General features: G+C 40.2%; 49 protein-coding genes and 4 pseudogenes. 31 read left to right on the top strand and 22 right to left on the bottom strand.

Going from position 1 to position 52465, the window contains the following annotated elements:
* Nucleotides 1-386: 386 nt before the first annotated feature.
* Complete coding sequence (apcB, locus tag AC5JMK_RS18250; protein WP_096673622.1) at nucleotides 387-896, bottom strand: allophycocyanin subunit beta; 510 nt, start codon at nucleotides 894-896, stop codon at nucleotides 387-389.
* A 363-nt stretch (nucleotides 897-1259) separates the two neighbouring features.
* Here apcB and glnA point away from each other — a divergent pair, with 363 nt between their 5' ends.
* Nucleotides 1260-2675, top strand: coding sequence for a type I glutamate--ammonia ligase (gene glnA / locus AC5JMK_RS18245; RefSeq protein ID WP_096673624.1), 1416 nt, complete (start codon nucleotides 1260-1262; stop codon nucleotides 2673-2675).
* A 188-nt stretch (nucleotides 2676-2863) separates the two neighbouring features.
* Here glnA and gifA read toward each other — a convergent pair whose 3' ends face one another.
* Nucleotides 2864-3064, bottom strand: coding sequence for a glutamine synthetase inactivation factor IF7A (gene gifA / locus AC5JMK_RS18240; protein WP_096673626.1), 201 nt, complete (start codon nucleotides 3062-3064; stop codon nucleotides 2864-2866).
* A gap of 256 nt (nucleotides 3065-3320) precedes the next feature.
* Here gifA and AC5JMK_RS18235 point away from each other — a divergent pair, with 256 nt between their 5' ends.
* Complete coding sequence (locus tag AC5JMK_RS18235; protein WP_096673628.1) at nucleotides 3321-4379, top strand: class I SAM-dependent methyltransferase; 1059 nt, start codon at nucleotides 3321-3323, stop codon at nucleotides 4377-4379.
* 805 nt (nucleotides 4380-5184) lie between these two features.
* Here the strand turns inward: AC5JMK_RS18235 and patX are convergent.
* Both patX and AC5JMK_RS18225 read right to left on the bottom strand, forming a co-directional pair.
* On the bottom strand, nucleotides 5185-5490 hold the full coding sequence (patX, locus tag AC5JMK_RS18230; RefSeq protein WP_096673629.1) for a heterocyst-inhibiting protein PatX: 306 nt from the start codon (nucleotides 5488-5490) through the stop codon (nucleotides 5185-5187).
* A 109-nt stretch (nucleotides 5491-5599) separates the two neighbouring features.
* Nucleotides 5600-7375: an FAD-dependent oxidoreductase gene (locus tag AC5JMK_RS18225; protein ID WP_495910736.1), complete on the bottom strand. Its 1776-nt coding sequence runs from the start codon at nucleotides 7373-7375 to the stop codon at nucleotides 5600-5602.
* 120 nt (nucleotides 7376-7495) lie between these two features.
* Here AC5JMK_RS18225 and AC5JMK_RS18220 point away from each other — a divergent pair, with 120 nt between their 5' ends.
* Together AC5JMK_RS18220 and AC5JMK_RS18215 are read left to right on the top strand one after the other, a co-directional pair.
* Nucleotides 7496-8269 carry a ZIP family metal transporter gene (locus AC5JMK_RS18220; protein ID WP_096673633.1) on the top strand — a complete coding sequence of 258 codons (774 nt, stop codon included), beginning with the start codon at nucleotides 7496-7498 and terminating at the stop codon, nucleotides 8267-8269.
* A gap of 238 nt (nucleotides 8270-8507) precedes the next feature.
* Nucleotides 8508-8903, top strand: coding sequence for a VOC family protein (locus tag AC5JMK_RS18215; RefSeq protein WP_096673635.1), 396 nt, complete (start codon nucleotides 8508-8510; stop codon nucleotides 8901-8903).
* Nucleotides 8904-8942: 39 nt separating this feature from the next.
* On the opposite strand, the gene AC5JMK_RS18210 is transcribed toward AC5JMK_RS18215, so the two are convergent.
* A complete protein-coding gene (locus AC5JMK_RS18210; RefSeq protein ID WP_495910735.1) occupies nucleotides 8943-11135 on the bottom strand; it encodes a lytic transglycosylase domain-containing protein in 2193 nt (730 codons plus the stop codon).
* Nucleotides 11136-11474: 339 nt separating this feature from the next.
* Between AC5JMK_RS18210 and AC5JMK_RS18205 the strand changes: the two genes are divergently transcribed.
* Entirely contained in the window at nucleotides 11475-11657 is a 183-nt protein-coding gene (locus AC5JMK_RS18205; protein WP_495910734.1) for a hypothetical protein, read from the top strand.
* A gap of 74 nt (nucleotides 11658-11731) precedes the next feature.
* Here the strand turns inward: AC5JMK_RS18205 and yidD are convergent, their stop codons facing one another.
* Nucleotides 11732-11992: a membrane protein insertion efficiency factor YidD gene (gene yidD / locus AC5JMK_RS18200; RefSeq protein ID WP_096673641.1), complete on the bottom strand. Its 261-nt coding sequence runs from the start codon at nucleotides 11990-11992 to the stop codon at nucleotides 11732-11734.
* A gap of 58 nt (nucleotides 11993-12050) precedes the next feature.
* Between yidD and AC5JMK_RS18195 the strand changes: the two genes are divergently transcribed.
* Nucleotides 12051-12764 carry a diacylglycerol/polyprenol kinase family protein gene (locus AC5JMK_RS18195; protein WP_096673643.1) on the top strand — a complete coding sequence of 238 codons (714 nt, stop codon included), beginning with the start codon at nucleotides 12051-12053 and terminating at the stop codon, nucleotides 12762-12764.
* Between the two features lie 213 nt (nucleotides 12765-12977).
* Here the strand turns inward: AC5JMK_RS18195 and AC5JMK_RS18190 are convergent, their stop codons facing one another.
* Nucleotides 12978-13394 carry a hypothetical protein gene (locus tag AC5JMK_RS18190; protein ID WP_096673645.1) on the bottom strand — a complete coding sequence of 139 codons (417 nt, stop codon included), beginning with the start codon at nucleotides 13392-13394 and terminating at the stop codon, nucleotides 12978-12980.
* A gap of 320 nt (nucleotides 13395-13714) precedes the next feature.
* Between AC5JMK_RS18190 and AC5JMK_RS18185 the strand changes: the two genes are divergently transcribed.
* Nucleotides 13715-14410, top strand: coding sequence for a hypothetical protein (locus tag AC5JMK_RS18185; RefSeq protein ID WP_096673647.1), 696 nt, complete (start codon nucleotides 13715-13717; stop codon nucleotides 14408-14410).
* Nucleotides 14411-15107: 697 nt separating this feature from the next.
* Here AC5JMK_RS18185 and AC5JMK_RS18180 read toward each other — a convergent pair.
* From AC5JMK_RS18180 to AC5JMK_RS18170, 3 genes are all read right to left on the bottom strand, one after another.
* Complete coding sequence (locus AC5JMK_RS18180) at nucleotides 15108-15245, bottom strand: hypothetical protein (RefSeq protein WP_495910733.1); 138 nt, start codon at nucleotides 15243-15245, stop codon at nucleotides 15108-15110.
* 395 nt (nucleotides 15246-15640) lie between these two features.
* Nucleotides 15641-16036 carry a RidA family protein gene (locus AC5JMK_RS18175; protein WP_096673649.1) on the bottom strand — a complete coding sequence of 132 codons (396 nt, stop codon included), beginning with the start codon at nucleotides 16034-16036 and terminating at the stop codon, nucleotides 15641-15643.
* A 268-nt stretch (nucleotides 16037-16304) separates the two neighbouring features.
* The gene (locus AC5JMK_RS18170) at nucleotides 16305-16730 is read right to left on the bottom strand and encodes an NUDIX domain-containing protein (protein WP_096673651.1); all 426 of its coding nucleotides are present in this window, start codon (nucleotides 16728-16730) and stop codon (nucleotides 16305-16307) included.
* Between the two features lie 108 nt (nucleotides 16731-16838).
* Here AC5JMK_RS18170 and malQ point away from each other — a divergent pair, with 108 nt between their 5' ends.
* Together malQ and AC5JMK_RS18160 are read left to right on the top strand one after the other, a co-directional pair.
* Complete coding sequence (gene malQ / locus AC5JMK_RS18165; RefSeq protein WP_096673653.1) at nucleotides 16839-18338, top strand: 4-alpha-glucanotransferase; 1500 nt, start codon at nucleotides 16839-16841, stop codon at nucleotides 18336-18338.
* 383 nt (nucleotides 18339-18721) lie between these two features.
* Complete coding sequence (locus tag AC5JMK_RS18160; RefSeq protein ID WP_096673655.1) at nucleotides 18722-19891, top strand: homocysteine biosynthesis protein; 1170 nt, start codon at nucleotides 18722-18724, stop codon at nucleotides 19889-19891.
* 171 nt (nucleotides 19892-20062) lie between these two features.
* Here the strand turns inward: AC5JMK_RS18160 and patR are convergent, their stop codons facing one another.
* Nucleotides 20063-21124 (bottom strand): heterocyst master regulator PatR, encoded by a 1062-nt coding sequence (patR, locus tag AC5JMK_RS18155; protein ID WP_495910732.1) that lies wholly within the window; start codon nucleotides 21122-21124, stop codon nucleotides 20063-20065.
* A 381-nt stretch (nucleotides 21125-21505) separates the two neighbouring features.
* Between patR and AC5JMK_RS18150 the strand changes: the two genes are divergently transcribed.
* Together AC5JMK_RS18150 and AC5JMK_RS18145 are read left to right on the top strand one after the other, a co-directional pair.
* Entirely contained in the window at nucleotides 21506-21637 is a 132-nt protein-coding gene (locus tag AC5JMK_RS18150; protein ID WP_495910731.1) for a hypothetical protein, read from the top strand.
* Nucleotides 21638-21673: 36 nt separating this feature from the next.
* Nucleotides 21674-22453: a tetratricopeptide repeat protein gene (locus AC5JMK_RS18145; protein WP_495910730.1), complete on the top strand. Its 780-nt coding sequence runs from the start codon at nucleotides 21674-21676 to the stop codon at nucleotides 22451-22453.
* Between the two features lie 119 nt (nucleotides 22454-22572).
* On the opposite strand, the gene AC5JMK_RS18140 is transcribed toward AC5JMK_RS18145, so the two are convergent.
* Nucleotides 22573-23193 (bottom strand): TMEM165/GDT1 family protein, encoded by a 621-nt coding sequence (locus AC5JMK_RS18140; protein ID WP_096673661.1) that lies wholly within the window; start codon nucleotides 23191-23193, stop codon nucleotides 22573-22575.
* A 400-nt stretch (nucleotides 23194-23593) separates the two neighbouring features.
* On the opposite strand from AC5JMK_RS18140, the gene AC5JMK_RS18135 reads away from it, so the two are divergent.
* Nucleotides 23594-24067 (top strand): CRR6 family NdhI maturation factor, encoded by a 474-nt coding sequence (locus tag AC5JMK_RS18135; RefSeq protein WP_096673663.1) that lies wholly within the window; start codon nucleotides 23594-23596, stop codon nucleotides 24065-24067.
* A gap of 35 nt (nucleotides 24068-24102) precedes the next feature.
* Here AC5JMK_RS18135 and AC5JMK_RS18130 read toward each other — a convergent pair whose 3' ends face one another.
* Together AC5JMK_RS18130 and AC5JMK_RS18125 are read right to left on the bottom strand one after the other, a co-directional pair.
* The gene (locus AC5JMK_RS18130; protein WP_495910729.1) at nucleotides 24103-24891 is read right to left on the bottom strand and encodes a hypothetical protein; all 789 of its coding nucleotides are present in this window, start codon (nucleotides 24889-24891) and stop codon (nucleotides 24103-24105) included.
* Nucleotides 24892-25891: 1000 nt separating this feature from the next.
* Nucleotides 25892-26851 carry a glycosyltransferase family 9 protein gene (locus AC5JMK_RS18125; protein WP_096673665.1) on the bottom strand — a complete coding sequence of 320 codons (960 nt, stop codon included), beginning with the start codon at nucleotides 26849-26851 and terminating at the stop codon, nucleotides 25892-25894.
* A 96-nt stretch (nucleotides 26852-26947) separates the two neighbouring features.
* Here AC5JMK_RS18125 and ispD point away from each other — a divergent pair, with 96 nt between their 5' ends.
* The 3 genes from ispD to AC5JMK_RS18110 all read left to right on the top strand — a co-directional run bounded on the left by ispD (nucleotide 26948) and on the right by AC5JMK_RS18110 (nucleotide 29133).
* Nucleotides 26948-27637 (top strand): 2-C-methyl-D-erythritol 4-phosphate cytidylyltransferase, encoded by a 690-nt coding sequence (ispD, locus tag AC5JMK_RS18120; protein ID WP_096673667.1) that lies wholly within the window; start codon nucleotides 26948-26950, stop codon nucleotides 27635-27637.
* Between the two features lie 321 nt (nucleotides 27638-27958).
* Nucleotides 27959-28489 (top strand): SMC-Scp complex subunit ScpB, encoded by a 531-nt coding sequence (gene scpB / locus AC5JMK_RS18115; protein WP_096673669.1) that lies wholly within the window; start codon nucleotides 27959-27961, stop codon nucleotides 28487-28489.
* 296 nt (nucleotides 28490-28785) lie between these two features.
* Nucleotides 28786-29133: a DUF760 domain-containing protein gene (locus tag AC5JMK_RS18110; protein ID WP_096673671.1), complete on the top strand. Its 348-nt coding sequence runs from the start codon at nucleotides 28786-28788 to the stop codon at nucleotides 29131-29133.
* A gap of 56 nt (nucleotides 29134-29189) precedes the next feature.
* Here AC5JMK_RS18110 and AC5JMK_RS18105 read toward each other — a convergent pair whose 3' ends face one another.
* Nucleotides 29190-30407 (bottom strand): HhoA/HhoB/HtrA family serine endopeptidase, encoded by a 1218-nt coding sequence (locus AC5JMK_RS18105; protein WP_096673673.1) that lies wholly within the window; start codon nucleotides 30405-30407, stop codon nucleotides 29190-29192.
* Nucleotides 30408-31125: 718 nt separating this feature from the next.
* Here AC5JMK_RS18105 and AC5JMK_RS18100 point away from each other — a divergent pair.
* On the top strand, nucleotides 31126-32010 hold the full coding sequence (locus AC5JMK_RS18100) for a LysM peptidoglycan-binding domain-containing M23 family metallopeptidase (RefSeq protein WP_495910737.1): 885 nt from the start codon (nucleotides 31126-31128) through the stop codon (nucleotides 32008-32010).
* A gap of 44 nt (nucleotides 32011-32054) precedes the next feature.
* Here the strand turns inward: AC5JMK_RS18100 and AC5JMK_RS18095 are convergent, their stop codons facing one another.
* Complete coding sequence (locus AC5JMK_RS18095; protein WP_096673679.1) at nucleotides 32055-33080, bottom strand: cysteine hydrolase family protein; 1026 nt, start codon at nucleotides 33078-33080, stop codon at nucleotides 32055-32057.
* A gap of 487 nt (nucleotides 33081-33567) precedes the next feature.
* On the opposite strand from AC5JMK_RS18095, the gene ispG reads away from it, so the two are divergent.
* From ispG to ctpC, 3 genes are all read left to right on the top strand, one after another.
* Nucleotides 33568-34794: a (E)-4-hydroxy-3-methylbut-2-enyl-diphosphate synthase gene (ispG, locus tag AC5JMK_RS18090; RefSeq protein ID WP_096673681.1), complete on the top strand. Its 1227-nt coding sequence runs from the start codon at nucleotides 33568-33570 to the stop codon at nucleotides 34792-34794.
* On the top strand, nucleotides 34791-34997 hold the full coding sequence (locus tag AC5JMK_RS18085; protein WP_495910728.1) for a hypothetical protein: 207 nt from the start codon (nucleotides 34791-34793) through the stop codon (nucleotides 34995-34997). Before ispG ends, AC5JMK_RS18085 begins: the two co-directional genes overlap by 4 nt.
* 270 nt (nucleotides 34998-35267) lie before the next feature.
* Nucleotides 35268-36551 carry a carboxyl-terminal processing protease CtpC gene (gene ctpC, locus AC5JMK_RS18080; protein WP_096673685.1) on the top strand — a complete coding sequence of 428 codons (1284 nt, stop codon included), beginning with the start codon at nucleotides 35268-35270 and terminating at the stop codon, nucleotides 36549-36551.
* 9 nt (nucleotides 36552-36560) lie between these two features.
* Here ctpC and AC5JMK_RS18075 read toward each other — a convergent pair whose 3' ends face one another.
* Complete coding sequence (locus AC5JMK_RS18075) at nucleotides 36561-36731, bottom strand: DDE transposase family protein (protein WP_495910727.1); 171 nt, start codon at nucleotides 36729-36731, stop codon at nucleotides 36561-36563.
* Between the two features lie 165 nt (nucleotides 36732-36896).
* Between AC5JMK_RS18075 and AC5JMK_RS18070 the strand changes: the two genes are divergently transcribed.
* Nucleotides 36897-37565: a phytochelatin synthase family protein gene (locus AC5JMK_RS18070; protein WP_096673687.1), complete on the top strand. Its 669-nt coding sequence runs from the start codon at nucleotides 36897-36899 to the stop codon at nucleotides 37563-37565.
* Between the two features lie 217 nt (nucleotides 37566-37782).
* Here AC5JMK_RS18070 and AC5JMK_RS18065 read toward each other — a convergent pair.
* Nucleotides 37783-38016: pseudogene (locus tag AC5JMK_RS18065) on the bottom strand (prohibitin family protein); the annotation flags it as partial.
* A gap of 123 nt (nucleotides 38017-38139) precedes the next feature.
* Between AC5JMK_RS18065 and AC5JMK_RS18060 the strand changes: the two are divergent.
* A pseudogene (locus AC5JMK_RS18060) lies at nucleotides 38140-38301 on the top strand (DUF4277 domain-containing protein); the annotation flags it as partial.
* 234 nt (nucleotides 38302-38535) lie between these two features.
* Here the strand turns inward: AC5JMK_RS18060 and AC5JMK_RS18055 are convergent.
* Both AC5JMK_RS18055 and AC5JMK_RS18050 read right to left on the bottom strand, forming a co-directional pair.
* Nucleotides 38536-39621 (bottom strand): glycosyl transferase, encoded by a 1086-nt coding sequence (locus AC5JMK_RS18055; RefSeq protein WP_096673689.1) that lies wholly within the window; start codon nucleotides 39619-39621, stop codon nucleotides 38536-38538.
* 113 nt (nucleotides 39622-39734) lie between these two features.
* Nucleotides 39735-40907: an aminotransferase class V-fold PLP-dependent enzyme gene (locus AC5JMK_RS18050; RefSeq protein WP_096673691.1), complete on the bottom strand. Its 1173-nt coding sequence runs from the start codon at nucleotides 40905-40907 to the stop codon at nucleotides 39735-39737.
* Nucleotides 40908-41056: 149 nt separating this feature from the next.
* Between AC5JMK_RS18050 and AC5JMK_RS18045 the strand changes: the two genes are divergently transcribed.
* Nucleotides 41057-41587 carry a Ycf51 family protein gene (locus tag AC5JMK_RS18045; RefSeq protein ID WP_096673693.1) on the top strand — a complete coding sequence of 177 codons (531 nt, stop codon included), beginning with the start codon at nucleotides 41057-41059 and terminating at the stop codon, nucleotides 41585-41587.
* Between the two features lie 93 nt (nucleotides 41588-41680).
* Here AC5JMK_RS18045 and AC5JMK_RS18040 read toward each other — a convergent pair whose 3' ends face one another.
* Nucleotides 41681-42169, bottom strand: coding sequence for a peptidoglycan-binding domain-containing protein (locus AC5JMK_RS18040; protein ID WP_096673695.1), 489 nt, complete (start codon nucleotides 42167-42169; stop codon nucleotides 41681-41683).
* A 413-nt stretch (nucleotides 42170-42582) separates the two neighbouring features.
* Between AC5JMK_RS18040 and AC5JMK_RS18035 the strand changes: the two genes are divergently transcribed.
* From AC5JMK_RS18035 to AC5JMK_RS17995, 9 genes and pseudogenes are all read left to right on the top strand, one after another.
* The gene (locus AC5JMK_RS18035) at nucleotides 42583-43770 is read left to right on the top strand and encodes an iron-containing alcohol dehydrogenase family protein (RefSeq protein ID WP_096673698.1); all 1188 of its coding nucleotides are present in this window, start codon (nucleotides 42583-42585) and stop codon (nucleotides 43768-43770) included.
* Between the two features lie 131 nt (nucleotides 43771-43901).
* Nucleotides 43902-45113 (top strand): aspartate aminotransferase, encoded by a 1212-nt coding sequence (locus AC5JMK_RS18030; RefSeq protein WP_096673701.1) that lies wholly within the window; start codon nucleotides 43902-43904, stop codon nucleotides 45111-45113.
* A gap of 32 nt (nucleotides 45114-45145) precedes the next feature.
* The gene (locus AC5JMK_RS18025) at nucleotides 45146-45472 is read left to right on the top strand and encodes an ArsR/SmtB family transcription factor (protein WP_096673703.1); all 327 of its coding nucleotides are present in this window, start codon (nucleotides 45146-45148) and stop codon (nucleotides 45470-45472) included.
* 178 nt (nucleotides 45473-45650) lie between these two features.
* Complete coding sequence (locus AC5JMK_RS18020) at nucleotides 45651-46709, top strand: PstS family phosphate ABC transporter substrate-binding protein (RefSeq protein ID WP_096673706.1); 1059 nt, start codon at nucleotides 45651-45653, stop codon at nucleotides 46707-46709.
* A gap of 30 nt (nucleotides 46710-46739) precedes the next feature.
* Complete coding sequence (gene arsB / locus AC5JMK_RS18015; RefSeq protein WP_096673709.1) at nucleotides 46740-47894, top strand: ACR3 family arsenite efflux transporter; 1155 nt, start codon at nucleotides 46740-46742, stop codon at nucleotides 47892-47894.
* 172 nt (nucleotides 47895-48066) lie between these two features.
* Nucleotides 48067-48303 (top strand): annotated as a pseudogene (locus AC5JMK_RS18010) (arsenical resistance protein ArsH); the annotation flags it as partial.
* Between the two features lie 87 nt (nucleotides 48304-48390).
* Complete coding sequence (arsC, locus tag AC5JMK_RS18005) at nucleotides 48391-48786, top strand: arsenate reductase, glutathione/glutaredoxin type (RefSeq protein WP_495910726.1); 396 nt, start codon at nucleotides 48391-48393, stop codon at nucleotides 48784-48786.
* Between the two features lie 240 nt (nucleotides 48787-49026).
* Nucleotides 49027-50070, top strand: a complete 1044-nt coding sequence (locus AC5JMK_RS18000) for a 1-acyl-sn-glycerol-3-phosphate acyltransferase (RefSeq protein ID WP_495910725.1) — start codon at nucleotides 49027-49029, stop codon at nucleotides 50068-50070.
* Between the two features lie 279 nt (nucleotides 50071-50349).
* On the top strand, nucleotides 50350-51885 hold the full coding sequence (locus tag AC5JMK_RS17995) for a SagB/ThcOx family dehydrogenase (protein ID WP_096673721.1): 1536 nt from the start codon (nucleotides 50350-50352) through the stop codon (nucleotides 51883-51885).
* A 288-nt stretch (nucleotides 51886-52173) separates the two neighbouring features.
* Here AC5JMK_RS17995 and AC5JMK_RS17990 read toward each other — a convergent pair.
* Nucleotides 52174-52465 (bottom strand): annotated as a pseudogene (locus AC5JMK_RS17990) (hypothetical protein); the annotation flags it as partial.

Here is a 52465-nt window from a genome sequence, read left to right as displayed (position 1 = left end):
AATCGCGAATTTTTTTCCCTTCTCTCCCTCTTTTTGCAAAATTGGGATGCTCCCGTTCCTTTAAGGAGTCGAAGAAAAGCCGCACCGTGCAAAAATTCTAGATCATTAATACTCATGGAACTACTGCCAACAATCATCCATACTAAGTAATATATTTTACAAGTTTTTTAAGTAGTTATCCAATGATAAGTAATCAATTTTTAGTATTAAAAAAAGTAAACGCACCTTGCCATAAAGGCAAAGTGCGATATACACAGCTTTTTATATGTGGAATTGGCTAGTGCAAGATACCAGAAATAAATAGACAGGAAAAACCAGACGAAAAAACAGATTGTCTAAGCATGACAATTTCCTGTCTCTTGCCTTCTGCCTTCTGTTGGATTACACTAAATGTCCTTCTCGCTCAACTCTCTGGTCATGTAGTCAAACGGCTCATCTACAAAACTAGTACTACTGACACCAGCATCTGCTAATTGCAGCTTGACAATATCCTTCATCAGTTGGATACCACGAACTGTAGGGCCAATGGGAACACCCAAAGAATTATAAGTTTCCCGCAAACCTTGCAGCACGCGCTCATCCAACACATCCATACTGCCAGCTACAATGGCATAAGTAGCATAGCGTAGGTAGTAATCCATATCCCGCAGACAAGCCGCATACCGTCGAGTAGTATAAGCATTGCCGCCGGGACGAATCAACTCTGGCTGTTCATCAAATAATTGAGAACCAGCCTGCTTGACAATTGCCGCCGCATTTGCATTAATAGCTCCTGCGGCTTGTACTCGTGCTGTCCCGCTTTCAAAATAGGACTTGAGACTGTCGATCGCATTCCGGTCAAAATACCGCCCAGCAACGTCATAATTCTTAATTAAACTTGTGACTGCATCCCGCATTCCTTTATCTCCCAATCATTGCTATTTATGGTTTGATATTTATTTGACTGCTTTTGCAAGCGGCTAATTTTTGTGCCAATGAATATTAAAAGAAGCTCAAGCACAAAAACAATGTATGCGCTACTTAAAGGATTCTATGCCAAAGTTGACCCCAACAGATGAACTGTCAAGTTTTGTAGAGTTAGTTCGGCAAAAATGAACATAACCTATAAACATGATATTCTGTAACAAAAAATACAAAATATCTCAAATTTATATCATTAGGATATTTCAGGTGTCTTTAATGATTTGGGTTCATCAAGCAAGGTCAGCGTGCATTAACATTGTGGTTTACTGTACTAAATTGGCGGAGAAGGAGTAACCATGACAACCCCACAAGAAGTCCTGAATATGATTCGGGACAACAACATTCAGATGATCGATCTGAAATTCATCGATACGCCAGGGATATGGCAGCACCTGACAGTGTTTCATAACCAAATCGATGAAAGTAGCTTCACAGACGGCGTACCCTTCGATGGTTCCAGTATTCGGGGTTGGAAAGCAATCAACGAGTCAGACATGGCAATGGTACTCGATCCAAACACTGCCTGGATCGACCCATTCATGAAAGAACCAACTCTCAGTATCATTTGTAGTATTAAGGAACCCCGTACGGGCGAATGGTACAGTCGTTGTCCGCGTGTAATTGCTCAAAAAGCATTAGATTATCTCGTTTCCTCCGGTCTTGGTGACACAGCCTTCTTTGGTCCTGAAGCTGAGTTTTTCATCTTTGATGATGTCCGTTTTGACCAAAACTCCCACGAAGGCTACTACCATGTAGACTCAGTTGAAGGGCGTTGGAACTCCGGTAAACAAGAAGGTCCTAACCTGGGTTACAAACCCCGCTACAAAGAGGGTTATTTCCCAGTACCTCCCACTGACACTTTCCAAGATATTCGTACAGAAATGCTGCTAACAATGGCAGAGTGTGGAGTACCTATTGAAAAGCAGCATCACGAAGTAGCTACAGGTGGTCAGTGCGAACTCGGTTTCCGCTTTGGTAAATTAATTGAAGCTGCCGATTGGCTGATGACTTACAAATACGTCATCAAGAACGTTGCCAAGAAATACGGCAAAACCGTTACTTTCATGCCTAAGCCTGTCTTCCAAGACAACGGTTCCGGTATGCACACTCACCAGTCTATTTGGAAAGACGGTCAGCCTTTGTTTGCAGGCGATAAATACGCTGGCTTGAGTGATATGGCATTACATTATATCGGTGGCATCCTCAAGCACGCACCAGCACTGTTGGCTATTACCAACCCCACCACCAACTCTTACAAGCGCCTAGTACCCGGTTACGAAGCACCAGTTAACTTGGCTTACTCCCAAGGTAATCGTTCTGCTTCGATTCGGATTCCTCTGTCTGGTACTAACCCCAAAGCCAAGCGTTTAGAGTTCCGTTGTCCTGATGCGACTTCTAACCCCTACTTGGCATTTGCTGCCATGCTGTGTGCTGGTTTAGATGGCATCAAAAACAAAATTGATCCTGGTGAACCTCTGGATAAAAATATTTATGAACTCTCTCCAGCAGAACTGGCGAAAGTTCCGTCCACTCCTGGATCTCTAGAATTAGCATTGGAAGCACTAGAGAAAGATCATGCTTTCTTGACCGAACCTGGTGTCTTTACCGAAGACTTTATTGAAACTTGGATTTCTTACAAGCTAGACAATGAAGTTAATCCAATGCGTCTACGTCCTCATCCCTACGAATTTGCTCTTTACTACGATTGTTAATTTCAAAGGGTTAGTGGTTGGTAGTTAGTGGTTAATTATAAATAACTACTAGCGATTCTCCATAAAACCAGACGTATTATTTGAAATCATAAATACAGCCACCCAAACTGGGTGGCTTTTTTTTGGGTTTCTCTACCACTGTAGGGGCGTAGACGCGCTTGGCGCGAGTAAGCATTCGCCCCCACTACTTAACTCATCGCAGCATTACTGCGGTCATAATTCATACGAGCATTGTGGTCTATTTTCCCTTGAGTCGGGTTCCAGTAGTGAGATACTTCTCCAGGAAGACCCAATTCTTCCCCTGCACGTTCTAGCATCGATTGTTGCCGATTTTTGATCAGCTGATAATGACGCATCATTAAAGCACGAGCTTTGTCTTGGGTAGACATACCAGAGTCCTCCCTGTAGTTTTAATTTGATTGATTTGTTTGTCTCCATTAATAAGATAGCAGAATAATTCTGTATCAGAAGTTACGAAATGATACATTTTTATAAAACTTAATATTTTATTGACAAGTACCCTGTCACATTGAAAGGTTTGTAGTCAGCACCAAAGCTCAATAGATCATTCTCAAGATTAATGAATTAATAGTTACAATTATTTAAGTTAAATAAATAAAAATAAAGACAAGCCTAGCCATTCACATGTCCGACACATTAACGAAGCTGACTTATCAAACATTTCAGCAGGGTAAAAACTATTTTGGTTTAGCTCATAAAACATTGAGCGTACGGTTGTTGAATTTAATCTCTCCTTTTGAGCAGCAAACCAAACCCGTCCCGACAGAAGTTTTACTCACATTTCAAAAAAAGCTAGATAATTTACTAGAAAGTGATTGGCAAGATGCAGAGCAGGGCGTGTATCCTACGAGCTTGCTGTTTGATAATCCTTGGCAAGAATTTTTCCAGTACTATCCAGTAATATGCCTAGATTTATTCCAAACGTGGGAGCGGGCCAAACAGAAGAATTATCAAGACTTTCCCGCAAATGTGGAAACTTCTGGTTATCCGAGTTATTACGTACAGAACTTCCATCACCAAACTGATGGCTACTTGAGCGACTTGTCAGCCAATCTCTACGATTTACAGGTGGAAATTCTGTTTGGTGGTACAGCCGACCCAATGCGACGGCGAATTCTCGCACCTCTTAAGAAAGGACTAAAAAGTGTATTTGCTGATTTACCACATCGGCAAATACGCATTTTAGATGTAGCTTGTGGAACGGGTCGGACTTTAAAAATGATTCGCGCAGCTTTCCCGCAAGCATCGCTGTTTGGTACGGATTTGTCACCAGCTTATTTGCGAAAAGCAAATGAATTATTAAGCCAAATTCCAGGAGAATTACCACAACTATTGCAGGCTAACGCTGAAGAGTTACCCTACCTGGATAATTATTTTCATGCAGTGACTTCTGTGTTTCTTTTCCATGAATTACCTGCAAAGGTACGCCAGCGAGTTATTGAACAATGCTACCGAGTAACAAAACCCGGAGGAGTGTTCATTATTTGTGACTCTGTGCAAATGAGTGATTCTCCAGAAATGGAACCATTCATGGAAAACTTCCACCAGATGTACCATGAACCCTACTATAAGCATTACATGACTGATGATTTAGTAGAGCGTTTGGAAAAAGCAGGTTTTGAGAATGTTGAAATACAAGTCTATTTGATGAGCAAGTATTTAATTGCTCACAAACCAGTTTGATTAAACCCTTTGGGCGGGTTTAGGGGGATAAGGTATGGGGGTGTAAGGGTAAGAACTACCCTCAAAGAGCAAGGATTGAAGCCCTTGTGATCAAGACCATTGTACTTTTAGAGGTAGAGAAGAAAGTGGTAAGAAGTTTTATAACTTGCATCTTCTACCACATTCTTATCGACCTCTGCCATTTTTGGCATCACAACGCTATTGAGACAAAAATTTTTGGCAAAAAACAAAATAGTTTTGCGAAATGATGGTAGCGGAACCAAGATAACTAGCGCTTGTTGAAATATTTCTGAGCAAGCACAAGCTTTAATTTGGTAAGAGTAATGTTGTTTGCAACCTCAACAAAGTTCTTTTTTCCCGATGCAAGATACCAGTAGCTCAACACAGAAAAAAGCCTGAGTAAGATATCAGGGAGTTGCTTTCTTGCCTATTTCCCTAATAATCGAGATATATCAGCAAACATATGTGCTTATGCTGCACTGGTAGACGAAGTGACACCCTTTTCCTGATTATTTGAGGTTTGCGATCGGGATATGCTTACTTGTTTGAGGAGTGATGCTGTTTGCAATACGGATTTTGATTGATTTTGCCTTCTGTTTGCAAGGGTGGAAGACCCTTTATTTACACGAAGATTACAGAATTGATACAGAGCGATTACCTGACTTAGTCGTGTCTCAACTGTTATATACTTGCTATAGAAGGTGTGTAACGGATGTTTACGTAAAACATCGTGTTGGGGTGTAATCTGAATTCCTTGCTACCAACAAAACTACGAGCCTAAAAGATTGTCTTCAGTATGTTGTTGTTAGGCAACAATATGCTTGTTACCAGGATGCTGCATTAAATCTCTACGCGAACCACCCTTAGCAGGACGGTTCCTGGGAGTAGTTTTTGCAGACAGCAAAAGATAAGACACTCTTTGTCTGTCTCGATCGCGTCCACTACCGCGATAAGGAGAGGACTTTTGAGGTTTAGATTTTGCCGAGATTAATAAGTGAGAACTAAAGTGAGATGTCAACATATCGGATAGGGAACTAGTAACTGTTTGGCTGTTTACAGCGAAACTGCTCAGTAACAGTCCTGTAACTAAAAGTGAAATGGCAGCACGCATAACAAGTGTCTATTTTAGAACTCTTCATTTCCTTGATACTGAGTTTGTTTTACTGCTTCCGGACAATTTCGTCAAAAAGTATTGTTTTTAACTGAAAAAAATATTGGAATCAGTCATGAGTACTTTCCACTAGTAACCAACGACCAGCTTGATTGAGACAACCCCGAAGATTGAGCTGTTGCCCATGGGGTTTAGTTTGCAGCAGTTCATTGATTGGCGATCGCAAAGTCACAAGCTGCCAAATTTGGCCTTTGTATGAAGCTGGGATCATAATTGTGAATCTGTAATCTTGCTGGTTAAGGCGGTGAAAAATACCTTGGAAACAGTTAAAATTTTGTTCTTGACCAGTTTTTTTACTGCCGTGATCGTACTGATAACCAGAATCATCAAGATAATAGCCGTTACATGGATATAGTTCGGGATTATCTAAGTAATATTGTTGCCAATGTAGCCAATTAATACTAGTAGGTGAGGCGTTAAATAATGGAATTACTGCTGTTGGTGCTATTTGATCCAGCAGTAAAGCTGTTTGCAGGACTCTAACGGGTAATTCTCTGGGCTGACAATTCAACTCTACGCAAATAGCAGCAGCCATCCCTGCTGCTTGACCAATACCCATGACTACAGGTTGCAATCTAGTTGCACCATTGGCAATATGAGACACAGAAATATTCTTTTCACACACTAATAAACCATCAGTCTCTACCGGAATCAGACAACGATAAGGAATAGTAAAGGGAGTTCCCGTCCAACGACCTCCCCAACGAATTGATTTTGGTTGTAAGTCAAACTTCACACCAGGATAATGATGGTCGTTGGCGTAGTTACCAATGGCGATCGCATCTATATTTAATGCTGCTACTGTACCCCCTGCTACTGGCAAAATATCCTGTTCTCTAATAGTAGTTAGCCCTACTAGACGGCGACTTTCTCGGTAATAAGGATGTAATGCATAAGCACCTGTGCGATTTTGGATTTGGGGAAAGATACCATCTGCTAAACCATAACGACGACCAAGCTGATTTTGAATAAAATGGGCAAAATTTTGACTATGCCAAAAGCATTCTTGCTCAAATTCTCGCTTTACTGCTTGAGATTGGATCAATCTACCTACACCTTCACCGTAATCATTACCGTGAATCGGCCAATTGATCATGAACCTACTTCCTGGTAAACGTCCGTAATTCAAAAATTTCTCAACACCATAGCCATCCCAAGCACCAGCAAACAGTGACGGGTCGTAGTTTGGTGCAGATGGAATTTCTGGGGCAACGGCTTCACGGTAATCTTGCATCACCACTACCCAGGTTGGGGCTTGCAGAGGATATTTTGCTGTGAGAGAATTAAAATTAGCTGGGGCGCTAGTTTCTCCAAACTCCGACTGCAACTCCCAACCCCAGCGATGAGATATTTCAGCCAAAGCCAATAAATCTCCTAATTCTGTGGCGTCGAGAGTCACCTTGGCTTTAACAGTAAAATCTGCAAACCTAACGCCAGTGATACAATCTCCTTCTCGAAAAACCTCCAAAGGCACATATCCAGGAATCCAAAGCAGATTTAGTAATTTTCGCACCCAATCTGCAAAAATCTCCGCACCTATACGCGGGTCATAACTAAAAAAGCTGACCCAACTATTATTCAACCCTCCTGGTTGTCGCTGCTGCAATTCTTGTAAAAACGCACCCCATAAACCTGTTTGAAAAGCTTCTAATTCATTCCCATCCGGTGCAGATACACCCGCAGACGTCAGCATTCCTCCTAACCAAGGAAATTCGCTGACGAGGATAGTTTTGACTCCCCGTCGCGCTGCTTGGATAGCAGCTGCGGTTCCACCTGTTCCACCACCGACAACTAAGACATCGGCTTGATATGTCTGATTCACCATTTTCTAACCTCCCTGGGTTTCCGAATATATTTTCACCAATTGCTTGGGAATCAGACACTTGCAATATAAACTCATAACGATTATGATTTAATTTAAAGAGCTAGATCAAAAATCCCAGGTATGGAAAACCTTGTTATCGGTGCGATCGCCAGTTTAGGCGCGGGACTTGCGACAGTAGTTGGTGCTTTACCAATTTTTTTACCCATTCATCTGACGCAGCGATTACAAGGAATCATGCTGGGTTTTGGTGCGGGAGTGATGTTAGCGGCGACATCATTCTCATTAATTTTACCTGGAACTGAGGCGGCTATTGCTCAAGGGGCATCCAAACTCAATGCAGCTTTGATTATCCTTGTTGGCGTATTACTAGGCGGAGTGTTTTTGCAATTAGTTCATAAGTTTTTACCCCATGAACATTTTTTTAAGGGGAAAGAAAACTGTAATAGTCAGAATTTGAGGCAAATTTGGCTATTTATTGGCGCAATTACTATTCATAATTTTCCTGAAGGTTTAGCTGTGGGAGTAAATTTTGGCAACAATAATATTACTGATGGAATTCCAGTTGCTTTAGGAATTGGTTTACAGAATATTCCAGAAGGTCTAGTTGTGGCCTTATCTTTAGTTGCTGAAAGCTATTCCAGAAATTATGCTTTAGGAATTTCTTTGTTAACAGGTTTAGTTGAACCAATTGGTGGTTTAATTGGTGCTGGATTAGCGAGTATTGCTAACTTTATCTTACCTTGGGCAATGGCATTTGCTGCGGGAGCAATGTTATTTGTGATTAGTGACGAAATTATACCTGAATCTCATCGCAAAGGCTTAGAAAAAGAAGGAACAATTGGTGTGATGATTGGCTTTGTAGTCATGATGTTTTTGGATATTGCTTTGGGGTAAAAGAGGAACAGGGGATCGGGGAAAGGGGAATGGGCAAATTCATTTAATTTTTGAACATTGCTCAGAAAAATAATAATTATTGATTGCAGCAAAATATTTAGAGACTTAATCAATGATTACCATTACAAAATTAATTAAAAGTTAGTCAACATATTTTTTCTTCCCTATCCCCTATCCCCCAATCTCCACGAATGAATTTAATTTTGCCTAACCACTTATCAAATAACCGGAGTCAAATATGAACTTGATTCGTTTTGAACACATTAATCTTTCTTGTAAAAATATAGACGCCAGCCGGAATTTTTACCAGACTTTATTTCCCGATTGGTATGTACGTGCAGAAGGCGTATTTAATGGTCGGCGTTGGATACATTTTGGCGATCGCCAATTTTATTTAGCATTAAATGACCAGAATGAGCAAGAACGTGTACATCATTCCTACGAAAATATTGGCATTAACCACGTTGGTTTTGTCATTAAAGATGGCGAAATCATGAAAAAATTACTGGAGGATAAAGGTATTGAATATTACACAATGTCAGCACCAGAAACAAAGCATAGAATTTATGTTAATGATCCCGATGGTAACGAAATTGAATTAGTGGAATATAACCAAAACTATGCTTTGAAATAATTGTTTTTAAGTGTGCGTTATCGATAACGCACACTTTAGTTACTGTTGTGGTAATGGTGGATGTTTAGCTGAGTATTGCTTGACTAACCGAGAAATTTCGGGGTTATAAAGTCGCAAATAATTCCAATAATTACCAAAAACTTGACGTACATAATTTTTAGTTTCATCAAATGGTATTTCTTCAACAAATTCATCTGGATCTTGGGTTGGTATAGTTTTCAACCACTTAGCAACGTTACCGGGGCCAGCATTATAACTGGCGATCGCCAGCAACGAGTTATTACCATATTGCTGATGAGTATGATCTAAATACCAAGTACCCAACATGATATTGTCGTTAGGATCTTCAAGGTTAATTTTTTTACTGTCCTCTTTAATTTGAGGAGCAATCCACTTAGCTGTATCTGGTAATACCTGCATTAACCCCGTCGCATTCGCAACAGATTTAATTTTTGGTTGAAATCGTGACTCTTGACGAATCAATGCTGTTACCAATAAAGGATTTAGCTGACGTTGCTGTGACCAATATTCTATTTCTTTGAGATAAGGAAAAGGATAACGAGCTTGCCAGTAAATAATTTGTTTACTTAAATTTTCATATTCAGTTTTTTCTTCTGGTTTTTCTCGGTCTTCCAATTTGGAGATTTTGTCAATTCCACGTAAATTTTCTCCTTGAGTCAGCAGCATCAAACCCTCAGTAAATTGTTGTGCCACCGTAGGTTGAGCTTTGTTGTTAAATTCAGCTTGCCATTGTAACCAAGCATCACGATCTTGACCAAGCAAATATAATTCTTTGAAGGTTTCAGAACCAGCTGTGGGTACAGGGCGCACAAGAGGAACTATTTCTGGTGTTAACTGACGGACATTGTTGAAGTTGCCGACATTTAATCCCAGAGTCACTGCCGAGCGCCACGCATAATAAGATTGGGGAAAACTACTAATTACATACTCATAAGCTTGTGTAGCTTCCTGCATTTTCCCTAAATTTGTTGCCCATCTCCCGATCCAAAAACCTGCTCTCGGAGCCAAAATACTATCAGGGTTAGTGCGAGGAATTGGTTCTGCCCATTGCCATGCAGCTTGGTAATCTTTGGCTTCAGCTTTTTCTAATGCCATTTTCCAACGGTATTGTGCTGCTTCTTCAGTATTTCCGTACTTGCTAACCAGTAATTGCAGTGCTGTATTTGCTCCGTTGGTGTCATTTTGGGCTTGTAAGATTTTGACTTTTGCTAACAATGCTTCTCCTGCCAGATCAGGAAATTTACTGATGATTTGGTCAAGATAAGGTAGAGCATTTTGACGTGGTTTGCTCATTTCTGCTAAACGCAGCAAAGCTGTACCTGTTTCTTGGGCTTCTGGGGAAGCACTAATTAGTTGTTTGTAGATAGCGATCGCTTGATCTCGTTTACCATCTATTTGCAATCCCCGTGCCACACGATAGAGGTTACGGGGTGTCTTGGCTGATTTGGTGTAGACTTCTGCTGCTTTCGCAAATTGATTATTTTCCCAGTAGGCGTTAGCAACAATTTCCCACTCTTCTGGCTTCAAAGTAGTATTTTTAACTAAAGCATCTAAGATGGGTATAATTTCTGGTTGATCATAGGCGTGTTTTGCCAAAATTAGTTGTAATTGTGGCTGATTGGGATTTGTTGCCAAGCGCTTGCGAATGATATCCCAAGTCAGGGGATGGGAAGGAAAAGAGGCGATCGCTTTTTCTTGATATTCAGGTAAAGCTATTAAATAAAGGGCTTTCACACTGGCTGGATGTGTAGGATAATTTTTGACCACAGCCTGTCTATCATCAGAGGCTTTACCCGGTTCTCCTAAAATGTCATACGCCTGGGCCCTTTTGAGCAAAATATAGGGCGCTAGCTGTGGATAGTCTTTATCCAGCCCTTCTAGGAGACTTAACGCCTGTTTACCTTCATTGCGTTCAACTAAATCACTGGCTAGCAAATAACGAGCGCGGTTCCGATCTTGTGATGGAAACCCTTTGGATAATTCCTCAAGTTTTTCTACTCTTTGGCTAGGAGATTGGAGTACCAAAGAGAAAACAGCTGACTCAGCTTTACTTGCTTCTGTCAGTTGTTCTGACTGATTATTAAATTGCTTGAGCCATTGTCCGAGATACCTTCCCATCTGAGGGGCTGAAACCATAGCCCCAGCCAGAAAGGCACATAGTCCTGCACCCACAATCAGAGAAATTTGTTTTTTCTGTAGCTTCTTCAGCATTGAGACCCGCTGAAAGTTTCACATGAATTTCTTGCCACTTTAGCATTACTAATGCTGTAGAGAACCATTTTTGTCTTTCAATTTTTTATTGAACACGAAAAATTTGCAATTAATCGCGATCGCCATTTTTATACTTTTGTTAAGAAAAAATTATCAACCTAATTTTTAAATTCTGCATCATTCAATAGGTATATTTTCATGTTTGAACAGAGATAGATTGACAGTGAAAGTGAGCATGTATTTTGTATGTATATAATTAAAGTCTAAGCTTTTGCTCTTCCAAAATGTAGAGAGTTTAAGCAATACAGAATTGACGTTAATAAGCAAGGTCAAAACGGATTGAACAAACGCTTTGATGTTCTCTATGGATGGGGGAATGTTAATAAGCAAGGTCAAAACGGATTGAACAAACGCTTTGATGTTCTCTATGGATGGGGGAATGTTAATAAGCAAGGTCAAAACGGATTGAACAAACGCTTTGATGTTCTCTATGGATGGGGGAATGTTTGTTATCAACGCTGATTTTGGAAATGCGTAGACACATGGCGTGCTTCTCAGAACGCGATCGCCAATTAATAGACCTCTTGCATAAATCCTCAAAACCCGTATCCCCCGTGTCCCCCGTGTCCCTGATCCCCATTTTCTACCTCTGGTACAGGATCGTAACCACCTGGATGAAACGGATGACAACGTAGGATGCGTCGAATAGCCAACCAAGAACCACGCAGAGGGCCAAATCTTTCAATGGCTTGAATAGCATACATAGAACAAGTAGGCTGGAAGCGACAGGTAGGGAGAAATAAAGGTGAAATAAACATTCGGTAGAACCGAATCAGCCAAATCAATAATAGTTTCATCAGTGTCACATTTTTCTAATAAATTGGTAACAAAGGTCAAGTTTTTTTATTTAAATCTTTGCTGTTGTTAAGTTTGTTTTCCCATCAAGAGTTGATTGCTTCTTTAGGACTGCAAGTTACTAGCGTTGCAGCTTGGTTATCCCTCGTGATGTTAACTGCATGGGGGGTTAGTCGTTTTGCGAAAGCAGATCCAGAAATTGTGCGGAAGATAGTGCATATTGGAACTGGTAATGTGATTTTGCTGGCTTGGTGGCTAAATATTCCCGCGATCGCAGGAATTACAGCCTCAGTTTTAGCCAGTGCTGTGACTTTATTGTCTTACCGTTTTCCTATTCTCCCCGGTATTAATAGTGTAGGACGCCGGAGTTTTGGGACTTTCTTCTATTCTATGAGTATCGGTGTTTTGATTGCTTGGTTTTGGTATCTGCAACAACCCCATTATGCAGCACTAGGTATTTTAACAATGGCTTGGGGAGATGGACTCGCTGCCATAATTGGACAGCGATTTGGTAAACATAAGTATCAACTCTTTGGAGGACAAAAAAGCTGGGAAGGTTCTTTGACAATGGCGATCGTCAGTTTTGTTATCTGTAGCTTGATTTTGTTGAATGTACAAGGTGACTCTTGGCAAGTTTGGATGATATCTGTGATAGTGGCTTTAGTAACTACTGGCTTAGAAACTATTTCTTTTGCTGGGATTGACAATTTGACAGTTCCCTTGGGTAGTGCGACCTTGACTTTTGTATTAACTAAATTGTTGGTTAGTGGCTAGTAGTCTGTCAAACAATTTTGGATTTTAGATTACCCTGCGGGTAGACACAAAGTGGCTACTTGCAGAAGCGTCTATGGATTTTGGATTGACCCCATAGATAAATCTAGGGGCTTCGTCCAAAATATAAAATCGAGGGTAAACGAAGCTCATACCCAGTTAAATAGCTTTGATCGGTGTTGACTAGATATGAGCAGGATTTATGTAACGGTGATACTAATATCTACGATAATAAAAAGTCTTTTGCGGAAAATTTACTCCGTGACGATAGGTTCTACGGTAGCGTACTGCTGGATGGTAATAATAAACCCTTTGATAACGAGGTCTATAGTGATACCGTCTGTTATTACGCTGTCTATAGTAACGCTGCCTATAATGACGACGTCTATAATGAGGATTTCGTCTGTAGTGACGATTTTGTCTATAGTGGCGTGTTCTTCTGTAGCGATAGTGTCTGTGTCGTTGACTAATTTTGTAATCTTGGTTATGTTTTGTTTGTTCTAGTTCTACTGCATCAACTTCTTGTTGTGAAATGATGGGTGTTTGAGTAGGTGACAAGGTGTGCGCTGCGGCTACTTCTAATCCCAAGCTGATAGGCAATACTAAAGTACTGACTACGAACTTCCAAAACATTATTTTACGCTCCTAATTTTTGTGTTTTTGGCTAAACCTTTCTCAATCCTTGATTTACTCTTCATCAACAAGGTTGGAAGGTTAATGTTTATGCTTGGTGGTTCACGCAGTTCTTGTTTACTGCCAACAAATGGCTAGTTTGAGATTCCATCCAGTTTTAAAGACCAAGTTTTTGGTCTAGGAAACGATTATCACCAAATGTTTTTACAAAGATAGTTCATGGTGAACTGACATCTAAAAAAATTTTGTTACTTGTTAAAAATTTACAAAAATATATAAACTGATAGAAGCTATTGAACAATGACAGCAATAAAACTTAAATGACTTTTTTGCCATTATCTCAACCACTCCTACGTGAGAAACAACAAGAGTTAGATATTCAAGATTTACAAGGTTTATTACGCTTTGATTGGAAAGTTGGTAAATTAAGTCTTTGGTCAGGTTTTTATACCCGAATCGATCAAGTATTTATTCTTTGGGGTTTGATTTGTGCTGGTATTTTTCTCACAGCTCAATTTCTACCTGTTAGCTGGTATACACAAGCTATTTTGTGGTCAGTACTTACCTTTGTCGCTAGTATGAGCATGATAGTTTTGACATGGTTTTGGGTAAGTGTAGAAAAGCTACGCTGGCTGTTATATGGTTGGATAATCTTAATGGTTGGAGGTGTTACCCTGACTGATTTGGGCATTTTTTGTGGTTGGGGTACAGTTTTGATGCACCTATGTCCTTTGTGGTTAATAATAAGCGCTGCTGGTTACTTATTAACAGCTTGGGCTGTGCGATCGCGTACCTTTTTATTAATAGCTATAATTCATCTCACTAGTATTGCTGTTTTACCCTTATGCTGTGGTTGGCAATTTTTTGCTACTGGAGTTGTTATGGCAGCAAGTTTATTGATATTAGCAGAATGGCAATGGGATATGCGCCAGCCAATCGAAGATTACGCCATCTTAACTCCAGAACAAAAGTTATTTAATCAACAACAATATGAACTTCGGTTGATTGACAAATAAAAAGTTTAAATTTTCTGTACTTTCGACTACAGATAATAGATTTTATTTCAAAATAAAAATATGCAGCATATATAAAAAACTAGACTGCTTGTAAAAATAACTTTTGCAAGATCTCTAAAAATATATATGTTGCATGATCGGCGCAGGAATTATGCTGTTTGTCCTGTTCATCGCTATCCGAAGGAGAACGGCGTCAGGGTAGCGAGCGATCGCCTATGTTCAAATAAAAATCAATAGTCAACACAACCCTTTTCTTTTATTTGCTGACTTTATACGGTGTGTGGAGAAACAAGTCTAGTTTGTTTATGTGGTGTAGGGTTTTTGCCGTTTCCCTTGCTTTACAGTCACCAGAGGGATGCTAAAACATCCATGAGAACAGTCTGAGGTTTCTGACACTAATAAGAACAAACTTCAAAATAGGGGTGTTGCTTTTTAACATAATTCTTGTAATACCATTTCCATATGAAGATGCATAGAAAGAACCCCACCGCCTTCGGTACCTCCCCTTGGTAAGGGGAGGTTGGGAGGGGTAGCTTCATATTTAATTGGTATAAGTTAATCAAAATTAATCCCGCTTGTGAATCACTCAAGCGGGTTTATTTAATAACATAAAAAATATCGGTGGATTTAATTTTTCCACCGATGTTGAATTGATTGACTCATCTTAATCTTTTATCAACTACTGATTAATTTTTATTTATTCAGAAAAAACATCTCCTGTATATGGTTGGATGCCAATATTTGGATAAGCGTCATCATTCGGGCCAAATATCCGTACTGCTGCTTCAGTAATATAGCGAGTTATACTAGCGATGATATTGGAGATAGCCTTCATAATTAGACTCCCTCTTTTTTCTTATTTTTATGGGAATATTTCTACTCTAATCTAGACTTTCTGATTTGCTCATATATTCAATATATTGACATTGAAGGAAATATTACTTGATAAATATTTTCATAGCTTTAGCTACAGTTAAAGTAATACTTTATTAATTTAACTATTGAGTAAGTCGGCACAAATAAAGTAGGGACACTCCGACCCTACGCCCCTACTTCATTTACGTGAAAAACGCTGTAATTTGTTTTTTGATCATGAACAGCGATCGCATCACTCGGAGGAATAGGAGACAAGGGGGACAAGGGGGACGAATTTAAAGAAAAGCTTGACCACCTCTCACCGAAAATAACTATTAACCGTTGACTATTGACCCTTGATTCTTAGATTAACCACTAATCACTAACCACTGCAATACAATCAATCTCTACCAATACATTTTTAGGTAAACGCGATACCTGTACACATGCTCTTGCTGGTGCTGTCGCTTCGTCAAAATATTTTGCATACACTGCATTCACCGCCACAAAATCATTCATATCAGCTAAAAACACAGTCGTTCTCACCACATCAGCAAAACTAGCTCCCCCAGCTACCAAAATAGCCTCTAAATTTGCCATTACCTGCTCAGTTTGCTTTTTCACATCTTTCTCACCGACAATTGCACCAGTCTTTGGATCAAGCGGAATCTGTCCCGCCACAAATAGCATTTTCCCAGCAGCAGCGATCGCCTGATTATATGGGCCTACTGGTGCTGGTGCGTTCTCAGTACGAATAATCTCTTTACTCATAGTTCTTCTGTTGTTTGTCATTTGTCATTGGTCATTGGTCATTAGACCTCTTGCAAAAATATTTTTACCCCACCCTAACCCTAAGCGTTTACGGGGAGGGAACTAAATCTTCCCCCCGTGAACGGGGGGATTGAGGGGGGTTCATTCGACTTTTGCAAGAGGTCTATTGGTCATTTGTCATTGGTCATTTGTCATTGGTCATTTGTCATTGAGAGAAATTCTCCCTTGTCCCCCTTGTCCCCGATCCCCGATCCCGATCCCCAATCCCCTACCTCGGACGTATTCCATGATGTCGATATCGCCAATAATCTCGCAAAATTGTATCGTGATCGAAACATAAATTATTAGGCACACGCCAAGATTCAAAAATTTCTATTCCTTTAGCATCATCTCCCGCCTGGGGTTCACCTTTTGCCGTTGCTAAAAATACAATGCTGATCGTGTGCTTGCGGCGATCGCGTGCTGGATCAGAATAAACATGAAATTGTTCAATCAACTCCACCTCTAAACCAGTCTCTTCTAAGGCTTCGCGTCGCGCTGCTGCTTCGATAGTTTCTCCATAATCAACAAAACCACCAGGTATGGCCCAACCTAACGGCGGATTATGTCTGTCAATTAACACTATTGGTCGATGAGGACGATCAAGCAATTCGATGATGATATCAACAGTCGGAATCGGATTTTGATAACTCATAAAACACCAATTGTGACATCAAATCTGGTTTTCCAGATAGCTGAAAGTCAACAACTGTTCCGTGTTAAATTCAGTGCATATCTTTGCTCTTTATAGTTCAGGATATTTATGCCTTTTCCCAGAACCAGTGGTATTTTACTACATCCAACCAGTTTCCCCGGTCGCTACGGAATTGGGGATTTGGGTTTGGAGGCTTATCAATTCGTAGATTTTTTGGCTCGCAGTGGCCAGCAGTTGTGGCAGATATTGCCTTTGGGACCCACAGGCTATGGCAATTCACCTTATATGTGTTTCTCTGCTATGGCAGGTAATCCTCTGTTGATTAGCCTGGATGTACTCAAAGATCAAGGCTTTTTGAGCGAAGATGACCTGCGTGATGTGCCAGACTTCCCATTAGATCATATAGATTTTGAGCGAGTGATCGCTTGGAAGATGCCTCTGTTGCGGAAAGCTTGTGAAAATTTCAAGCAAAACGCTAGTAAAATCCAGCACAAAGAATTTGAGGGTTTTTACAGAGGTAAAGCGAATTGGCTAGAAGATTATGCACTGTTTATGGCATTAATAGATACCCAAGAAGCTACAACCTGGACTGACTGGCCTGAAGAACTGCGTCAACGCAAACCAGAAGTACTCGAACACTGGCGTCTGCAATTGACAGACCAGATATTTTTTCACCAATTCCTACAGTTCGAGTTTTTTCGCCAGTGGTCTGAGCTTAAACTCTACGCTAACCAACAAAATATTCAGATTATTGGCGATATTCCCATCTACGTTGCCCACAATAGCGCTGATGTGTGGGCGCATCCGCAGAATTTTATGCTCGACCCCGAAACAGGAAAAGCTACTGAAGTCGCAGGGGTACCACCAGATTATTTCTCAGTCACAGGTCAACTTTGGGGGAATCCGATTTACAACTGGAAATACCTAGAATCAACTCGTTTTCATTGGTGGGTCTGGCGTGTACGTGAAATCCTTGCTCACGCTGATATGATTCGTATTGACCACTTCCGAGGTTTAGAGTCTTATTGGTCGGTTCCAGCAGGAGAAGCAACGGCAGTAAATGGAAGATGGGTAAAGGCTCCAGGTTATGCTCTATTTGAAACAATTCGTGAAGATTTAGGTACCCTACCAATTATTGCTGAAGACTTAGGCTACATCGATCAGCCAGTGTTAGATCTTAGAGACAATTTCGGATTTCCAGGGATGAAGATTCTGCACTTTGCTTTTGGTAGCGATGCTCACAATGCCTACTTGCCGTATAATGTGCTTCCCAACAGCGTGATCTACACCGGAACTCACGACAACAACACGACGATTGGCTGGTATGGTCATGATGCTTCTGATTATGAACGCGATCGCGTCCAAAAATACCTTGGTTGTAATGGTTCTCACGGAATCGCTTGGGATCTGATCCGATTGACGATGAGTTCTGTTGCTAATCAAGCGATTATTCCTCTCCAAGATGTCTTCAATTTGGGAGCTGATGCTCGTATGAACACCCCCAGCAAAGCTGATGGTAATTGGGATTGGCGCTATCGAAGCGAAGCCTTGACGGAGGATTACAGTAATCGTCTCAAGGAGATGGCTATAATTTATGGGCGCTACTAGTACAATAAGGCAAAAGTAAAAAGGCAAAAGTAAAAAGAAAGAATGCTTATTTTATAAGCTTTTCGACTATTTTAAATGGTTGCTTTATTTACGCCGTGCTGTACTATAGCACTTCTGACTCGATTGCAATACAGTCGGAACCCCACCCCGGCTTTGCTGACGCAAAACCTCCCCTAAGCGCAAGCGCTTAGGGGATTAAGGGGTGGGGTACGTATTGGACACAACCGAGAACTGCTATAGTACTTTCCCAACTCAACTTTGACTGATTGGTGTAGGTTGGGGAAACTTTAAAGGGGAAAAACCAAAGGGCAAGGGATAAAATACCTTTGCCCAAATGTATCAAACTTATAGTGAAACGGTATTAGCGCTTAATCCCCTTTAATATGCGAACCATTGCGGAAATTAACGAAAAAATCAGCCGTAAACGTGCGGTGGTTTTGACTGTTGAAGAATTAAAAACCAGAATTGAGGAAGTTGGTGTTACAAAAGTTGCCACGGAAGTTGATGTCATCACCACTGGCACTTTTGAACCAATGGAATCTAGTGGTGCAATTATTAACTTGGGGCATACTGATCCACCAATCAAAATTCGTCGCTGTTGGTTGGATAGTGTTCCAGTATATCCCGGTTTTGGTGCTGTAGATTTATACTTGGGTGCAAGTTCTACTGTAGAGGTAATGGAAGGAGAAGAAGTCCGCGAACGGGGTGGCGGTCATGTGATTGAAGATTTGATTGCTGGTAAGCCAGTACACGTACGCGCTCAAGGACAAGTTACAGATTGCTATCCCAGGGCTACCTTTGAAACAACAATTACTCGTGACACTATTAATCAGTTTTATTTATTTAATCCCAGAAATCTTTATCAAAATTTTATTGTAGGAGTGAACGGAGGCGATCGCCCACTTTTTACTTATTTAGGCCCCTTACAGCCACGTTTGAGTAATGCAGTTTATTCTAACCCTGGTGCTATTTCTCCTCTCCTCAACGACCCCGATCTCCAACTAGTGGGTATTGGTACACGAATTTTCTTAGGTGGGGGTATTGGCTATGTAGCATGGGAAGGGACACAACATTTTCCTTTACAAAAACGTTTGCCTAATCGTACACCCATTGGCCCAGCTGCAACTTTAGCTTTAATTGGTGATGCCAAACAAATGAATGCTAATTGGGTGCGGGGTTGTTACTTTAAAAATTATGGCCCTTCTCTAATGTTGGGTGTGGGTGTACCACTTCCGGTATTAAACGAAGAAGTAGTAGCCAGATGTGCAGTTAGTGATAAAGATTTAGTAGCACCCATCGTAGACTTTTCCATTCCCCGACGTGTGCGTCCCACCTTTGGCTTAGTGAGTTACGCTCAACTAAAGTCTGGACACATCATCATTGAAGGTAAAACAGTAAGAGTTGCACCCGTTGTTAGCATTTTCCTCTCTCGACAAGTTGCCCAAGAGTTAAAACAATGGATTCAAGCAGGTACTTTTACCCTTACTGAACCAGTCGCCCAAATCCCGATGGAACGCTCTTTTCTCCCCCAGGATCGGTGGACGGAGTTTTGAGGACAAGGGGGACACGGGAGACACGGGGGACACGAGAGACACGGGAGACACGGGGGACACGAGAGACAAGGGGGACAAGGGGGATACGGGAGACACTGGGGACAATGAAGAATTGGTTACTTATAATTTAGTCTCCCCACACTTCCCACACTCCCCACACTCCCCAATCCCCTATTCCTCCGGTGGCTTCGGTCGCTTCACCGGCTTGGGAACAGAACCTTTGGGTATAGGTCGTGATGGCGGTGAGGGCGGCGATGATGATGAAGAATCACCCACTTTTTTAGTTGGACGTAGTGGGCCTTCTCCACTTCGTCTGGGGGGATATGGTTTTCTACCACCAGGACCTGGACGACGACCAGAGCCGCCTCCACCTCCACGTTGAAATGGTGGTCTACTGCTGCGTTTTCTGGGCAGTTCAGCGATGACTGTTGCTTTCTCTATGACCAAAAATTCACCTTCTCGCTGGACTTGCAAGTCCCAAAACTTTCCTACTGCTTTGGTTTCTAGCTTGCCCTTGAGTTTCAATTTGAAATACTTAGGTTTATCATTTGGTTTGCGGGCAGATTGCTTAATTTTGATTACCAAGTTCTCTGTATCATATGACTGGTAGACTATTTCGCCACGAACAGAAAAACCGCCATCTACAATTTCTGATGATGGTGCTGGTTCTATTGAGGTGTGTTGGTCTTTTTCCTCTAAATTCTCGGATAAATCAGGATTGAGTGTTTCCTCCTCTGGTGAGGTCAAATCTTGCTGCTGTTCGTTTATGGAACTTTTAGTCAGTTTTTCTGGCTCCCATACCCCCACAATTTGAAGATGCAAATTGTCGTTTTCTTGGCGTGTCCGTGGATAAACAACCCACAGATGCTCTTGCTCTAAGTCGAGATGGTTTTTGACTAAACTCATGATTCGACCAAGTAGCACAGCCTCCAATTTGGTACCATCTGGGGTCAACATTACACCTTGGGTAAATTGTTCGCTGCTAGCAAAGTAACGACCCCGGACTAGACCAATCGCTCGATACTGCATTGGTTCGCTCGGAGGTGGAATCGGTTGCTGTCGATTCACTAAGTTCCCATCATTAGCAGTTTCGCTTGACGTTACAGACGAAGCTTCGCTTTGCGACACTCCGGGTGGTGCTACTACATCAGTAGTTTCTTCTTGATTAAGTTTTGCTTCATCAGAAGCTATTGAATTTGATGATTCAGGGGACGGCATCAGGTCGGAATTCATAGCAACTCCTTGCGGCGGAGACACATCCCAATTGTGGGATTTTATTAACGCAACAGGGAAGAGCGGTTGTGCGGCTGCTCAAAGTATATTTACTTTCAAAACAACCACCATCGTTTGCCCTGTTATGATACTGAAAGACGCTATTTTCGCATACACACTAAATGTGTAATTTAGCGTCTTTCCACTAGTTTCGGAAGCATAGCATAGCTACTATTTAAGCGTCTCCTCTTAAATTCATCTCTTTCTTAAGAATCAAAAATGGCTATTTGTTATAAAGTTCACAGTTAGTTAGCGATATTCCGCAAACTTTTTCAATTTTTTAATTTTCTCAATTTTGTGTAAACGGCAAACAATAGTGTTATTAGAGTTAAGGACGGTTTTGTGTCTCAGCCGCGTAATAGATGGTTAGTTAAAGTAGTGTTAGTGCTGGCAGTGATAGCTTTTGTTGGAGTGTCTATAGCGGTTCTCGCTCAGATGAGGTACATTCTCAAAGTTGAAATGATTTATCTATGAAGTCTAGCTATACTTCATTAGCATAGGAAACGCTATATGGTTCCCATCATAGCCGCATTTAATGATACGCAACAGTCCAGCCCAAATTCCGCTAGCGGCAGAGGAAATTCGTCTTCCTCGGATCTAAAGTCAAAACTGGAAGATGCAGCAAGAGGTTATGAACAAGTTTTGCAGCGAGAACCCGAAAATCAAACAGCCCTGCGAGGTTTGTTAGAAACTCGTTTGCAATTGCTAAGTTTAGGTGTAGGTAATATTCAAGCAGTTATTGAACCTCTAGAAAAATTAACTAAACTCAATCCAGAACAAACTAAATACGGCGTACTTTTGGCACAAGCCAAGCAACAAATGGGTGATAAAGAAGGTGCAGCAGAGGCTTATCGCTCTGTTTTGGAGACTAAACCAGGCGATATTAATGCTTTGCAAGGAATGGTGGCTTTGTTGCTCAACCAAAAGCGCCCGGAAGCAGCAATTGGGTTATTACAAGATACCCTTGCTAAATCAACTCAAGCAAATAAAATTGAACCTGGTAGCGTAGATACTGTTGCTGTGCAAGTGATGCTGGGTAATGTTCATGCTACCCAAAAACGCTATCCACAAGCCTTGTCTGTATACGATCAAGCAATTAATAGCGCTCCTAATGATTTTCGTCCTGTTTTGGCAAAAGCAATGGTTGTCAAAGAGCAGGGAAAAACTGATGAAGCAAAACCTTTGTTTGATAAGGCTGCATCTTTAGCTCCAGCTCAGTACAAAGACGAAATTAATAAAAAAAGTTCTGAGACTGTGACTCCAACTCCTGCTGCAACTCCAGCACCGTAGGGAAGGGACAGGGGATTGGGGATTGGGGAAAGGGAGACAAGGAGGACAAGGGAGCAGGGAGACGCGGGAACACGCGGAGAATAACCAATCCCCGATTCCCACTCCCCGCTACCCAAATTTCATGCTCCTTCCACAGCCGCGACAATACCAAATAAAATAAATAAAAATCCGCCAACAATGGTGAGTGTTTTTTCAGAAATTCTTCCGGCTAACATTCTGCCACCAATTACAGCGATCGCAGCACAAATGGCATGTCCTAAAATAGCACCTATACTCACCCCAACAGGATTATTCCCTGCTGCTAGAGCAATGGTGGCAAATTGTGTGCGATCGCCCCATTCTGCCATGAATGTTAATGCAAAAGCTTCTAGTACAATTGCCCACATTGTTTTTTGCTTTCTCATTTGCTTTTGTGCTTGAGCAACTGCGGTTTTTGCTTCTTCTACAACTTCCGTATCGCAGGTAGCATTGGGCATTTTACTACCTTGGTACAACAGCTTTAAACCGAAGGCAATAAATAAAGCAATCTCGCCGTAATAAATGTAAACTTTTGGCAGTAATGATACTGCTTGTCCTACTACGACAGACAGCACTGTCATCGCCGCTAAAGCTGCTGTTACACCCGCAAATACAAGTCGCCGCGAGTGTTGCATGGACAAAATCACGGCGATAAAAAAGGTTTTGTCACCTAATTCCGAAATTGTAATTAGTAATAAACCTGCGGTGAAAGCTGTTAGCACTCTCTCAAGCTCCAGACGATTCGTTTACTCGTATGTGAAGCTCAATGAGACTAGCGAAACCTCACCGAGCTTCACACTTTACCTTTTGTGTGAACTCAGTGAAGGTCTCGCTTCCAACTAGCTTATTGCTTGATTGTCATCTAAACCAGGCTCATCGCCAGTATGTTGATTTAGATGGACTGGCTGAATTTTTTGCCAGCAGCTACTCCCCTTCTTACATTTATAGGTAATTATACATCTATCTTAAGTTGTAGTAAAAGAATTTTTTCGGGAGAAGACGCTGTAACACGGAAAAAATGTTAACAATATCTCCCTTGTCCCCCTTATCCCCTCCTAGCATTAAACTCACAAAGCTGCTAGTCTGAATTGTCAAAGTTACTATATATATTCTTAGTTATTTATGTCTATTACGATCGCTCTCAATTCTGACTCCATTCACAACTTAGATCTATCTCCTGTAACAACAGTAATTGAGCAATTGCTGCAAGAAGGAGCGATCGCATCCCATGAACAGCAGTTACACTTTGATGTTAACTATTTCCAACAAGAAGGTGATCCGCGAGAACTCTCAGAAATTCCAGAAGTGCGCCTGTGGTTTGTTCGCCTCGATGCTCGTTATCCTTGGTTCCCATTTTTACTTGACTGGAAAATGGGAGAATTTGCTCGCTATACAGCTATGCTAGTACCACATCAATTCAGTTCCAAAGAAGGAATTCAGTACAATCCAGAAGCGTTGGAAATCTTTTTAATGCATAAAATCTTTATTTTGAGTGACTGGTTCAAACAAAATAATATACCTAGCCAATCACGTCTGCAATCGATGGCTCAAATGCTAGGTTATGAATTAGACGATGATTTTTTTGCAATGTTCTAATAATAGCTAATAAATAATTAGTACATAACGGATACTTAGGTCATTTGACATATTAGATCTAAAGCAGCACTAAAGGCGTATTCTACAGCTTTAGATTTGCTGGGTAAGGCTGCTTGCCATAGTCGGTAATCGTTATATTCTATGATTAGATTTGCAATTTCACTAATTCTAATATTTTGAAGTACATCATATTGATGTAATTCAAAATCTTTGATTGTTCCACCTTTTTCTAAAACTTTTCGCCCCAGTTTAATAAAATTATTGATCACAGTTTTCATATATTTTTTACCATCATCTTTGGCAAATAAAGATGAAGAATTAAATGCCTTAACTTCCTCTAAAAGTAAATTAGCTATTGCTCTACCTGTCAGATTATCCCAATCAGCAGGCAGATAAACATCTAAATATTCATTTTCGTAAAATTTATATTTAAGATACTCATGAATACCTATAGCATTTTGAACTATTTTCTGACCAGCTAATAATTTATATAAATAATTGATACTTATATCAATAGATTTGTCTTGGAATACCTTTTCTTCTGTCTCTCCACATTCATACACAAGATAAGTCCAAATACCTGATTTTTCTCCATCGGTACTTAGTGATTGATAAAAAGTAATTGTTCCATCTTCCTCACACTCAAAATAGGCGCTTTCTGTATTCATCACTTTACTCTCGCATCTACTCTTACAGAAGCAGACTATTTTTCTAAAAACGCCCGTGATATGATGGGGCTGGCTTTCTACTTGAATGTAACGTTTACCATTGCTAGTAAAGCCATGTAAATGAATCGCCATTTGTTTTCCCTTTGAAAATTTCATGACATTCTTGGTGGATGTCCTTGCTAATTAGCAAGAATTAGAGTTAAAAAACACACATAATGGCGTGTTAGATCCACCCAAAGTCTAATCACACCAGGTAATTTTTACAACTATCAATCGTTAAATAGATGGAATTTTCTGTTTTGCTGAACTCAATTTGTAGAAACAAATATAGGAATCCAATTTGATTTATGAACTTACTTGTAAAAACGGGGAATTCTTAACAGGAAGTATACTGAGTTTTTTTCCAAAATCAAATAGGAGTCCTGTATTTGTTTTAGCATCAACCTTTTTTAGGATGACTTAATTTCATTAAGATACATCATACAGTATATGATTTGAACAGGTTGTTTATTAAATATTCTTCGGTCAGTAAATATCTAGCTAGTAACAGCAATATCGCCAAAGTTTTTTATCCACGAAGTAATAACAAAACTTTTTTAGTCAGTGATTTATTTTTTTCCATACTGTTATCTGATACTGAAGATGTAACTTTTAGGACACAGAAAAATCTTTAGTAAACGTTGTTACTAACTATCCAAATAGGGAGTTATATAGGAACCCGTGTATTCCATATTTATAGACTGTGGTATATGAGATACACATTCATAAATGCGTCTAAATAAATATTTCCCTAGAATTCATTCAACATATCAGGTTATAGAAAAAAAAAACAGTTGTTTAGGTAACTCTTATTCCGTAAAAACATTAAATTTTTGAGTATTTTATTATACAGTGCAAATGAGTTTTATGCAGTTTTTAGGCTTAAGTATATGTACTACCGTTACAAAAATTACTTTATCAAGTACTTAGACAAAATTAATTACACAAATAGTTTTTCCCTTCCCTGTTCCCTGTTAAAACTTCCTTGTTCCCTTCTTTATGTAAGATAAATAATATGAAACCTCCCTTCCGCTTATAGGAGAAAATCAACTGGTGGAAGGGGGGTTTAAATTAATACAACAGTTCAAGAACAATTCAAGGCAATGGGAATGAAGTGCTAGCCGCCCCAGATTTTTTCCAAAATAATTTTGGGCGAAATATCTGCTATTTTGCCTGTAGGAGATTTGATAGCAATAAATTTATCGCTTTTCGGCAATAATTTAGCTGGATCTGTAGAACCAAACAAGGCAATAGTATAGGTCTGCACAGCAACGGCAAGCTGTACAGTCGCACTATCAGTACATAATAATAAATTTGCTCCTGTAATAATTGCCGCTAACTTGCCCATATTATCTGGGGAAGTGATTTTGATGTCGGGTATAGACTGTTTGAGTCTAGCCACAAACTCTTGTTGACTTGGTTCTTGAACTACCACCACAGGTATATCTGGTTGCTTTTGTTGGCAATCTTGAATGATATGCAACCAATTTTCGGCATGGTATGTTCTATCTTGACTTTTATTTGGTGCTAACTCATTTACACCATCGTGAATCAAAATATAACCAGTTTCTTTAACTCCCAACCTTAATTGCTCTTTGTCTGCCCAATCAATATCTGATTTAGGTACATTCACAGCTAATTCTGGACAGGGAGACTCAATGCCCAACTCTTGCAGCAAAGTGTGATACACATAAGCAGCGTATTGTTCTTGCTTGAGAGGTAGGGTGTTAGTCAGAAAAGCTGCTCCTTTGCCTTTGTAGCCAATACGTATGGGGATTCCAGTCAACCACAATAAAAGACCCATTAACCAGCTTTGCGTTAAGGCAATAGCGGCATCGTATTCGCGATCGCGAAGTATACCTACTAAGTTAGCCCAATCAGCCAAGCTGTTACGGTCTTTATAATCAAATATCAGTACATCATTAACTGACTTACTCACCTGGTAAGCAGCCTTTGACCGGGGTTCCACAACGACATCTATCTGAGCGTCAGGATAATTACGCTTCAGGTCGTCTAGTGTCGGAAAGAATAGAATTTGGTCGCTTATTCCACCAGGGACAAGGGCTACTATTCGCATAATATTAATTTACGCCTACTCGCTCCTTATTTTAGGGGAAGATAGGGACTAGAAAAGTCAAAAGTCAAAAGTCAAAAGTCAAAAGTTAAAAAACCTGTGCATTTATTAATTCCTGCTGCCGGAAGTGGACGAAGGATGGGGAGTAATCGCAATAAACTCCTCTTGCAAGTGCGATCGCGACCAATTATTGCTTGGACGCTCTTAGCTGCACAAGCATCAGATGAGATTAGTTGGATAGGAATTATCTCCCAGCCTATTGACTGGCAAGACTTTAAGCAAATCAGCGATAATTTACAGCTTACTAAACCTCTGGAGTTAATTCAGGGTGGTTCTACTCGGCAAGAATCTGTTTACAATGGGTTGCAATCATTACCAGCCAATGCTAAACAAGTGTTGATTCATGATGGGGCTAGGTGTCTAGCTACACCAGATTTACTCAACAGATGTGCCGAAACGATTCGGCAATGTCCTGGTTTAATAGCAGCTGTGCCAGTTAAAGACACCATCAAGGTCGTAGATGAAAATGGCATAATTCAGAGTACACCAGACCGAAGCCAACTCTGGGCAGCACAAACTCCCCAAGGTTTTGATGTGAACCTACTAAAACAGTGTCACGCTGAAGGTGTAGCTCAGGGTTGGGAAGTGACTGACGATGCTGCTTTATTTGAAAAATGTGGTTATCAAGTGCAAATTGTTCAAGGAGAGGAAACAAACTTAAAGATAACTACCCCACAAGATTTAGCGATCGCAGAATTTATCTTCAAAACCAGATTTGGTGAGGAGTAGGGATTGGCGAAAAAGGGGACAAGGGAGACAAGGGTGACTCTTTACAACAAACAACTTAAACTTGACTTTTAGTTATTATTGTGATACCTGAATCGTTACATATTAAATTATTCTTTCCTTGTTCGGTTGTCAACTGTCAGTAGTCCTTGATTGTTGACAATTGGAAATGCAACAGCAAGGGGTAAATTCATTTTCTACCCTGTGAAGTAAGAATTCCCTGCCTTTTAGGCATGAGGAATGTCAATATAGAACGTCAGGTGCTACAACGGAGAAAACTTCTAAGAACACACTGGCTTCTCTTGACTATTGATTATTGATCGAATGAATGCAGCGACAAAAATAGAAGCAATTCTTTATTTGAAGAGTAAACCTTTATCAATCAGTGAGATTGCTGATTATGCCGCGTGCGATCGCGCTACTGCTGAAGAAGGTATTATCGAGCTGATTGACGATTATGCTCATCGTGATAGCGCCCTAGAAGTCGTAGAAACCCCAAATGGTTACTGCTTGCAATTGCGGTCTGATTTTCAAGATTTAGTACAAACTCTGATACCAGTAGAATTGGGGGTGGGTGCATTGCGGACTTTAGCAGCGATCGCCTTGAATAGTCCCATGCTACAAACTGATTTAATTAACCTGCGTGGCTCCGGAGCATATCAACACGTCCAAGAACTAGTGGAACTTGGTTTTGTCAAGAAACGCCGAGATCATGACTCTCGCTCCTATTCGCTTCAGGTAACACCCAAATTTCATCAATATTTTCAGATCGAACAACTTCCTTCACCATTTTCCTCTCCACAACAGCAACGACAATTAGAGCTAAAACTAGAATCAGCATCGGAAATAGAGTAGATCGGGGATTGGGGATTAGAGATCGCGGACAAGGGGGACAAAACAATTCAAAATACCCTTCAAGAACGCCAAGGGCGTACAAAATACCTTCGGTAGGCGCGTAAGCGACTTCTGTAAGTAGCCGCTTTGCGTCTACAAAATTCAAAATTAAGAATTTGTTGCCCAATCCTTGATCCCCAATCCCTGATCATTAAACCTTACCTAAGATGAATGCTACTCCTAGCTGAGGAAATATGTCTTAACCCCATACTATGGTTTAGAGTAGAATTAGCAACTCCGCTAAACTTAAATTGCCAATGGTGTTTGATCCTGACTTTTTGAATGACAATTTTGAACAACACCCTCGTCAGCATCTGAGTGACGCTTTTGAGGAACCCTCTAATCAGTTGCTCAAATATTTACAGCATCAGTCTCCAGAAGTTTTGGCTAACGTCGCTCAGTCCGTCAGCCCTGAAATTAAGCAAATTATTTCCCAAAATGTCCAAGGGCTAGTCGGGATGTTGCCTGCTGAAAACTTCAATGTTCAGATTACAACCGACCGGGATAATCTTGCTGGTCTTCTAGCATCAGCTATGATGACGGGCTATTTCCTGCGTCAAATGGAACAACGAATGCACTTAGATCATTTGACTAACAATCATTAGTCAAGAGTCAATTGTCAATGTTTCAGTAGTAAATATTCTTGACTTTGGACTCTAGACTATTTGTGGGGATAAGCTCCTGACTGAACCTGAAAAGTTTGAATTTTGCCGTCCCGGTTGACTTCAATTTGTAAAGTGTCTCCAACGCTGCTAGATTCAACCATTTTCTGTACTTGAGCAGCAATTTTAACTGGTTTGCCGTTAAATTTTTGGATGATATCTCCAGGGCGCAGTCCTGCTCGTTGTGCAGGTGATTTGTCTAAAACTCCCTTGATGGCAACACCAGCATTTTGCTGGATGTTAAGATTATTCTCTTGATTGATTTGCTGCTTTTTGGTAGGAGAAAGGTCTACCATTTCAATTCCCAAAAAAGGATGTTCCACGTGTCCTTTAGCAAAAAGTTCGTCAGCAATGCGGGCAGCAATTTCTATGGGAATGGCAAAACCAAGTCCCTGAGCATCAGCACGAATTGCAGTGTTGACTCCAATTACCTCACCTTGAGAATTTAACAAAGGTCCTCCAGAGTTCCCAGGATTAATGGCGGCGTCGGTTTGGATAAAGCTAACCCGTTTATCTGGTACACCAACTTGGGAACTGGTGCGATCTGTAGCGCTGATGATGCCGATAGTGACAGTGTTATCTAAACCCAGAGGATTGCCAATCGCGATCGCCCACTGTCCAGGAATCAAATTTTGTGAATTGCCCAATTTCACAGACGGTAATTGCTTGGCAGGAATTTTTACCACTGCTACATCCGTCATGGGATCAACTCCCATCACCTTTCCTTGAAATGTTCTACCATCTTTGAGGGTAACTTGTACTGTATCTGTGTTTGCTACTACATGAGCGTTGGTGAGAATTTCTCCATTCGTACTGAGGATAAAACCAGAACCCGTACCGCGCTCAATTCTCTGTTGTGGAATTGGTTCTTCATCTTCGCCAAAAAATCGACGCAACAGAGGGTTTTTGAAAGCATCTGAAATAGGATTGGCGACTTTGCGTGTTGCATTAATTCGGACTACTGCTGATCCTGTTTTTTGAACAGCAGTGGCGACAAAATTAACGCTTTCACCCCCAGTTGCTTCGATATTTTTTCCCAAAGGATTAGTAACAACTGTTTCTGATGGCGCACCCATGCTCACATTCTTGAGTTCCTGAAACGTACGCCTCTGTGTCAGGAGATAGGGACTGGCTAGCAACACTGCACTACCACCGAATACGCCGCCGCCCACAACCAATGAAAAATAAACGGCTAGTTGTTTCTTAGATAACTTCATAAAACCTCTCGGTATGCGGGAAACTAGGAGTATGCGCGACCTGAGAGGGAAGCGACACGTAGCTTGCTTCCCGAAGAGTGCGATTTTTTGATCGCCGTGTTCCATTATCGCCTTGGGGTTACTTAATTCTCTGTAGTTTTGCAATCTCTACTTTCGTTCGGGCAATTACGAACTAGAATTGTTCATCCTGTACGTATAATGGTTTTGCTCCGAGGAGCTTCCCAAAAGGGGTAATATTAGCTTAGACAATGTTTAAGTTCGGTACTATCCGCTCATACACTGACTTAACCCTTGGGAATCTGTTTAATCCTTTGGTTCTAAAGCAAGGAACTAGCTACGCATTCCTTGGTAGGACTTTAACTCTTGTCAATAAGGTAGTACGCAAGGCACGCATTGAGCTTGCCAAAATGTACTTAGTCTGGTCAACTGTAGTCAAACTCTTAGGCTGGAAGCCAGCATTTTTAGACCTGGGTCGTTGACCATACTCAAGGACAGCAATGCAGAAGATGCTAATTTCTAAGTTTAGTCAAGCAAAAGACAAGTAGACAGATTAATTTTGTTAATCGTTGTGGTTGTCGTTGGTAGTTAATACCAATCAACTAACAACTAACAACTAACTGCCAAATAAAATATAAAATTCAGCTAGAATCGCAAGAATACTCCCGCCATACATGAACTGTTGACGTTGAGTACTTCAATATTGCTCCATTTAACATACATGACTGTTAGCGATCGCCTACTTCTACTTGTTTTCTCTAGCCTAATCTCTGCTTTGGGACTTGTATCCACATACCCAAATTCTGCACTAGCACAGGCTGCTAAATGTCCAACTCCAGCTCTAGAACGCTTTGTGCGTCATAAAGTTGGGCGTGGCGAAACTTTGCAGAGTATCGCCGCGCTCTACAATTTAGCTCCTGATACTATTATCACCATGAATCCCAGTTTAAAAAACGGTAGGGTGAGTGTAGGTAGTAATATTCTCATCCCTCCCTACAATGGTATTGTAGTAGAAGTAGCTCGTGGTCAAACTTGGCGAGAATTGGCACAAAAATACAAAATTCGTGCTGATGCTCTTTTTGAGTTAAATGGCTGTAAACCACCATCTCAAATTGCATTTATTCCCACATCCAACAAATCACCAATTCGTGCGAGTTCGTCGCCATCCCCAACTCCTAGTGTAAATACCCCTGCTGTGCAAATAACTGGGTATCCCTTAGCATCTATGGCTCAGGTAGGGTTTCCCTATGGTTGGCAACTCAATCCCAAAAACGGAGAAGTTTTCTTTCACAGTGGTATTGATTTGTTAGCTGCGATTGGAACCCCTGTAAATGCGATCGCACCAGGGACAATAGTTTTTGTAGGCGATCGCGGTACTTACGGTAACTTAGTAATTATTAATCACAGTGGTGGATTGCAAAGCCGTTATGCCCAGTTGGAGAGTATCAAAGTTAGCCTTGGTCAACAAGTTAAACAGGGAGAAGTGCTAGGAACAGTTGGTCAGACTGGACAACCAACCATCAGTCAACCTCATCTACATTTTGAAATCCGGTCTAACTCTTCTCTGGGTTGGGTTGCTCAAGATCCAAAAGAGTATATGAAATGAAGTTGATTAATTTCCAGGGTTTGTAGTAAGCACTTTAGTGCTTATTAACAAACGAATTCACTAGATTTGATGACGTGCATTCCAGCATCAGCGAATCGCTGAAACGCCTCATTTGCTGCTTCCGTATAGTCCACCACACCCGGAACAACAACAGCAGAAGTACAATCCTCCAAGAGATAAACTTTTTTCGCTAAATTGCTATCTACCTGCCTAATTTCTGTTAATAAATCATCAATTGTCCAAGCAACACAATGGCTTTTAGCTTGTCCTGCAATAATTACAGCATCAAATTCTAACAGATGCTGAATCAAGCTTGTATTCTTTTGGGCAATAGGATGCTCATCAAAACCTGACAAAACTTCTGGGCGTAAAACAGAATAGTTTTCTGTTAAAGGATTATTACCTTTAATCTCAAATTGCGTTTGACTATGACGTGCAATACAGTGGAAAAAGATTGCTTCTTCCACAGCAGCAACTAAAGCATGACCAATACCACCCAACATAGAATGATAAGGCCATACTGTTAATGGATATTTACCTTCTTGAGTTAATTGTTTAACGTAATGGTAGGCATGTTTTTCTAAAAAATCGTAATCAAGTCCTAGACTAAAAGCAACACTTGGGTTAACTTTCCAAATACCTTGCTCAATATCTGTTGGAATAATATTAGTTGCAGCAGGTTCTGGATGTTCACCTGCGGGATTTACCCAAAAGATAGGATGAAAAATTTGCATCGCTGTATGGGTATCTAAGGTTGGTACAATTTTTGTAATTATTCCCAAATTGCGATAGATAAACTCACACAAACGAAAATTATCATCTACTGCACCAGTACCAGATTTTCCCCCAACAAATAATTCAAATTCAGGGATGCAAAAAGTGTTTTGAACATCAATTAAAAGTAGGCAAATACGAGTTTTATCTTCAGATGCTGGTTTGATGTCGTGTTGTTTTGCCCATGCTTGTGCAGCTGTGGCGCTTTGTTGATAAGGTACGCGCCAGACTTTACCTACTGTTTTGGGGTTGAAGTGTGAGGGAATAGATAGTTGGATTTTTGTTGAGGTATTCATAATACGACATCAGAATAAATAGGATTTTAGATTATCTTCTAGGGTGAGTTGGGTTTTTAGTTGAGTCATAGTTAGTTTTAGGGTGGGGATGAGTCTATTTTGATGGAGTTTTGTGAGATTGTGCGTCTATCGATATCTGATATCAAATTTGAATAATCTTTGGATAATCACTTTAGATTCTGAGTGCAATGCTCCATTACATCAGTTTTCCGCAGAGTAGGAACGGTCTTTGACCATCGCAACTATTTAGCTAATACCCTGACATCTTGCAGCTACTTCATGTCCCGCAAAGAATAAATTCCTTGGGCGGAGAACATATATTTTTAACATTGAGAAAAATAGTTAATATCTGCTTTTCTCTTTGATTCTTGACGTCTATCATTTTTTTTCTAGTTCTTTGCCCAAAACAGCACTAACTGTGGCAATCTGGGAAACAGAACATTTTGAAATCTGATATTTTCGCTACGGCAAAATTACTTAAGAAGTTATGCAAACTCTACCCACACCTATTACTTCAAATACTTTATCCAGTCAACCTACTTTTGATACAACAATTAAACGACGGAAAACACGTCCTGTGAAGGTAGGAAATGTCACCATTGGCGGAGGTCATCCCGTGGTGGTGCAATCTATGATTAACGAGGATACTCTTGATATTAATGGCTCTGTTGCAGCAATTCGACGCTTGCATGAGATAGGCTGCGAAATTGTTCGTGTTACAGTGCCAAGTATGGCTCATGCTAAAGCTTTGGCAGAAATTAAACAAAAATTAATCAAAACCTATCAAGATGTGCCAATCGTTGCTGACGTGCATCATAATGGACTGAAAATTGCCCTAGAAGTTGCTAAACATATAGAGAAAGTTCGGATAAATCCGGGATTGTATGTGTTTGAAAAACCAAACCCAAACAGAACCGAATACAGCAAAGTCGAATTTGACGAAATTGGTGAAAAAATCCGCGAAACTCTAGAACCATTAGTAGTTTCTTTGCGCGATCAAGGTAAAGCCATGCGAATTGGGGTGAATCATGGTTCTCTTGCTGAAAGGATGCTATTTACTTACGGTGATACACCGGAAGGAATGGTGCAATCTGCGATCGAATTTATCCGTATTTGTGAATCTTTAGACTTTCGCAACCTAGTAATTTCCATGAAAGCTTCACGGGTTCCTGTGATGATTGCTGCTTATCGTCTCATGGTACAGCGAATGGACGAGTTGGGTATGGATTACCCCTTGCACTTAGGTGTGACGGAAGCTGGAGATGGTGAATACGGAAGAATAAAATCCACTGCTGGTATTGCTACTTTGTTAGCTGATGGCATTGGCGATACAATTCGAGCGTCACTAACTGAATCTCCAGAAAAAGAGATTCCAGTCTGCTACAGTATTCTGCAAGCTTTGGGATTGCGGAAGACAATGGTAGAGTATGTTGCTTGTCCTTCCTGTGGACGTACTTTATTTAATCTTGAAGAAGTACTGCACAAAGTCCGTGAAGCTACCAATCACCTTACTGGGCTTGACATTGCAGTTATGGGCTGCATTGTTAATGGCCCTGGAGAAATGGCAGATGCTGATTATGGTTATGTTGGTAAGACTCCAGGTTACATTTCTCTGTATCGCGGTAGAGAAGAAATTAAGAAAGTCCCAGAAGAACAAGGTGTAGAGGAGTTAATCAATTTGATTAAGGTAGATGGACGCTGGATAGAACCATGAAGAAATTAGGGATCGGGAATTGGGGAAGATGGGGCCCCTCTGGGGGAGAAGGGGACAGCAGGGTGGTTTCATACGAAAAAATAAAAATATGGAAGTCTGTATTTATCGTTTTGAAGCATAGATTTTTACCCCTCTCCAAACCTCTCCCCTTAATAAGGGGAGAGGCTTTAAAAGAAGATTTTAATTTTTCTCTGCTTGTATGAAACCACCCTGCTCTGGGGAGAAGGGGACAGGGGAGAAGGGGGAGACAAGGGAGAAAATAAACACTAATTCCCATTCCCCATTCCCCATTCCCCATTCCCCAATCCCGTTCCCTATTCCCTCAATTTTTGTACAATTAACCTTAAGCTCGCCGGATTCTTAAATAAGTTTGTCGAAATAACAAGATATGTTCATTCTGTACAGTATTTGCCTGTGTTAGATTGAGCATACTGAGCATATAAAATTTTGTCCCTAGCCACGCAGCTGTCATTATGGTAATTACAAGAAATGGACTTGTTTTGGGTGCTACGGCGGTGACGCTATCCACAATCGCTGTTACTAGCCTTGGTATTCACTCGCAAGGACAAGCTCTTTTTAAAGAAAGTCCAAAGGAATTAATAGATGAAGTTTGGCAAATTATTAATAAACAATACGTAGACGGTACTTTTAATAAGGTAGATTGGAAAGCTGTTCGCAGCGAGTACCTGAATAAGTCTTACAAGAACAACGAAGAAGCTTATAAGTCCATCCGGGAAATGCTGAAAAAACTGGACGATCCATACACCCGGTTTATGGACCCAGAGGAATTCAAAAATATGCAAGTTGATACCTCTGGTGAATTGACAGGTATTGGTATCCAAATTGGTTTGGATGAAAAAACTAAAAAACTTACTGTAATTGCGCCCATTGAGGATACGCCTGCATCTAAGGCTGGTATTCTAGCAAAAGATACCATTATCTACATTAATGGTAAAAGCACAGAGGGCATGGATACTAATGAAGCAGTAGCACTGATCAGAGGTGAGCCAGGTAGCAAAGTTAACTTAACTATCTTGCGTGATAATCAAAAAAAGGAATTTACAATTACACGGGCGCGGATTGAAATTCATCCAGTACAATTTTCTCAAAAGCAAACGCCTGTAGGTAATGTTGGCTACATTCGCCTGAAGCAATTCAGTTCAAATGCTGCCAAAGAAATGCGGGATGCAATTAAGAATTTGGAAAGTAAGCAAGTGTCTGGATACGTATTGGATCTACGTAATAACCCAGGCGGTCTTCTCTACTCCAGTGTGGATATTGCCCGGATGTGGATGGATAGAGGGACGATTGTTTCTACTATTGATCGCCAGGGTGAGACAGAACGAGAAATTGCCAACGGACGCGCTTTAACGAATAAACCCTTGGTAGTATTGGTAGATAAAGGTAGTGCTAGTGCTAGTGAAATTCTCTCAGGCGCATTGCAGGATAACAAGCGTGCTGTTGTAGTGGGTAGTCAAACTTTTGGTAAGGGTCTAGTACAATCTGTGCGCCCCTTAGATGATGGTTCAGGATTAGCAGTAACGATCGCCAAATACCATACCCCCCTTGGTAGAGACATCAACAAACATGGGATTGACCCGAACATAGTAGTGGATTTAAGTGATAAGCAGCGACAAGACTTGTGGCTCAAAGAACGAGACAAAGTTGCTACTTTAGCAGATCCACAATTCGCTAAAGCTGTGGAAGTGCTAGGCAAAGAAATTGCAGCGAAAGGGACAAACGCACAAAAAAATTAATTTTTGTCTTTAGACTTGTTGGTACTTAGCCGCCCTAATCAGTCCAACAAGACGAGCGATCGCTTCTCCTTGTGTTTCAAACAGACCCCACTTCTCCATAATTTCTGGCTTGTCATCCCTAGTAATGAAGTTGCTAGGGATGGTTTTGCAGTTTTTAGCAAGGCGCTTGACAATATACAATCTTTGCGATGTTGTTTACATTATTTTGACTAGGTATTTGCTTGCTAAAGAAATTTTAAAGCTTTGGGGCATCCGGTGAAATTGATGGGTTAATGGTTAATAGTAGTAAGCACTACATTAATTATTTCGACTCATAAACCTGCTTGAATATCAAGGATCTGTACCATGACTTCCCAGCAATTAGCCACCGATAACACAACAGATTTAGATGCAATTAAGCAATCTGGTTTTGAACCATCTGACCAAGTTGTAGGTACTGTTGTCACAAAAGTTGTCACCAAAGATTTAAATGGTATTAAGCTGTGTGAATTTCAACAACCTATCAACTGCTGTAACATTACTTCTATTGCCTATGCACTCACCGCACTAGGGTATCCAACGACAGTGGATGAAATTTTCTATGTTACTAGATTACCGATCGCTACTGTTTTAGATGATGGAATGACTCTCGCTGAAACGTATGACACTTGTGTAAATTATGTAAATGGAGCAAAATTAGACCTGAGTGTCAGACTCGAACATTTTGACAAAGTTTCCATGAGTTTGGACGCTTTTATCAAAGAAATTGAAAACGCTGTGGTGGATGACAAAGACATTCACATTTTAAATTTTAATGTTGGCATTGCCCATGACGTTAGCTTTGCAGGCGGTCATTTCTCACTAGTCGCAGACTACAATCCAACAACACAGGAGATCACTGTAGCTGACACTAATCCCAAAAAATATACACGCTTCTGGAAATGTTCCATAGACAGAATGTACAAAGCTTGCGTAGACAAAGATTTATCTGCTACCCGCTCTCGTGGGATGATAGTAATCCGTAAAAATTCTTAGTTAGGATTTTGGAATTTCGACTACTAAAAGTATGGCTATTTCATTGTTACCATAGCCCGCTCAGAAATAAATTTCCTTGCTCACAGCAAAACTCCATTTAAAATGGACTAAAAGATTTTGTAGTCCTATGAAGACGACTTAGGCTATAAACCAATAATTTTAATTCTTGGTGGGCTAGACGAGAATTAAATCGCCCTAGTAAATACAGTGATGTTTCCTATTTCGTTTCTTGTTGAAGTAAAATTGGTACCGTGCCTTTTTCAGAACCAATCACAATGATTTTAGAGTTGGGAGATTGTGCTAATTTTTCAGTAGCTTCTATGGCTCGCAGTTGGAGTACAGAATTGCTAAGTCCATCAGCAATAATTTTTTGAGAATCAGCTATACCTGTAGCTTCAATGCGTTTGCGTTCTGCTTCTTGACGTTCTTTTTCTAGAACAAAAGATATTTTGCCAGAGTTCAAATAGATAAAAATTGCAATCAGGCTTGTTAAGAGAGAGAATATAAAGCCCATAAGTATTACTTATATTCCACATTCCGCAGGTGCGATCGCAAATTATTGTATTTTTGAAGCATGACAGCTTCACCATTAGATATAAGAGTACAAGATATTGACCACTGCGGCATAGTCGCAGGCATATGTGATGAGATGAACCTAGTAGAACAAATCAACCGACTGCTGGGAAGCCATCCTCAAGAAATAAGTGAATACGGTAATTACTTGTTGTGTGTGCTGTAGACTGTTATGCACTAGTGGAAATTACGGTTGTTGAGTTTTTGCTTGATAGTTAGACTGAGTATTAATGATGGTGAGCGCTTCTACTCACTTTCGGTATCTACAGATTCATCAGGGACATCTACAAGATTAAACTCCTCTGCCCTAGAAGAGCAGAGGATTTTAAATATTGTTAATACTATTTGAAATTTGGGCATTGGGCATTAATCCTTAACCATTGCCAATAATCGATAATCAACAATCAATAAAACTTAAAACCTCACGGGCAATAGTTTCATTACCATCCTTAGCAATGAGTTGTGAAGAAAGTGGTTGTTGGAGTGGTTGTAGTAAGAAATCCCAATTACCATCAAACAATTCTGCTGAGGTGAGGATTTGATGTTGATTATACTGAGAAATTCCTTCTAATAGAAAAGCTGCTTCTGCAAAATCATCACGGGTAACAGATACAATCGGTACACTCAAGCGAGTGGCTTCAGCAAAAGTACTAAAACCAGGCTTAGAAACAACTCGCCCACAAATAGGCATAAAATCTACAGGGCGATATTTATGATCACGAATTTTGATGATATTAGCTAAGTCCGGGGCTGATTGATCAAAAGTAATAAATTGCCAGTCAGGAAATTTTTGTAAACTCTTGTAAGGAATTTGTTGCAAGCCCAAACCACCAAAAGTCAGTAAGATAGTCTTTTGTGTTGGTGCAGTAATTCCCCAAGTTGATCGAATTTGTTCAGGAGAATCACAGGGAGAACCACCTGTTAAGCCAACATCACTGATTATAGTATTACTGAATGCTGACATTGGTTCATAAAAAGGAAGACGAAACAAGCGATCGCATTGGCTGTAACAATCACTAATCCAATCAGCAACCTCTCTAAAGGTATCACCCCAACTCCGGTAAATAAAATCAAAACCAAAATTACTCATCATCCAGCAGGGAATACCAGCAGCCTTACCAAATTTTGTTGCCAAAAAGGGAATATCTGCCAGAATCAACTGCACACGATTTTGACGAATAAAGTTCACTTCTGAAGCAATAATAGAATTTTGATTCTTTTTAATGTCTAGCAACTTTTCTAATGTCGTTGCTTTATCCATAGTCAAGCTATCTTTTTGCACCACACCCACATCAAATCCACGAGGGCGATGAATAAAATCACCTTTAATGTAAGACTCTAGCAACCAACGTGGAGCAGTAGACACAATAATTAGCAAGACTTCTGGACATAATTTTTGGATAGTTGCTGCAACTGCTGCGGTGCGAGTAGCATGACCAAAACCATGATTGGTAATAGCTATGTATATGATTGGACGTTTCATGAGGGATCGGGGATGAGGGATCGGGGATAAGGGGACAAGGAGGAAAAAGGAGCAGAGAACAGGGAGCGCGAGGAAACGGGGGACAAGAGAGAAAAACTAATGACAAATGACTATTAACCAACAACCAACCATTCCTGAATTCCCTCAATTAGTTGGTCAATTTCCAACTCAAGTGTAAAGTAGTGGACGCAAGCACGTACACAACTGGGATCAGCAATTGTGCGAGTGAATATTTTTTTGGATTGTAAAAACTCTACTAGTTGTCGATGGGCTTGGGGAGTATTTTGGCTAAGTTGAAATGAGACTAAACCACCTTCAGGAGGCGAAGTCCGCAAGGGAATCACATTAGATAAGGCTGCTAGGCGTAGCCACAAATATTCGCTGTGATAACAAATTTGCTGATAGCGTTCCTCTGCTGTTCCCCATTGCTGATGAATGGCGATCGCCTCTCTCAAGCCTGCGTAAAGGGGATAATTAGAAGTCGCTACTTCATAACGTTTTCCGTCTGGATGCCAATCTACAAACTTACCTTGACTATTGGTGATAATGCTACGCCAGCCGATGAATGTGGGTTTTAAGCGATCTCTGATTTCTGGTCGTACGTATAAACCGCCCACACCACTAGGTCCACATAACCACTTGTGACCAGTAAAAGCATAAAAATCTACCTCTAGTTCAGTTAAATTCAATGGCATTGAACCAACAGACTGGGCAGCATCTACTAAAAGTCTAGTTTGGTTTTTGATGCAGATTTTTGCTATTTCGTCAAGAGGCAAAAGTTGACCTGTATTCCAGAGGATATGACTCAAAACTACCAAACGGGTATTTGAGCGTAAGTGTTGGTCAATGACTGCGACTGGATTACCCTCGTTTAAAGTTGCTATCAACGGACAGGTGGTAACTTCAACCGCAAATCTGCGCCCGATTTCTTCGGCTATAGCCACAATACCGGGGTGTTCACAGTCAGTTAATAACAGGTGATCTCCTGATTTCCAGTCGATACCCCACATAGCAATATTGCAACCAACAGTCACATCCTCAGTAATTGTGATTGTTTCGGGAGGTACATGTAATTCAGAGGCGATCGCGACTTTAATAGCTTTCGTTTCCTCATCAATCCACCTACCCACCTCAAAACCAAAAGGTCCGATTTCCTGTATGTAAGTTTGGGCTTCAGTAATCGTATCCATCACCACTTGCGGCATTGGGCCTTGACCACCGTAGTTAAAATAAGTTTTATTCTCTAAAGCTGGAAACTGCTGTCGATAAATATGCAATTTGTTCATAGTCAATAGTTAATGATCAATGAGCATTGATGTTTATTCTCTCCCTTGTCCCCGATCCCCAATCCCTGATCCCCGATCTCCCGCAAACGTAACACCCAGAAATTGTGTAGAATTTCTGGGTGTTATACATTAGTCTGTTAAGTTACATTATGTTCTCACAAGCTGACTTTATCCAATACACCCAATGGTCAGGTATTGCCACCTTGGTATTTGCACTGTTGACAGTCTTAGGTTTTATTTTCAAATGGGGCTTGCGCTTTCGGCTAGTGGGTTCGACAGGTTTTATGTTGGTGTTGACGGCTGGTTTATTTACCCTTTCCCTAGCACCTCTGACACGTACAGTTATTCCAGGAGCAGTGCGATACCATTTGGTTTACGACAATGGTTCAACACAAACCGTAATTGCAATCTCTCCTCAAATAACTCCTACTCAATTAGAAGCAACTTTGCGCCAAGCAGCCAATGATTTATATTCCTATGGTCGCTTGGGTAAACCTGGTGACAATCAGTTGACTATCCGCGCCCGTACGATTGTCCATCCCGAACCAGGAGTTTCTACACCACTTTATTTGGGTCAAGTCCAGCGATCGCTTGCTAGTCGTGAAGATTCGCAAATGGCTATTGACATTTACCAAGATAAATTTGCCCAACTACCAAAATCTAACAACACTTCATCATAGGATAGGCAGACAAGGAAGAATAACTAAGAGCATTGACCATTTTATTGACCAACAACCAACAACCAACAACCAAAAAACAACCACTAACTAAATCTATTGCGGAATTTGGCTTAAAGTACACCAAGTAACTTCATCAATAATGCCAGTATCAGGGAGATTATTACGCATTTGCCAGCTTTGGAGGGCTGACTCTGTAACTGGCCCAAACTCCCCGTCAACGTATCCTACATAGTCTTGTGTAGATTTGAGAACACGTTGTACCTTCATCACTAATTCTCCCTGACTGCCTTGTTTCAATTCCGGCAAATTTACGGGTTCACCTTTGTACAGTGCTTGCCAAGTCTCTTCTGTGACAATGCCATCTTCTTGCAGAAAAACTTGGCGCTGAAATGCTTTGACACTTTCTTGTGTCATTTTTGCAAAAATACCATCAATTTTATCAGTATAAAGACCCGACTTAATCAACAGATTTTGTAGCTCTACAACCGCTTCACCATAAGAACCTAATTGCAACTCTGGTTTCTTTAATTCAGACTGTGTTGTTATTGGTATGCTGTCGCCAGTATAACTTATGAATTCCATATTCCTACTCCTTCGGAGCGGTCTTTATTACAGTGTAATTTTTCAAGCACTTAATAGCATCACTCAAGTGGGGTACTTCAAACACGTCATCCAATTTTGGATTAGTGAGGGTTTGTAGCATCAAGGTATAAACATTTATGTACTGAGTATTATATTTAACTTTTATCTTTTCTGTGTCTTAGCCTCTCACTATTAAAAAACTGTATATTTTTTGTGTTTTCTAATACATAATTAATTAATTTTTAGTTAAAATATTAATCTATACTATGAAACTGCTACAAAAACATGTGAATTAAGGACAGGTTGTAAAATTTTCCCTCACACTCATCACAAGCATCGGATTATGAATAGTCGGTTATATTGAGAAGTTTTCCAAAATATCTGGAAATGTTACTGTTAATTTATGAGTTATTATGCCTATTCATTTTTCAGAAAAATTGTCTACTCAAACTCCTAATTTATTAATGCTGTTGACGGTAGCGCCCGCAAAAGTGATGCGTGGCTCTCAAATCTTGACACAGGTATCTGATGAAATTACTCGTCTGGGTACTCGTCCTTTGATTGTGGCAGGAAATCACACCCAAAAAGCCGTTCAACCTCATCTGCAACCACTGTTAGAACAGCAGCAGTTACAATTTGCTTTTGCTTACTACACTCCAGATTGTAGCGAGGCGAGTCTTAAAGCTTTAAGAAAAGCTGCAAAGGAACATCAAGCTGATGTCGTTATCGGTATAGGTGGCGGAAAAGCGCTGGATACAGCAAAATTGCTCGCCCATCAGTTGCAATTGCCAGTGGTAACAATTCCAACTTCAGCAGCTACCTGTGCTGCTTGGACTGCCCTCTCAAACGTGTATTCTGCTCAGGGGGCTTTTTTGTATGACGTCGCGTTGGATCGTTGTCCTGATTTATTGATTCTTGATTATGATTTGATTCAAACTGCACCACCACGTACTCTAGTAGCGGGAATTGGAGATGCGATCGCCAAGTGGTATGAAGCTTCAGTCAGTAGTGGACACTCAGATCAAACTTTAATTATTGCTGCGGTGCAACAAGCACGAGTCTTGCGGGATATTCTCTTCCAAAAATCTGCTACTGCCCTTCAACAACCAGGAAGCGAACTTTGGCAGCAAGTAGTAGATGCCACTGTTTTACTAGCTGGGGTGATTGGTGGTGTTGGTGGCGCTCAATGTCGTACTGTCGCTGCTCATGCCGTACATAATGGTTTAACGCACATTTGCAAAAGTGGCAGTATTCATGGAGAAAAAGTCGCCTATGGAATCTTGGTGCAACTACGTTTAGAAGAAATGATCCAAGGCAATCAACTAGCAGCCACAGCACGACAACAATTATTGAAGTTTTATGGCGAAATTGGACTGCCGCAAACATTCACTGATTTAGGGTTGGACTGTGTGACTTTGGGCGAATTGCAAAAAGCTGCGGAAATTGCCCTTGCTCCCAATTCTGACATTCATCGATTGCCGTTTCAAGTCACATTAGAACAATTAATGGCGGCGATGGTTTCTACTGCTGCACCAGTAGAAAATAAAGACTCTATTCATCGTGTTTCAACAACAGAAATTCATCAACAAGTTGAACAGTGAATTGGGAAGCGTGGGGGATGTGGGGAGTGTGGGGAGTAAACAACTAACAACCAACAACTAACAATCAACAATCAACAATCAACAATCAACAATCAATTAATAAATTAACTGCATCGGGAACTACTATATCAATGAACTTGCATTGGATCACTCCAGCCGAACGTATACAAAAATTACCAGCATATCCATTTGCCCGTTTGGATGAACTCAAAAATAAGGCGAGGGAACAAGGATTAGATTTAATCGATTTGGGCATGGGCAACCCAGATGGTGCAACGCCACAGACAGTCATCGAAGCTGCTGTGAAAGCCATGCACAATCCTAGTAATCATGGCTATCCTCCCTTTGAAGGAACTGTAAATTTTCGCCGCGCCATCACTAATTGGTATGAACGTCGTTATGGAGTGGTTTTAGATCCAGACAGCGAAGCTTTACCACTACTGGGTTCCAAGGAAGGATTGGCACACTTGGCACTAGCATATATCAATCCTGGTGATGTGGTTTTAGTACCTTCACCCTCCTATCCAGTTCATTTTCGTGGTCCAGTAATTGCTGGGGGAAATGTTCATAGTTTGGTTCTCAAACCAGAAAATAACTGGTTAATTGATTTGACAGCAATCCCCGATGCTGTTGCCGAGAAAGCAAAAATACTATATTTTAACTACCCCAGCAACCCCACCGCCGCCACCGCACCCCGCGAATTTTTTGAAGAAATCGTTGCCTTTGCCAGAAAATACGAAATTCTTTTGGTACACGATTTGTGTTATGCAGAGTTAGCTTTTGATGGCTATCAACCAACTAGTTTGTTGGAAATTCCCGGTGCTAAAGATATTGGTGTGGAGTTTCACACTATGTCTAAGACCTATAATATGGCAGGTTGGCGGGTTGGATTTGTGGTTGGCAATCGCCACGTCATTCAAGGTTTGCGGACACTGAAAACTAACCTGGATTACGGTATTTTTGCAGCTTTGCAAGCAGCAGCTGAAACTGCTTTACAACTACCAGATTCTTATTTACAAGAAGTCCAAACTCGTTATCGTACCCGTCGTGATTTTCTTATTCAAGGCTTGACACAATTAGGTTGGAATATCCCCAAAACTAAGGCAACAATGTATTTGTGGGTTCCTTGTTCTGTGGGAATGAGTTCCACAGACTTTGCCTTGTGGGTACTGCAACAAACTGGTGTAGTTGTCACTCCTGGTAATGCCTTTGGGAGTGGCGGTGAGGGATACGTGCGAATTAGTTTAATTGCGGATTGCGATCGCTTGAATGAAGTCTTGCACAGATTCCAACAAGCTAACATCCGTTATCAAGCTGAGGCTGCCGTCTCTAGTTCAAAATAGAGAAAGCATACTCTATAACCCGCTTGTGATTAATGCAAACTCCCTCTGTTATCCCTAATATAATTATTGCTGGCTTTCACGCTTTATCCGAACCTTTACGGATAAAAGTGTTAGAATTGCTGCGAGAACGCGAACTATGCGTATGTGATTTGTGTGATGTTTTGGGGGTCAGTCAATCAAAGCTATCGTTTCACCTCAAGACTCTTAAGGAAGCAGATTTAGTCCTATCTCGTCAGGAAGGACGTTGGATTTATTACAGTCTCAATTTGCCTCAATTTGCTGTTTTAGAAGAGTATTTAGCAAATTATCGCCATTTGTACCAAATATTACCAGCACGTTATTGCGAAGACCAATCTTGAGTAAACACCAGCAGATGACACAGATAGTATAGAGTTTCCTGTTCCCTCATTTTATAAATTGAATATATCAATTTTTTTTGATTTATTTTTGTAAAATGTATTCTAGTTATCACTAATAAATCAACTTTTTTTGAAATGATAGAAAGCGTAACTATCATATAAGCTAAGAGGAAAAACAATGAGCGCGATAGGAGAGAAATTAGCGATCACGCTTGGGATTTTAGTATTGGCTACTAGTTGCACAACAAAATCCCAGACATATACGCAAACTTCTCCATCGTCCAATGTTACTGAAGTTACTAATCCACAAACAGTTGTAGCAGTAACAATAGACGGTTCCAGTACCGTTTATCCAATTACCCAAGCAATAACAAAGCAGTTTCAGGCAGAATCCCAAGATAAAACCCAGGTAAAAGTAGATTTTTCTGGTACTAGCGGTGGGTTTGAGAAATTCTGTGCTGGAACAACAGATATTAATAATGCCTCACGACCAATTCTCACCGCAGAAATGGAAGTATGTAACAAAAATAATGTCAGATTCATAGAACTTCCAGTGGCGTTTGATGCTCTTACTATTGCTGTCAACCCTCAAAATACTTGGGCAAAAGACATTACCACTGCTGAATTAAAAAAGATTTGGGAACCAGAAGCCCAAAAGAAAATTACCAAATGGAACCAAGTACGTGCATCTTGGCCGGATCGTCCACTGAATTTGTATGGTGCTGGTAACAAGTCTGGTACATTTGACTACTTCACAGAAGCAATAGTTGGTAAAGTTGGAGCCAGTCGCAGTGATTATACAGCCAGTGAAGATGATGAAGTCTTAGTAGATGGCATTAGTAAAGATCCGAATGCTTTAGGATACTTTGGCTTTGCCTATCTTGAAAAAAATCAAAGCAAGTTAAAAGCACTAGCTGTTAATAATGGCAAAGGGGCAGTATTGCCTAATCGAGAAACAGTGGAAAAAATTCAATATCAACCTTTGTCTCGACCACTGTTTATTTATGTTAATGCTCAGTCTGCTCAAAAGAAACGAGCAGTCAAAAATTTTGTAGATTTTTATATTCAAAAAGCACCAACAACAGTAGCTTCTGTGGGGTACGTACCTTTACCAGAAGAAGGTTATCACCTTGATGAAGTTCACTTTACCAGAGGTAAGGTCGGAACAGTTTTTGCAGGAGAAGCAGAGGTGAACTTGACAATTGGAGAGTTGTTAAGAAAACAAGCAAAGTTTTAAGGATTTAACATTTTTTTGAGGGTGATACCGATGGGAACAAATCGTTCGCAAACTAGTACAGTTCGCGTACAAGCTGGTAGTAATCTAAGTTTTTTTGAAAAATACCTTACTGTTTGGGTGTTTTTGTGTATCTTCATCGGAATCGCCTTGGGTAGATTATTTCCAGGGATAGCGATCGCATTAGACGCGATGAGTGTGTATCAGGTGTCCATTCCCATTGCAGTCTGTTTATTTTTCATGATGTACCCCATCATGGTGAAGATTGACTTCACTCAAGCTGCGAATGCTGTACGCGCACCAAAACCTGTGATTCTCACCTTGGTGGTGAACTGGTTGATTAAACCATTCACGATGGTGGTATTTGCCCAGTTTTTCTTAGGATGGTTATTTCGTTCTTTGATTGCAGGAACTGAGATCATTCGTGGTAGTGAAGTGACACTAGCAAATTCCTACATTGCTGGCACTATTTTATTAGGAATTGCTCCTTGTACTGCAATGGTGTTGATGTGGGGCTATCTTTCCTACGGTAATCAGGGACACACCTTGGTAATGGTGGCGGTGAATTCCCTAGCGATGTTGTTTCTGTATGCACCGTTGGGTAGGTGGTTGCTAGCAGCAAATGATTTAACAGTACCTTGGCAAACAATAGTTTTGTCTGTGCTGATTTATGTCGGGCTACCCCTCATAGCAGGAATGTACAGCCGTTACTGGATTTTAAAACACAAAGGTAAAGAATGGTTTGAAAGGAAATTTTTAAAGTATTTGACTCCGGTTGCTATTACTGCTCTATTACTTACTTTAGTGTTGCTGTTTGCGTTTAAGGGAGAATTAATTGTTAACAATCCCTTGCATATTTTGTTAATTGCTGTTCCACTGTTTATCCAAACTAATTTTATTTTCCTGATTAGTTATGTAGTGGCGTTAAAACTGAATTTATCTTATGAAGATGCTGCACCTGCTGCATTAATTGGGGCTAGTAATCATTTTGAAGTCGCGATCGCCACTGCTGTGATGTTGTTTGGTTTAAATTCGGGTGCAGCACTGGCTACAGTGGTAGGAGTTTTAATCGAAGTACCAGTTATGTTAATGCTGGTTGAATTGTGTAAGCGCACAGCAGCTTGGTTTCCACGGGAACCAGAAAAGGCTACTTTACCAGATCCGCGCTGTTTTAAGGCTTTTGAATAATGGGTGAATTTATTAAGCGATCGCAATCAGCAAATCATCTAAGAAAATCTGTTGTGTGTAATTGTTATTTTATGATCAACTATGACGAAAAATTTCGATCATCCACCGAGAATATTATTTTTATATGGCTCTTTGCGAGAGCGTTCTTATAGTCGTTTATTAGCAGAAGAATCCGAATCAGTCTTCTGTTGCTAAGGCTTACCAAGAGTTTAACGAAGATGGCACGATGAAAGATTCAGCTTATCGCGATCGCGTAGTTGATGTCATGGAAGAACTCTATAAATTCACACTTTTACTACGTGACAAAGTAGATTACCTGAGCGATCGCTACAGCGAACGCAAGGAAAAAGCCGCTAAAGAAGCTATTCGATTAGCAAATAGTGCGTTACCAATAACCAATGACAAATGACCAATGACAAATGACAAATAACGACTTTATTTGTACCGACTTAGTTACAAGTTTTCTTTGAGTAAACTTATCCGCAACCAAAAAAACATGAAAAAAATAATGTTTGTCTGCAAAAAAAATTCTCGTCGTTCTCAAATGGCAGAAGGATTTACTCGTACATTGGGACAGGGAAAAGTTGCTGTCACAAGTTCAGGCTTAGAAGGTTCTCACGTAGACCCAATTACAGTGCAAGTTATGTCAGAAATGGGTATTGATATTAGCAATCAAACTTCCAAACCTCTAAGTGATTTTAATCCTGAAGATTACGATGCTGTGATTTCTTTGTGTGGCTGTGGAGTAAATTTGCCAGAAGATTGGGTGATAAGAGAAGTGTTTGAAGATTGGCAACTAGAAGATCCAGAAGGAAGAGAAATCGAAACCTTTCGCCGCGTCCGCGATCAAGTAAAAGAACGAGTTGTAAAATTGATTGCAGAACTTAGCTAAATTATAAAAGATAATAATTATTTTAAGTTTGTGGTAAAAGCTAAAATGCTCACTACAAACTTTTTGTTTTCTGTCTCAAGCAAGATGTAAATAACAAAGCTTAAAAATTAATATACTAGTTTATTATGTATTTAAATTTCTTTATTAAGTAACTTGGAGGAAATAAACATACCTAAAATCCTTGACAATGACAAATGACGACCCCAACTGTTAGCTTTATTTGTACCGATTTACTTAACTGTGATTAATCAAAATCAAGAAAATATAATTAACTCTTCAATTGAAGATACTTATACTACTGATGGATATAAATTTAGTTGGTTTGACTGGTTTTGCTTATGGTATCCTCCTGGCTGGCTAATATTATTTAACCGTCACTGGCAGCACTATCATTCAGATCCTGATGGATGGAATTGGCTAGAATACATCTTATTTTTAATTCCTTGTGGCTTCTATTTAGCAATATTTATTCGTTGGTTGCGCTTGGGATGTAGAACACCACGGCAAGAAATCAGTGACTTTGTTCCTAGTTATCAACAGGTTTTTAGCAAAGAAATCCTCGCTCCAATTGTTGAAAAATACTTTCATGGCGAATTGCATCAAATTGAGAATCTACCAAATACAAAACCATTATTAGTAGCCATAAATCATGCAGGAATGTGTTTTCCTTGGGATTTTTTATCCTTATGTTATTTATTAGGAAAAGAGCGAGGATGGATAGTCAGAACCTTAGCTGGGGTAACTTTGTTTGATCATGACTGGATGGTTTGGTGGTTACCACCTGGATGGTCAAAAGTTTTAGGCGGTGTAAGAGCGGAGTTAGACGAATTTACTACAGCTTTGCAAGATAATCCAATTATTTTATATGCACCAGAAGGGTTAAGAGGACCAAGAAAAGGTTGGCAAAAACGTTATCAATTAGAAAAGTTTGATATTAGTTTTATACAGTTAAGCCAACGTTTTCAAATTCCGATTTTACCTGTAATTTGTATTGGTAATGAAAACCTACATCCCTGGACTACTAATCTGCACAAGTTACAGCGATTCTTCAAATTACCATTTTTACCTTTATCACCTTTAATCCTGGTATTTATTATTTTTCCATCCATGGGTGTTTGGGCAGCTAAAAGTCATCTACGTTATTTTATTCAATCTTTAGAAATAATTAACTTAAAACAAAATGAGCAAAATCATTCAGATAATAAACGTGTAGTAGTTTATAAACAAGCACAAGCACTAAGAAAAAAAATGCAAAATCAAACCAATAAACTTATCAAAAAATAAATAAGTGTATTGATAAAAATAAAATATGTGTTTACTATGATAACATAATCAATCAATAAGCAATGTACTTAATTTAATTAATACAGACATTTAAGTTAAAACCTTGAAAGTAAAAATTGTCAGAATTTTGACATAAAAACTTTACGTCTTTAAATAGCATGTATTTTTTATGCCATTATTGCAAAAATTCTACAGACTAGTAATAAGATTGTAGGATTTATGACGAAATCGTAGTACCAAGAAATGCCAAGATTGTAGCAGAAGCATATTTAAATTATTATGCCAGAACTACGCCAATCTTCTATTGCTCAACACTATCACGAACGCACTAAGTATGACCCTCAGACTATTGCTTCTAGAAGTAAGGGGTTAGACTGGGCAAAGCAGCCAGTGCCGTTTAAAGAGTATAAAATAGGTTCTAGTTTTGACCTTAAGCCTTACATTCAAGATAAACCGGAAACTTTTGCTAATCATCCACAAGCGCGATGGTGGCAGAGGTTATCGCGGCTTTTGTTTTGCAGCTATGGATTAACTGCTAAAATCCCTTCGATGGGAAGCGCAGTATATCTCCGTGCTGCGCCCAGTGCTGGTGGATTATACCCAGCAGAAGTGTATCTGATTTCCCGTGGGACATCGGTGTTACCTCCAGGACTTTATAACTACCAGTGTCGGAATCATTCTTTGATGCATTTTTGGGAAAGTGATGTTTGGCAAGCTTTACAAGAAGCTTGTTTGTGGCATCCGGGTTTAGAAAGTACCCAACTGGCTATTATTATTACTGCGGTATTTTATCGCTCCGCATGGCGTTATGAAGATAGAGCATACCGTCGTATTTTTTTAGATACAGGACATTTATTAGGTAATATCGAGTTAGCTAGTGCTATTACTGACTATCGTCCTCATTTAATTGGTGGCTTTGTGGATGAAGCAGTAAATGAGTTGCTTTACATTGATCCTCTACAAGAAGGAGCGATCGCAATTCTGCCTTTAGCAGATATGCTAGATATTCAGCAAAACTTACCAACATGGCGAACTGCTTTACCTTCTGCAACAGAAACTAATTATCCTAAAATTCCTGATGGCGAGTTGCTGAAATACTTCCACAAAGCAACCCACATTCAACCAGGTACTACAGGAAAGCTTAATTTACCTGAGATTAAACAAGAAAAATCTTTAGAGGATAAATATAATTTTCCTTTTTGTCAAAAAATTTCTACTGTTACAGTACCAATTAACTGGGGCGAAAAGCTAATAGATTTAGAAAGTACGATTCTCAAGCGACGTTCTACTCGTGCTTATTCGGGTGAAGATTTAACGTTTGATGAATTAAAAGCTTTACTGAATTTTACTTACCAACCTCATAATTATATCGATCAAGGTTTTGATATTTCCCCAGACTACTTTGACCTAAATTTAATCGAAACATTCATTGCTGTTTCTGGGGTGAATGGATTAGAATCTGGTTGTTATTATTACGCACCCAAAGCCCAAGAATTACGCCAAATCCGCTTTAAAAATTTCCGGCGTGAGTTACACTTTCTTTGTTTAGGACAAGATTTAGGGCGAGATGCAGCAGTAGTCTTATTTCATACAGCCGATTTGAAAGCAGCAATTACCCAGTATGGCGATCGCGTTTATCGTTACTTACACATAGATTCTGGACATTTAGGACAGAGACTGAATTTAGCTGCTATTCACCTTGGCTTAGGCGTTAGTGGAATTGGTGGCTTCTTTGATGATCAAGTCAATGAAGTCTTGGGTATTCCTACAGAAGAAGCTGTTTTGTATGTTACTACTTTGGGGCGTCCAAGATAAGCAAGTTTTGAACTTATTCAGACAGTCCCAATGAAAACTAAGCACGCAAGTCAGTTTGCTATCTCATCATTATTTTGGGCATGTAGAGACTAGGAGGTGCAACGTCTCTACAGATTTAAATGTCAATAGATTTGTCTTATCCGAGCAGTATTGGGCTAGGAAGCATATTCATCATCGGAAACCATTCTATTTTGTCAACATGCTGGTACATTTTAGGAACGTGTTTGCAAAGCACAATCGGGTGAAGTTTCAGCGATTTTATATTTCTTAACTAGTGCTATGTTTATCTTAAACAGCAGTCAAAACAGGTTGAAAAGGTTGCGTCAAAATCCCTAAAATTTTATCAACTTCTTTAATATAGTATTCAACTGAATCTATATAAACAGTCGTTCCTTCTATAAACAAAAACTTCCAATTAGTTCCACTCGTAACCGACCCATAAATCCGTTCCACTTCATTATCTTGATTTTGATTAAATAACTGTGCCGCAATCATCGCCGCCACACACTGACCAAGACCACCAATAATACAGCAGATTGCAGGTAGATAGAGTACACTAAATGCTAGTGTATCAAACGTG

The organism is Pelatocladus sp., assembly GCF_059505505.1.
The sequence above is the reverse complement of the archived record's forward strand: the minus strand, read 5'-3'. Positions and strand labels throughout refer to the sequence as shown.

What these genes read in the sequence shown, in the direction of transcription:
- arsB (WP_096673709.1), top strand. Translation starts at nt 46,740, where the DNA reads ATGGGAACAAATCGTTCGCAAACTAGTACAGTTCGCGTACAAGCTGGT.
- AC5JMK_RS18035 (WP_096673698.1), top strand. Translation starts at nt 42,583, where the DNA reads ATGCCTATTCATTTTTCAGAAAAATTGTCTACTCAAACTCCTAATTTA.
- AC5JMK_RS18045 (WP_096673693.1), top strand. Translation starts at nt 41,057, where the DNA reads ATGTTCTCACAAGCTGACTTTATCCAATACACCCAATGGTCAGGTATT.
- malQ (WP_096673653.1), top strand. Translation starts at nt 16,839, where the DNA reads ATGCCTTTTCCCAGAACCAGTGGTATTTTACTACATCCAACCAGTTTC.
- AC5JMK_RS18070 (WP_096673687.1), top strand. Translation starts at nt 36,897, where the DNA reads ATGACTTCCCAGCAATTAGCCACCGATAACACAACAGATTTAGATGCA.
- AC5JMK_RS18220 (WP_096673633.1), top strand. Translation starts at nt 7,496, where the DNA reads ATGGAAAACCTTGTTATCGGTGCGATCGCCAGTTTAGGCGCGGGACTT.
- patR (WP_495910732.1), bottom strand. Translation starts at nt 21,124, where the DNA reads ATGAATTCCGACCTGATGCCGTCCCCTGAATCATCAAATTCAATAGCT.
- glnA (WP_096673624.1), top strand. Translation starts at nt 1,260, where the DNA reads ATGACAACCCCACAAGAAGTCCTGAATATGATTCGGGACAACAACATT.
- AC5JMK_RS18130 (WP_495910729.1), bottom strand. Translation starts at nt 24,891, where the DNA reads ATGAAATTTTCAAAGGGAAAACAAATGGCGATTCATTTACATGGCTTT.
- ctpC (WP_096673685.1), top strand. Translation starts at nt 35,268, where the DNA reads ATGGTAATTACAAGAAATGGACTTGTTTTGGGTGCTACGGCGGTGACG.
- AC5JMK_RS18020 (WP_096673706.1), top strand. Translation starts at nt 45,651, where the DNA reads ATGAGCGCGATAGGAGAGAAATTAGCGATCACGCTTGGGATTTTAGTA.
- AC5JMK_RS18040 (WP_096673695.1), bottom strand. Translation starts at nt 42,169, where the DNA reads ATGGAATTCATAAGTTATACTGGCGACAGCATACCAATAACAACACAG.
- AC5JMK_RS18085 (WP_495910728.1), top strand. Translation starts at nt 34,791, where the DNA reads ATGAAGAAATTAGGGATCGGGAATTGGGGAAGATGGGGCCCCTCTGGG.
- AC5JMK_RS18050 (WP_096673691.1), bottom strand. Translation starts at nt 40,907, where the DNA reads ATGAACAAATTGCATATTTATCGACAGCAGTTTCCAGCTTTAGAGAAT.
- AC5JMK_RS18160 (WP_096673655.1), top strand. Translation starts at nt 18,722, where the DNA reads ATGCGAACCATTGCGGAAATTAACGAAAAAATCAGCCGTAAACGTGCG.
- AC5JMK_RS18055 (WP_096673689.1), bottom strand. Translation starts at nt 39,621, where the DNA reads ATGAAACGTCCAATCATATACATAGCTATTACCAATCATGGTTTTGGT.
- apcB (WP_096673622.1), bottom strand. Translation starts at nt 896, where the DNA reads ATGCGGGATGCAGTCACAAGTTTAATTAAGAATTATGACGTTGCTGGG.
- AC5JMK_RS18145 (WP_495910730.1), top strand. Translation starts at nt 21,674, where the DNA reads ATGGTTCCCATCATAGCCGCATTTAATGATACGCAACAGTCCAGCCCA.
- AC5JMK_RS18185 (WP_096673647.1), top strand. Translation starts at nt 13,715, where the DNA reads ATGACTTTTTTGCCATTATCTCAACCACTCCTACGTGAGAAACAACAA.
- AC5JMK_RS17995 (WP_096673721.1), top strand. Translation starts at nt 50,350, where the DNA reads ATGCCAGAACTACGCCAATCTTCTATTGCTCAACACTATCACGAACGC.
- AC5JMK_RS18225 (WP_495910736.1), bottom strand. Translation starts at nt 7,375, where the DNA reads ATGGTGAATCAGACATATCAAGCCGATGTCTTAGTTGTCGGTGGTGGA.
- AC5JMK_RS18030 (WP_096673701.1), top strand. Translation starts at nt 43,902, where the DNA reads ATGAACTTGCATTGGATCACTCCAGCCGAACGTATACAAAAATTACCA.
- yidD (WP_096673641.1), bottom strand. Translation starts at nt 11,992, where the DNA reads ATGAAACTATTATTGATTTGGCTGATTCGGTTCTACCGAATGTTTATT.
- arsC (WP_495910726.1), top strand. Translation starts at nt 48,391, where the DNA reads ATGAAAAAAATAATGTTTGTCTGCAAAAAAAATTCTCGTCGTTCTCAA.
- AC5JMK_RS18095 (WP_096673679.1), bottom strand. Translation starts at nt 33,080, where the DNA reads ATGAATACCTCAACAAAAATCCAACTATCTATTCCCTCACACTTCAAC.
- AC5JMK_RS18025 (WP_096673703.1), top strand. Translation starts at nt 45,146, where the DNA reads ATGCAAACTCCCTCTGTTATCCCTAATATAATTATTGCTGGCTTTCAC.
- AC5JMK_RS18210 (WP_495910735.1), bottom strand. Translation starts at nt 11,135, where the DNA reads ATGCTGAAGAAGCTACAGAAAAAACAAATTTCTCTGATTGTGGGTGCA.
- AC5JMK_RS18175 (WP_096673649.1), bottom strand. Translation starts at nt 16,036, where the DNA reads ATGAGTAAAGAGATTATTCGTACTGAGAACGCACCAGCACCAGTAGGC.
- AC5JMK_RS18180 (WP_495910733.1), bottom strand. Translation starts at nt 15,245, where the DNA reads ATGAAGGCTATCTCCAATATCATCGCTAGTATAACTCGCTATATTACT.
- AC5JMK_RS18215 (WP_096673635.1), top strand. Translation starts at nt 8,508, where the DNA reads ATGAACTTGATTCGTTTTGAACACATTAATCTTTCTTGTAAAAATATA.
- AC5JMK_RS18170 (WP_096673651.1), bottom strand. Translation starts at nt 16,730, where the DNA reads ATGAGTTATCAAAATCCGATTCCGACTGTTGATATCATCATCGAATTG.
- gifA (WP_096673626.1), bottom strand. Translation starts at nt 3,064, where the DNA reads ATGTCTACCCAAGACAAAGCTCGTGCTTTAATGATGCGTCATTATCAG.
- AC5JMK_RS18190 (WP_096673645.1), bottom strand. Translation starts at nt 13,394, where the DNA reads ATGTTTTGGAAGTTCGTAGTCAGTACTTTAGTATTGCCTATCAGCTTG.
- AC5JMK_RS18100 (WP_495910737.1), top strand. Translation starts at nt 31,126, where the DNA reads ATGACTGTTAGCGATCGCCTACTTCTACTTGTTTTCTCTAGCCTAATC.
- scpB (WP_096673669.1), top strand. Translation starts at nt 27,959, where the DNA reads ATGAATGCAGCGACAAAAATAGAAGCAATTCTTTATTTGAAGAGTAAA.
- AC5JMK_RS18105 (WP_096673673.1), bottom strand. Translation starts at nt 30,407, where the DNA reads ATGAAGTTATCTAAGAAACAACTAGCCGTTTATTTTTCATTGGTTGTG.
- ispG (WP_096673681.1), top strand. Translation starts at nt 33,568, where the DNA reads ATGCAAACTCTACCCACACCTATTACTTCAAATACTTTATCCAGTCAA.
- AC5JMK_RS18235 (WP_096673628.1), top strand. Translation starts at nt 3,321, where the DNA reads ATGTCCGACACATTAACGAAGCTGACTTATCAAACATTTCAGCAGGGT.
- AC5JMK_RS18110 (WP_096673671.1), top strand. Translation starts at nt 28,786, where the DNA reads ATGGTGTTTGATCCTGACTTTTTGAATGACAATTTTGAACAACACCCT.
- AC5JMK_RS18125 (WP_096673665.1), bottom strand. Translation starts at nt 26,851, where the DNA reads ATGCGAATAGTAGCCCTTGTCCCTGGTGGAATAAGCGACCAAATTCTA.
- patX (WP_096673629.1), bottom strand. Translation starts at nt 5,490, where the DNA reads ATGCGTGCTGCCATTTCACTTTTAGTTACAGGACTGTTACTGAGCAGT.
- AC5JMK_RS18135 (WP_096673663.1), top strand. Translation starts at nt 23,594, where the DNA reads ATGTCTATTACGATCGCTCTCAATTCTGACTCCATTCACAACTTAGAT.